Annotated in this window: 54 protein-coding genes, 1 rRNA gene and 2 pseudogenes; 21 read left to right on the top strand and 36 right to left on the bottom strand. The window is 70.2% G+C overall.

Annotated features, from left to right (window positions below):
* Positions 1-95, top strand: a 5S ribosomal RNA gene (gene rrf, locus IE97_RS39540); the annotation flags it as partial.
* Positions 96-168: 73 nt separating this feature from the next.
* On the opposite strand, the gene IE97_RS0135235 is transcribed toward rrf, so the two are convergent.
* The 3 genes and pseudogenes from IE97_RS0135235 to IE97_RS43530 form a co-directional block, all read right to left on the bottom strand.
* A complete protein-coding gene (locus tag IE97_RS0135235; RefSeq protein ID WP_030250407.1) occupies positions 169-840 on the bottom strand; it encodes a response regulator in 672 nt (223 codons plus the stop codon).
* On the bottom strand, positions 837-2081 hold the full coding sequence (locus IE97_RS0135240) for a sensor histidine kinase (protein WP_030250410.1): 1245 nt from the start codon (positions 2079-2081) through the stop codon (positions 837-839). Before IE97_RS0135240 ends, IE97_RS0135235 begins: the two co-directional genes overlap by 4 nt.
* 114 nt (positions 2082-2195) lie before the next feature.
* A pseudogene (locus IE97_RS43530) lies at positions 2196-2465 on the bottom strand (ATP-binding cassette domain-containing protein); the annotation flags it as partial.
* Positions 2466-2558: 93 nt separating this feature from the next.
* Here IE97_RS43530 and IE97_RS0135250 point away from each other — a divergent pair.
* Positions 2559-3101 (top strand): GNAT family N-acetyltransferase, encoded by a 543-nt coding sequence (locus IE97_RS0135250; RefSeq protein ID WP_030250416.1) that lies wholly within the window; start codon positions 2559-2561, stop codon positions 3099-3101.
* A 7-nt stretch (positions 3102-3108) separates the two neighbouring features.
* On the opposite strand, the gene IE97_RS0135255 is transcribed toward IE97_RS0135250, so the two are convergent.
* The 7 genes from IE97_RS0135255 to IE97_RS0135285 form a co-directional block, all read right to left on the bottom strand.
* Positions 3109-4662 carry a TraM recognition domain-containing protein gene (locus tag IE97_RS0135255; protein ID WP_030250429.1) on the bottom strand — a complete coding sequence of 518 codons (1554 nt, stop codon included), beginning with the start codon at positions 4660-4662 and terminating at the stop codon, positions 3109-3111.
* A 21-nt stretch (positions 4663-4683) separates the two neighbouring features.
* A complete protein-coding gene (locus tag IE97_RS0135260) occupies positions 4684-6093 on the bottom strand; it encodes an ATP-binding protein (RefSeq protein ID WP_030250433.1) in 1410 nt (469 codons plus the stop codon).
* 6 nt (positions 6094-6099) lie between these two features.
* Complete coding sequence (locus IE97_RS0135265; protein WP_030250436.1) at positions 6100-7656, bottom strand: SCO6880 family protein; 1557 nt, start codon at positions 7654-7656, stop codon at positions 6100-6102.
* On the bottom strand, positions 7653-8978 hold the full coding sequence (locus IE97_RS0135270) for a membrane protein (protein WP_030250441.1): 1326 nt from the start codon (positions 8976-8978) through the stop codon (positions 7653-7655). The genes IE97_RS0135265 and IE97_RS0135270 overlap by 4 nt, the downstream gene beginning before the upstream one ends.
* Positions 8968-9792 carry a hypothetical protein gene (locus IE97_RS0135275; protein ID WP_030250446.1) on the bottom strand — a complete coding sequence of 275 codons (825 nt, stop codon included), beginning with the start codon at positions 9790-9792 and terminating at the stop codon, positions 8968-8970. Before IE97_RS0135275 ends, IE97_RS0135270 begins: the two co-directional genes overlap by 11 nt.
* 195 nt (positions 9793-9987) lie before the next feature.
* Positions 9988-10296 carry a hypothetical protein gene (locus IE97_RS0135280; RefSeq protein WP_004000049.1) on the bottom strand — a complete coding sequence of 103 codons (309 nt, stop codon included), beginning with the start codon at positions 10294-10296 and terminating at the stop codon, positions 9988-9990.
* Positions 10297-10965: 669 nt separating this feature from the next.
* The gene (locus IE97_RS0135285) at positions 10966-11409 is read right to left on the bottom strand and encodes a hypothetical protein (RefSeq protein WP_234331894.1); all 444 of its coding nucleotides are present in this window, start codon (positions 11407-11409) and stop codon (positions 10966-10968) included.
* 548 nt (positions 11410-11957) lie between these two features.
* Here IE97_RS0135285 and IE97_RS0135290 point away from each other — a divergent pair.
* Complete coding sequence (locus IE97_RS0135290) at positions 11958-12965, top strand: NlpC/P60 family protein (protein ID WP_030250452.1); 1008 nt, start codon at positions 11958-11960, stop codon at positions 12963-12965.
* A 252-nt stretch (positions 12966-13217) separates the two neighbouring features.
* Positions 13218-13928, top strand: a complete 711-nt coding sequence (locus IE97_RS0135295) for a phosphatase PAP2 family protein (protein WP_030250455.1) — start codon at positions 13218-13220, stop codon at positions 13926-13928.
* Between the two features lie 114 nt (positions 13929-14042).
* On the opposite strand, the gene IE97_RS0135300 is transcribed toward IE97_RS0135295, so the two are convergent.
* The gene (locus IE97_RS0135300) at positions 14043-15599 is read right to left on the bottom strand and encodes an FAD-dependent oxidoreductase (protein ID WP_030250458.1); all 1557 of its coding nucleotides are present in this window, start codon (positions 15597-15599) and stop codon (positions 14043-14045) included.
* Between the two features lie 100 nt (positions 15600-15699).
* Entirely contained in the window at positions 15700-15849 is a 150-nt protein-coding gene (locus tag IE97_RS42640) for a hypothetical protein (RefSeq protein ID WP_199809854.1), read from the bottom strand.
* 137 nt (positions 15850-15986) lie between these two features.
* Here IE97_RS42640 and IE97_RS0135305 point away from each other — a divergent pair, with 137 nt between their 5' ends.
* Both IE97_RS0135305 and IE97_RS42645 read left to right on the top strand, forming a co-directional pair.
* Positions 15987-16838 carry a hypothetical protein gene (locus tag IE97_RS0135305; protein WP_030250461.1) on the top strand — a complete coding sequence of 284 codons (852 nt, stop codon included), beginning with the start codon at positions 15987-15989 and terminating at the stop codon, positions 16836-16838.
* A gap of 91 nt (positions 16839-16929) precedes the next feature.
* A complete protein-coding gene (locus IE97_RS42645; RefSeq protein WP_199807042.1) occupies positions 16930-17097 on the top strand; it encodes a hypothetical protein in 168 nt (55 codons plus the stop codon).
* Between the two features lie 14 nt (positions 17098-17111).
* Here IE97_RS42645 and IE97_RS0135315 read toward each other — a convergent pair whose 3' ends face one another.
* Positions 17112-17498 carry a metal-sensitive transcriptional regulator gene (locus tag IE97_RS0135315; RefSeq protein WP_030250466.1) on the bottom strand — a complete coding sequence of 129 codons (387 nt, stop codon included), beginning with the start codon at positions 17496-17498 and terminating at the stop codon, positions 17112-17114.
* Between the two features lie 239 nt (positions 17499-17737).
* On the opposite strand from IE97_RS0135315, the gene IE97_RS0135320 reads away from it, so the two are divergent.
* Positions 17738-18358, top strand: coding sequence for a DUF47 domain-containing protein (locus IE97_RS0135320; protein WP_030250470.1), 621 nt, complete (start codon positions 17738-17740; stop codon positions 18356-18358).
* Positions 18359-18365: 7 nt separating this feature from the next.
* A complete protein-coding gene (locus IE97_RS0135325) occupies positions 18366-19364 on the top strand; it encodes an inorganic phosphate transporter (protein WP_030250473.1) in 999 nt (332 codons plus the stop codon).
* 130 nt (positions 19365-19494) lie between these two features.
* Here IE97_RS0135325 and pstB read toward each other — a convergent pair whose 3' ends face one another.
* The 10 genes from pstB to IE97_RS0135375 form a co-directional block, all read right to left on the bottom strand.
* The gene (gene pstB, locus IE97_RS0135330; protein WP_030250476.1) at positions 19495-20271 is read right to left on the bottom strand and encodes a phosphate ABC transporter ATP-binding protein PstB; all 777 of its coding nucleotides are present in this window, start codon (positions 20269-20271) and stop codon (positions 19495-19497) included.
* A gap of 70 nt (positions 20272-20341) precedes the next feature.
* Positions 20342-21403: a phosphate ABC transporter permease PstA gene (gene pstA / locus IE97_RS0135335; RefSeq protein ID WP_030250479.1), complete on the bottom strand. Its 1062-nt coding sequence runs from the start codon at positions 21401-21403 to the stop codon at positions 20342-20344.
* Positions 21400-22407, bottom strand: coding sequence for a phosphate ABC transporter permease subunit PstC (pstC, locus tag IE97_RS0135340; RefSeq protein WP_030250483.1), 1008 nt, complete (start codon positions 22405-22407; stop codon positions 21400-21402). The genes pstA and pstC overlap by 4 nt, the downstream gene beginning before the upstream one ends.
* A 133-nt stretch (positions 22408-22540) precedes the next feature.
* Positions 22541-23665 carry a phosphate ABC transporter substrate-binding protein PstS gene (gene pstS, locus IE97_RS0135345; protein ID WP_030250486.1) on the bottom strand — a complete coding sequence of 375 codons (1125 nt, stop codon included), beginning with the start codon at positions 23663-23665 and terminating at the stop codon, positions 22541-22543.
* A 258-nt stretch (positions 23666-23923) separates the two neighbouring features.
* Entirely contained in the window at positions 23924-24379 is a 456-nt protein-coding gene (locus tag IE97_RS0135350; protein ID WP_030250489.1) for an NUDIX hydrolase, read from the bottom strand.
* Entirely contained in the window at positions 24376-25524 is a 1149-nt protein-coding gene (locus IE97_RS0135355) for a CHAD domain-containing protein (RefSeq protein WP_030250492.1), read from the bottom strand. Before IE97_RS0135355 ends, IE97_RS0135350 begins: the two co-directional genes overlap by 4 nt.
* Complete coding sequence (locus tag IE97_RS0135360) at positions 25505-27736, bottom strand: RNA degradosome polyphosphate kinase (RefSeq protein WP_030250496.1); 2232 nt, start codon at positions 27734-27736, stop codon at positions 25505-25507. The genes IE97_RS0135355 and IE97_RS0135360 overlap by 20 nt, the downstream gene beginning before the upstream one ends.
* Positions 27737-28231: 495 nt before the next feature.
* Entirely contained in the window at positions 28232-29236 is a 1005-nt protein-coding gene (locus IE97_RS0135365; RefSeq protein ID WP_030250501.1) for a hypothetical protein, read from the bottom strand.
* A complete protein-coding gene (locus tag IE97_RS0135370; protein WP_030250503.1) occupies positions 29233-30117 on the bottom strand; it encodes an ABC transporter ATP-binding protein in 885 nt (294 codons plus the stop codon). Before IE97_RS0135370 ends, IE97_RS0135365 begins: the two co-directional genes overlap by 4 nt.
* Positions 30114-30506: a GntR family transcriptional regulator gene (locus IE97_RS0135375; protein WP_030250505.1), complete on the bottom strand. Its 393-nt coding sequence runs from the start codon at positions 30504-30506 to the stop codon at positions 30114-30116. The genes IE97_RS0135370 and IE97_RS0135375 overlap by 4 nt, the downstream gene beginning before the upstream one ends.
* Positions 30507-30615: 109 nt before the next feature.
* On the opposite strand from IE97_RS0135375, the gene IE97_RS0135380 reads away from it, so the two are divergent.
* The 6 genes and pseudogenes from IE97_RS0135380 (at position 30616) to IE97_RS38945 (ending at position 35943) form a co-directional block, all read left to right on the top strand.
* Positions 30616-31158: an RNA polymerase sigma factor gene (locus IE97_RS0135380; RefSeq protein WP_030250508.1), complete on the top strand. Its 543-nt coding sequence runs from the start codon at positions 30616-30618 to the stop codon at positions 31156-31158.
* Complete coding sequence (locus tag IE97_RS0135385; RefSeq protein ID WP_030250510.1) at positions 31155-31991, top strand: zf-HC2 domain-containing protein; 837 nt, start codon at positions 31155-31157, stop codon at positions 31989-31991. The genes IE97_RS0135380 and IE97_RS0135385 overlap by 4 nt, the downstream gene beginning before the upstream one ends.
* On the top strand, positions 31988-32842 hold the full coding sequence (locus IE97_RS0135390; protein ID WP_030250512.1) for an ABC transporter ATP-binding protein: 855 nt from the start codon (positions 31988-31990) through the stop codon (positions 32840-32842). Before IE97_RS0135385 ends, IE97_RS0135390 begins: the two co-directional genes overlap by 4 nt.
* Complete coding sequence (locus tag IE97_RS0135395; protein WP_030250514.1) at positions 32839-34356, top strand: hypothetical protein; 1518 nt, start codon at positions 32839-32841, stop codon at positions 34354-34356. The genes IE97_RS0135390 and IE97_RS0135395 overlap by 4 nt, the downstream gene beginning before the upstream one ends.
* The gene (locus tag IE97_RS0135400; protein WP_037845292.1) at positions 34344-35006 is read left to right on the top strand and encodes a hypothetical protein; all 663 of its coding nucleotides are present in this window, start codon (positions 34344-34346) and stop codon (positions 35004-35006) included. Before IE97_RS0135395 ends, IE97_RS0135400 begins: the two co-directional genes overlap by 13 nt.
* A gap of 9 nt (positions 35007-35015) precedes the next feature.
* Positions 35016-35943: pseudogene (locus IE97_RS38945) on the top strand (LysR family transcriptional regulator).
* 60 nt (positions 35944-36003) lie between these two features.
* Here the strand turns inward: IE97_RS38945 and IE97_RS0135410 are convergent.
* The 3 genes from IE97_RS0135410 to IE97_RS0135420 are packed head-to-tail and all read right to left on the bottom strand — an operon-like array spanning position 36004 to position 37225.
* On the bottom strand, positions 36004-36201 hold the full coding sequence (locus IE97_RS0135410; protein WP_030250520.1) for a DUF397 domain-containing protein: 198 nt from the start codon (positions 36199-36201) through the stop codon (positions 36004-36006).
* Positions 36198-36401, bottom strand: a complete 204-nt coding sequence (locus tag IE97_RS0135415; protein WP_030250522.1) for a DUF397 domain-containing protein — start codon at positions 36399-36401, stop codon at positions 36198-36200. The genes IE97_RS0135410 and IE97_RS0135415 overlap by 4 nt, the downstream gene beginning before the upstream one ends.
* Positions 36398-37225 (bottom strand): helix-turn-helix domain-containing protein, encoded by an 828-nt coding sequence (locus tag IE97_RS0135420; RefSeq protein ID WP_030250524.1) that lies wholly within the window; start codon positions 37223-37225, stop codon positions 36398-36400. Before IE97_RS0135420 ends, IE97_RS0135415 begins: the two co-directional genes overlap by 4 nt.
* A 137-nt stretch (positions 37226-37362) precedes the next feature.
* Between IE97_RS0135420 and IE97_RS42350 the strand changes: the two genes are divergently transcribed.
* From IE97_RS42350 to IE97_RS0135435, 3 genes are read left to right on the top strand one after another with little or no spacing between them, the layout of a single operon-like run.
* Complete coding sequence (locus IE97_RS42350; RefSeq protein WP_158708387.1) at positions 37363-37605, top strand: hypothetical protein; 243 nt, start codon at positions 37363-37365, stop codon at positions 37603-37605.
* Complete coding sequence (locus IE97_RS0135430) at positions 37602-37922, top strand: hypothetical protein (protein ID WP_234331895.1); 321 nt, start codon at positions 37602-37604, stop codon at positions 37920-37922. The genes IE97_RS42350 and IE97_RS0135430 overlap by 4 nt, the downstream gene beginning before the upstream one ends.
* Entirely contained in the window at positions 37919-39973 is a 2055-nt protein-coding gene (locus IE97_RS0135435) for a pectinesterase family protein (protein ID WP_030250531.1), read from the top strand. The genes IE97_RS0135430 and IE97_RS0135435 overlap by 4 nt, the downstream gene beginning before the upstream one ends.
* 69 nt (positions 39974-40042) lie before the next feature.
* On the opposite strand, the gene IE97_RS0135440 is transcribed toward IE97_RS0135435, so the two are convergent.
* From IE97_RS0135440 to IE97_RS0135450, 3 genes are all read right to left on the bottom strand, one after another.
* The gene (locus IE97_RS0135440) at positions 40043-41077 is read right to left on the bottom strand and encodes a glycoside hydrolase family 5 protein (protein WP_030250534.1); all 1035 of its coding nucleotides are present in this window, start codon (positions 41075-41077) and stop codon (positions 40043-40045) included.
* A gap of 166 nt (positions 41078-41243) precedes the next feature.
* The gene (locus IE97_RS0135445; RefSeq protein ID WP_030250536.1) at positions 41244-42518 is read right to left on the bottom strand and encodes a DUF2993 domain-containing protein; all 1275 of its coding nucleotides are present in this window, start codon (positions 42516-42518) and stop codon (positions 41244-41246) included.
* Positions 42519-42576: 58 nt separating this feature from the next.
* The gene (locus IE97_RS0135450) at positions 42577-44412 is read right to left on the bottom strand and encodes a bifunctional metallophosphatase/5'-nucleotidase (RefSeq protein WP_030250538.1); all 1836 of its coding nucleotides are present in this window, start codon (positions 44410-44412) and stop codon (positions 42577-42579) included.
* A 178-nt stretch (positions 44413-44590) separates the two neighbouring features.
* Between IE97_RS0135450 and mshD the strand changes: the two genes are divergently transcribed.
* Positions 44591-45517: a mycothiol synthase gene (mshD, locus tag IE97_RS0135455; protein ID WP_030250541.1), complete on the top strand. Its 927-nt coding sequence runs from the start codon at positions 44591-44593 to the stop codon at positions 45515-45517.
* 18 nt (positions 45518-45535) lie between these two features.
* On the opposite strand, the gene IE97_RS0135460 is transcribed toward mshD, so the two are convergent.
* The 7 genes from IE97_RS0135460 to IE97_RS0135490 all read right to left on the bottom strand — a co-directional run bounded on the left by IE97_RS0135460 (position 45536) and on the right by IE97_RS0135490 (position 51986).
* Positions 45536-46216, bottom strand: coding sequence for an NAD(P)H-dependent oxidoreductase (locus tag IE97_RS0135460; protein ID WP_030250545.1), 681 nt, complete (start codon positions 46214-46216; stop codon positions 45536-45538).
* Positions 46217-46260: 44 nt separating this feature from the next.
* Positions 46261-46593 (bottom strand): ArsR/SmtB family transcription factor, encoded by a 333-nt coding sequence (locus IE97_RS0135465; protein ID WP_030250548.1) that lies wholly within the window; start codon positions 46591-46593, stop codon positions 46261-46263.
* A 61-nt stretch (positions 46594-46654) separates the two neighbouring features.
* Positions 46655-48109 (bottom strand): sensor histidine kinase, encoded by a 1455-nt coding sequence (locus IE97_RS0135470; RefSeq protein ID WP_030250551.1) that lies wholly within the window; start codon positions 48107-48109, stop codon positions 46655-46657.
* A complete protein-coding gene (locus IE97_RS0135475; RefSeq protein WP_030250554.1) occupies positions 48106-48843 on the bottom strand; it encodes a response regulator transcription factor in 738 nt (245 codons plus the stop codon). Before IE97_RS0135475 ends, IE97_RS0135470 begins: the two co-directional genes overlap by 4 nt.
* Positions 48844-48955: 112 nt before the next feature.
* Positions 48956-49954, bottom strand: a complete 999-nt coding sequence (locus tag IE97_RS0135480; RefSeq protein WP_030250558.1) for a S1C family serine protease — start codon at positions 49952-49954, stop codon at positions 48956-48958.
* Positions 49955-50068: 114 nt separating this feature from the next.
* Complete coding sequence (locus IE97_RS0135485; RefSeq protein WP_030250562.1) at positions 50069-51091, bottom strand: LacI family DNA-binding transcriptional regulator; 1023 nt, start codon at positions 51089-51091, stop codon at positions 50069-50071.
* A 115-nt stretch (positions 51092-51206) separates the two neighbouring features.
* Positions 51207-51986 (bottom strand): winged helix-turn-helix transcriptional regulator, encoded by a 780-nt coding sequence (locus IE97_RS0135490; RefSeq protein ID WP_030250564.1) that lies wholly within the window; start codon positions 51984-51986, stop codon positions 51207-51209.
* A gap of 172 nt (positions 51987-52158) precedes the next feature.
* On the opposite strand from IE97_RS0135490, the gene IE97_RS0135495 reads away from it, so the two are divergent.
* From IE97_RS0135495 to IE97_RS0135505, 3 genes are read left to right on the top strand one after another with little or no spacing between them, the layout of a single operon-like run.
* Positions 52159-53085, top strand: coding sequence for an alpha/beta hydrolase (locus IE97_RS0135495; protein WP_030250567.1), 927 nt, complete (start codon positions 52159-52161; stop codon positions 53083-53085).
* A gap of 37 nt (positions 53086-53122) precedes the next feature.
* The gene (locus IE97_RS0135500) at positions 53123-53377 is read left to right on the top strand and encodes a MoaD/ThiS family protein (protein WP_010036212.1); all 255 of its coding nucleotides are present in this window, start codon (positions 53123-53125) and stop codon (positions 53375-53377) included.
* A gap of 2 nt (positions 53378-53379) precedes the next feature.
* Entirely contained in the window at positions 53380-54462 is a 1083-nt protein-coding gene (locus IE97_RS0135505) for a hypothetical protein (protein WP_030250571.1), read from the top strand.
* Positions 54463-54726: the final 264 nt, after the last annotated feature.

Consider the following 54726-nt stretch of genomic DNA (forward strand, 5'->3'; position numbering starts at 1 on the left):
AAACGCCCGGTTACATTCCGAACCCGGAAGCTAAGCCTTACAGCGCCGATGGTACTGCAGGGGGGACCCTGTGGGAGAGTAGGACGCCGCCGAACAAATCTTAGAAAAGGCCCACACCTTACGGTGTGGGCCTTTTTGTGTTTCCCGGACCCGTTTTCCGAAGCCATTTCACGACGGGTGGACCAGCTTCGTGTCGTACGCCAGGATCACCGCCTGGATGCGGTCGCGGGAGCCGGTCTTCGCCAGGATGCGGCCCACGTGCGTCTTCACCGTCGACTCGGCAAGGTGGAGGCGCGTGGCTATCTCCGTGTTCGTCCAGCCCTTGCCGATGGCGGTGAGGATCTCCCGTTCTCGGTCGGTGAGGGAAGTCAGGCGCGGATCCGCTTCAGGGGCGGGTTCCGCGGCGGGGTTGCTCGGCAGGTGGTGGGCGTAGGCGTCGAGGAGGCGGCGGGTCAGGCTCGGGGCGACGACCGCGTCGCCGGTGGCCACCGCGCGGATGCCGGAGAGGAGTTCCTCGGGCTGGGCATCCTTGACGAGGAAGCCGGAGGCGCCCGCGCGGAGGCCGGCGTAGGCGTACTCGTCCAGGTCGAAGGTGGTGACGATGAGGATGCGGGTGCGGTCGCCGGCGGCGATGATGCGGCGGGTGGCCTCGATGCCGTCCAGGCCGGGCATGCGGATGTCCATGAGGACCACGTCGGGGTGGAGTCGCGCCGACATGCGGACAGCTTCGCTGCCGTTCGCCGCCTCGCCCACGACCGTCATGTCGTCCTGGCTCTCCAGGAGCATGCGGGAGCCGAAGCGCTGGAGCGGCTGGTCGTCGGCGATCAGGACCGTGGTCACTGCGGGATTTCCTCCGGGAGGTGAAGGCGGACGCGCCAGCCGTGCTCCGTGTGCGGGAGAGGGCCGGCCTCAAGTGTGCCGCCGTACAGGGCGGTTCGCTCGCGCATTCCGGGAAGCCCACGACCGGCTCGGGTCGGGTCGTCGGTGCGGCTGCCGTTGCCGTTGTCCGTGATCGTCACGGTGGCGGCTCCCCTGTCCGCGTACGTCAGCTCTATCTCGGCGGTGGCGTCGGGGCCGCCGTGCTTGAGGGTGTTGGTGAGGGCTTCCTGGATGACGCGGTAGACGGTGAGCTGACGACCCGGGGTGAGGGTGGGGCTGCCATGAGTGGTGAGGTGGACGGGGAGGCCTGCGGAGCGTACGCCGTCGAGGAGCTGGTCGAGGTCCGTGAGGCCGGGCTGGGGTGAACGGGAGGCCTGGTCCTCTTCCTCCTTGCGCATGACGTCCAGGAGGCGGCGGAGTTCGGTGAGGGCTTGGCGGCTGGTGGTGGCGATGGCGTCGAGGGCCTGGGCGGCGCGTTCGGGTGACTTGCCGGCCGCGTATCTGCCGCCGTCGGCGAGGCCGGTGATGACCGAGAGGTTGTGACCGAGGATGTCGTGCATCTCGCGGGCGATGCGGGTGCGTTCCGCGGCGGTGGCGAGTCGGGCCTGCTGGTCGCGTTCGATCTCCAGGCGGCGGGCGCGGTCCTCCAGGGCCTCGGTGTAGTTGCGGCGGGTGCGGACCGTCATGCCGATGAGTACGGCCACGGTGATGGACATGAGCTGCGAGCCGATCTGCTGGTCCCAGCTGCCCTCGCCGTAGCGGGCGACCGACACGAGGACCGGGGTGATGAACAGGGCCGTCGCCCACCACAGGTGGTGCAGCGGGCGGCGCAGTGCGAGGTGGTAGACGGGGACCAGCTGGAGCAGGGAGGCCTGGATGGCGGCGCCGGTCCAGGCGTTGACGAGGGCGAAGGGGGCCATGGCGGCGAGGACGGCGCCGGGATGGGTGCGGCGCCAGAGGAGGGGCACCGAGAGGCCGAGGCTCATGAGCAGCAGGAGCCGGTCGGGGACGTCCACGTTGTGGGCGATGTTGCGCCATCCACCGCCGCTGTAGTCGGTCAGGGCTGCCGTCACCCAGAAGCCGGCGAAGTGCAGGTCCCACAGCAGCGGGTGGCGTCGGTCGAAGGCGCGCACCCGGCGTGTGATGCGGTGGGCGTACTCGGTGAGGGGCTCCGGCGCCCGGTCTTCCGTCACGGGGTCCATCGTGCTGGTTTCCGAGGCCGCGCGTCAGACGACTCGGCGTCGTAGCACGATCGCGGCCGCCGTGAGGGTCGCCGCTGTCCGCACGAGCATGGCCAGCAGGGCGGTGCCCGGGGAGGCCGTGCGGCCCGGGTGGACCGAGCGGCCCTCGAGCAGGGCGCCGCCCTCCGTGAGGGGTGCGGGGTGGGCGGCGTAGGAGCGTCCGCTCACGGTGGCGTGGCCGCGGGTGGGGGCGTCGAGGCCGAGGAGTATCCGCATGGTCGTGGACTTGCCGGTGCCGTTCGGGCTTAGGAAGCCGGTGACGGTGCTGGGGCGGACGGTGAAGGACAGATCCGTGACGACCGTACGGTGGACGTAGCGTTTGGTTAGTTGGTGTGGCGTCAGCATGCTTCGATGCTGGTGCGTGCGGGGGCGGCAGGCGTCGGACCGGCGGGGTAATCGGGGTGAGGGGTGTCGTACCCGGGTACTACGGTGGCCGGTATGAGCTATGTGATCCGGTCCGTCCGTGCTGACGAGTGGCCCGCGGCCAGGGAGCTGCGGCTCGCGGCGCTGCGGGACCCGGTGGCGCACCTCGCCTTCCTGGAGACGTACGAGGAGGCCGTGGCGAGGCCGGACTCCTTCTGGCAGGAGCGGACGGCCGGTGCCGCCGAAGGGGCGGAGGCGAGGCAGCAGATCATTGCCGAGGCTCCGGACGGGCGGTGGGTCGGGACGCTGACCGTGCTCGTGGAGGAGCCCGGGACGACGGACTGGGCCGGGTTTCCGGTGGAGCGCAAGCAGGGGCATCTGGTCGGTGTGTTCGTGCGGCCCGAGGAGCGGGGGAGCGGGCTGACCGAGGTGTTGTTCGACGCGGCCCTCGAGTGGGCGTGGGGGCGGGGTCTTGAGCGGGTCCGGCTCTTCGTGCACGAGGAGAACGGGCGGGCGCAGCGGTTCTATCGGCGGGTGGGGTTCCTGCCGAGTGGGGTGATCGTGCCGCTCGGGGACTCAGGGGAGCGGGAGTTGGAGTTCGTGCTGGAGCGGGAGTGACGGGGGCCTAGACCGGCAGTTCGTCATGTGGCCAGCGGGCGCGGCCCTGTTCGCGGGACCGGAGCAGGGCCAGGGTCGGCATGCCCCGGTCCGCTCCGGCGGCCAGCAACTCCGGGAGCTGGGGAAGCGGGGCCACGGCCGCGACGTCGTCCAGGACGAGCGTCAGTGGTGGGTCGAGGCGACCGGCCGATGACCGTTCGGCCATGTGCCGGCCGCGCTCGACCACGCTGGAGACGAGGGCCGTCAGGAAGGGCATCGCGCCCGGGTCTGTCCTGGGGTCCTCGATGGATTCCCCCACCACATAGAGCGTGCCCCCTTCGTGGACGAAGGAATCCAAGGTGAGGGCATCAGTTCGGTTGGGGGTGCAGGCCTCGCGGATGTTGACCGTGGAGAGCGCCGCCAGGGCACGGCTCGTCAGTTGCTGGGCCATGTCCCGGCGTTCGGGGTGGGCGGTGAGGGCGCCTTCGAGTTCGCCCGCGGAACCGGGGGCCGCTTTGGGGTTCGTGCGGAGGATGCGTACGGCGTCCTGGATCTGGGTGCCCTGGGACCAGCGGTGGACGTGGCGGATGGTGCGGCCGTCGATGGCTGCGGCGTGCAGGTAGCTCCGCAGAAGTGTCTGGGCCGTGTCGCTGAGGGCCTGGTCGAGTTTGGCGGTGGGGCGGACGGGGGTGAGCAGGGCGGTGGCACGCTGGGTTGCCGTTGTCTTGTCCTCGCAGCCGGCTGTGGGGGACCAGTGGAGGCGGGACGGGGTGTCGCAGAGGTGGGTGGGGTCGAAGAGCAGGGTGGGACCCAGTTTGGCTCTTCCGTCCTTGGTGTCCTGCCAGAGCGTCGGGTTCGAGGTGACGATGAGGGCTGGGCCCTCCGCGTCGCGTACGGCCTGAGTGGCGGCGGTCTGGCGGGATTCCCTCGGGGCTACGAGGATTTTCTCCCACCCGCCGAGTTGTTCCTGGCCGAACAGGGACGCCGGGGTTGCGGGGGCTGCTGCCGGGCCTGTTGCCGGCTCCAGGGGGTGTGTGGGGTGGGTCGCCTGGCGGGGCGTCGGCACGTCGCGTGGCACCGAGGTGGAGTTGTGGTCCTGGGCCGGTGTCGGCATCTCGTGCTGTGCCGGTGCCGGTGCCGGTGCCGGTGCCTCGTGTGTGGTTCCGGACGTTGACGTCGGTGGTTTCTCCTCCGCCGTCGCCTTTTCCGCACGGCGACTCGCGCGGACCGCTCGCCATCGGGCCAGCGTGCCCATCACGAACACCGTCAGGACGACCAGGATCATCAGCTGGCCGATGAACACGCCCCAGAACAGGCCGTAGCCGGAGAGTTCGCCGGCGGGTGTGTCGGGCCAGGCGCCGGGGATGTCGTGGGGCTGGGCGATGAGGCCGCGCATGGCGAGGGGGGTGCGGGTGAAGGTGACGCCGGACGGCCAGGAGCCGTGGGCGAACAGGCCGGCGAGGCCGGTGGCCGCCCACACCAGCACGGTCATGCCGAGGAGGAACGCGAGGAGGCCGACGAGCAGGCCGTCGGGGATGCCGCCCTGGTGGTCGCGGTGGGTGCGGCGGTCGTCCGGTCTCACGCGTCTTCCTTCCCCTGCGCCTTACGCCACCGTCGACTCGGAGTCGCCCAGGTGGTGCTCCACGAAGGCCGCCGCTCGTTCCTCCGCCTCGAGTTCGGCGGCGCGCAGGGCGTCGTCGGTGAGGTCGGCGGAGGACTCGGTCATCGCGCGGTCGGTGAAGACCAGGGGGCGTTCGGTCTCGGTGACCAGGTGTTTGACGACCTGGACGTTGCCGTTGACGTCCCAGACGGCGATGCCGGGGGTGAGCGTCGGGATGATTTCGACCGCCCAGCGGGGCAGGCCCAGGACGCGGCCGGTCGCCCGGGCCTCGTCCGCCTTCTGGGCGTAGATCGTCCTTGTTGAGGCCATCTTCAGGATCGCCGCCGCTTCCTTGGCCGCGGCGCCGTCGACGACGTCGGACAGGTGGTGGACGACCGCCACGAACGACAGCCCCAGCCGTCGGCCGAACTTCAGCAGGCGCTGGAAGAGCTGGGCGACGAAGGGGCTGTTGATGATGTGCCAGGCCTCCTCGACCAGGAAGATGCGCTTCTTCCGGTCGGGGCGGATCCAGGTGTGCTCCAGCCACACGCCGACGATCGCCATGAGGATGGGCATGGCGATGGAGTTGCGGTCGATGTGGGACAGGTCGAAGACGATCAGCGGGGCGTCGAGGTCGATGCCGACCGTGGTGGGGCCGTCGAACATGCCGCGCAGGTCACCGTCGACGAGACGGTCCAGGACGAGGGCGACGTCCAGGCCCCAGGCCCGTACGTCGTCTATGGCGACGTTCATCGCCTCGGCCGACTCGGGCTCGGGGTGGCGCAGCTGCTCGACGATGTCGGTGAGGACCGGCTGACGGTCGACGATGGTCTCGTTGACGTAGGCGTGCGCGACCTTCAGCGCGAAGCCGGAGCGTTCGTCCAGTCCGTGGCCCAGCGCGACCTCGATGATCGTGCGGAGCAGCGCCAGCTGGCCCGTGGTTGTGATCGCGGGGTCGAGCGGGTTGAGGCGGATGCCCATGTCCAGGGCGGCCATCGGGTCCAGCCGGATGGGAGTGATCCCCAGTTCCTCGGCGATGAGGTTCCACTCGCCGACGCCGTCCTCGCCCTGGGCGTCCAGGACGACGACCTGGCGGTCGCGGAAGCGGAGCTGGCGCAGGACGTACGTCTTCTCCAGCGCCGACTTGCCGTTGCCGGACTCGCCGAGGACCAGCCAGTGGGGGGCGGGGAGCTGCTGGCCGTAGAGCTGGAAGGGGTCGTAGATGTAGCCCTTTCCGGAGTACACCTCGCGGCCGATGATGACGCCGGAGTCGCCGAGGCCCGGGGCGGCGGTGGGCAGGTAGACCGCCTGGGCCTGGCCCGTGGACGTGCGCACCGGGAGCCGGGTCGTCTCGACCTTTCCGAAGAGGAAGGACGTGAAGGCGTCGGTGAGGACGGACAGCGGGTCCCGCATCAGGTCCTACCTCCGAATGCCGGTGGCGAAAGGAAGGGTGTTCACGAAGGCGCGGTGGTGCTCACGGTCGCACCACTCCAGCTTGAGGTACGACTTGCCGGCCGAGGCCCTTATCGTGCGCTTGTCGCGGGCGAGGGCGTCGGGAGAGCGGGAGGAGACCGTGATGTAGCCGACGAGGTTGACGCCGGCGGCGCCGCTGGCGAGGTCCTCGCCGCGCTGGTCGAGCCGGGAGTTGGCGGCGACGTCGCGCGGGTCGACGGTGCGGTTCATCTTGGCGGCGCGGGACGCCTCGGCCTCGTCGTTGGTCTTCTCCGTCAGCATGCGCTCGATGGCGACCTCGGTGGGTTCGAGGTCCATGGTGACGGCCACCGTGCGGATGACGTCCGGGGTGTGGACGAGGAGCGGGGCGAGGAAGTTGACGCCGACGGGGGTCATGGGCCACTCCTTCACCCAGGCGGTGGCGTGGCACCAGGGGGCGCGGGTGGAGGACTCGCGGGTCTTGGCCTGGAGGTACGTGGGCTCCATGGCGTCCAGCTCGGCCGGCCAGGCGTTGCGTTTCGTCATCGCCTGGATGTGGTCGATCGGGTGGTCCGGGTCGTACATGGAGTGGATCAGCGAGGACAGCCGGCCCTGACCGAGCGGCTGCCGGACGCGGATGTCGGCCTCCTGCAGGCGCGAGCAGATGTCGGTGAGCTCGCGGGCCATGACGACGGCGAGTCCGGCGTCCCGGTCGACCTTGCCGCCGTGGGCGCGGGCGGCGCGGGCCATGGCGTTGGCCTCGGCGGCGAGGTCGCGGGTGTAGTGCATACAGGCGACGAGGTAGGCGCGGTGCTGCTCGCTGCTGGTGGACACCATCGACTGGAGCTGGTCGTAGGAGTGCTGCAGCCACGGCGGTGCCTTGTCGTCGCCGCGTACGGCGACGTCCTTGGCGTGGGCGTCCGGGTCGGCGGGGAGGGTGCGGGCGAGCATCTGGAGGCGGGTGACGAAGCCGTCGCCGTTGGCCACGTGCTTGAGCAGGGTGCCGAAGCGGTCGACGAGGGCCTCCTGGTCCTCGCTGTCGCGCAGGCCGACGCCGGGGCCCTCGATCTCGATGGCGGCGGTGACGGTCTTGCGGTCGGCGTGCAGCAGCACGGCGATCTCGTCCGGTCCGAAGGGGGCGGACAGCCAGGTGATGCGGCCGATGCCCGGGGGCGGGCCGATCTCGACCTCCTTGCCGTCGAGGCGGGTGCCGGCCTCAACGGCGGTGGAGCGGTAGGTGGCGCCCTGCTTGAGGGTGCGCTTGTAGCTGCGGTTGATCTCGAACCACTTGTAGAAGGTGCGGTGCTTGTACGGCACGTACACGGCGGCCAGCGCCAGCATCGGGAACCCGGCGAGCAGCACGATGCGCAGGGACAGCACGGGGACGAGGAGCCCGCACATCATGCCGAGGAACGCGCCCACGACGATGAGGGCGATCTCGCCGGTCTCGCGGTTCCGGCCGATGATCGCGTTCGGCCGGGCGCGGCCGATCAGATACGTACGGCGGGGCGTGACCGGATGGGACACGTGGGACTCGGTCGTCAACGCCCTTCACCTCCCGTGCGGTTGGTACTGCTGTTGCGGGTGCTGCTGGCGTGCGGGGTGTTGACGGGGCTGCTCGAACGGGGTGCGGGTGCGGCGGAGGGGACAGATCCGCCGCCGCCGTTCGAGGTGCGCCCGCTGTGTGCGGCGACTCCGCCGGAGGCGGGGTTGCTGGGGCGGGGGGCGGAGGACTGGCTGCCTCCGCCGTTGTTGTCGGCGCGGGAGCTGTGGGTCTTGATGCCCTGCGCGACCAGGGTGGCGGGGGAGCTGATGACCGCGGCGGCCTTGCTCTCGGCGCCCTGCATGAGGCGGTTGTTGCGGGAGCCGGCGATCTCGTCGCCGAAGCCGGGGACGAAGCGGTAGATCATCGCGCTGGCGAAGATGGCGAGCAGGATGATGGCGAGGCCGGAGACGACGGCGGAGAAGGCGTCGGGGCCGTCGCCGGTGGAGAGCGCGCCGGCGAGGCCGAGGACGATGACGATGACCGGCTTGATGAGGATGACCGCGATCATGATGCCGGCCCAGCGGCGGACGTGGCCCCAGAGGTTCTTGTCGACGAGGCCGGCGTAGACGACGGTGCCGAGGAGGGCCCCGACGTAGAGGAGCGCGGCCCTGATGACGAGCTCCAGCCAGAGGACGCCTGCGGCGAGGATGCTGACGAGGGAGACGACGATCAGCATGATGGGGCCGCCGCCGATGTCCTCGCCCTTCTTGAGGGCCTCGGAGAAGGTGCCGAAGAACGCGTCGGTCTGGTCGCCGGTGGCTTTGGCGAGGACCTCGGTGATGCCGTCGGTCGCTGAGACGACGGTGTAGAGGATCAGGGGGGTGAAGGCGGAGGCCAGGACGGTGAGCCAGAGGAAGCCGATGGCTTCGGAGAGGGCGGTGGTGAGGGGGACGCCGCGGACCGCCCGCTTGGCGACGGCGAGCAGCCAGAGCAGGAGCGTGAGGATCGTCGACGCGGCGAAGACGACGGCGTACTGCTGGAGGAACTTGGGGTTCGTGAAGTCGACGTTCGCGGTCTCCTTCACGGCGTCGCTGAGCTTGTCGACGGTCCAGGAGGCGGCTTCGGCGCAGCCCTTGGCGAGGGAGGAGAGGGGGTCGAGGGTGGAGGTGGGGTCGAGGGAGGGGCTGCCTCCGCCGGTACCGCTTCCGTCGTCTCCCTCACACCTCTCCCTGACTTCGCCCCTGAGCAAGTCGCACGCGTTGTTGCTCGGCGACGGGGAGGGCGTGGGGGCGGCGAAGGCACGGGTGGCCAGCAGGACCGTGGCCGCCTGCAGTGCTGTGACCGCGGCGCCGAGCTTGAGTACGTGATGCCTAGCGGGCATAGGTGAAGCCTCCGTACTCCTCGACGGCCTTGGTCATGTCCTCTGCGGTGGAGGCTCTTTGGTCGCGTCCGACCGGGACCGGACCATCCTTCTGGGTGAAGTCGGTGACCTTCCAGTCATCATCGACCCACTTCAACTGGTACGTCGTCGTGTACCAGCTCTCGGTCACGGGGTTCCTGGAGCCCTCGCCCGACAGACCGAAGAGGGACGTGTACCAGAGCTCGACCGTGGCGGTGCTGCCGCTGTAGGACGTGACCTTGGTACCGACCGGGATGACGCGCGAGACGAAGGTCTGACCGCTGGGCGCGGCACCGTTCTTGTTCAGACCGATCTTCTCGAGCAAGCTCTCCCGGGAGTACACCTCATCGAAAGCTGGCAACTGGGCGGCAGCGACGTCGGGTGCGTAAGCCGTGTTGACGATCGCGTGCCGCTTCTGGGTGTCGTACATGTCAGCCGACCCGAGCGCGGTGCCGTAGTTGGCGGCTGCTGACTGGGCGCCCTGCTCACTGCGGGCGTAGCCGGTGGGGAGGTCGCCCGTCTTCGTCTGCACCGGCCGCTCCCCCGAAGGTGCTGTCGCCGCAGTCTCCGGCTTGTCGGTGCTGCCGTTCGACGAGGAGTCGTCACCCCCCCGGTTCGCGAAGGCGATGGCCGCGATCAGGAGGACCACCACGCCGACCACCGTGACCAGGCCGCGGGACGACGAGCGGGGGCCGCGGCGGGTGGCGCCGTAGGTGTCGGCGTCGGGCAGGCGGGTGCGGGTCTGGCCCGTGCCGCCGTAGCCGCCGGAGGGCTCGTGCTCGTCACCGAGACTCATGCCGCGTACGCCCCCTCGACGTCGTGCGGAGACACTTCGTACTCCTCGTACGACGGTAGCCGTGCTGGTTCCCGCGCGGGCGCGGTGTGGTGACTCGACATCAGGGAAACGCAACCTCAGCCGGTGGGCACGACGGGCGGGTGGGAGAAGGGGGGAGGAGCCGGGCGTGCCCGGCCTGGGCGGGCGGGGCCCGGGCTACACGGCCATGCCGTACACGATGGTGAAGAGCGTGCCGAGGGAGCCGATGATGAAGACTCCCGTGAGGCCCGCGATGATGAGGCCTTTGCCCTGCTCCGCGCTGAAGGTGTCGCGGAGGGCGGTCGCACCGATGCGCTGCTTCGCGGCGCCCCAGATGGCGATGCCGAGGCAGATCAGGATGGCCACCGCCATCACGACCTCGATCATCACCTTGGCCTCGTTGCCCAGGCTGCCGAAGGGGCCCCAGTCCGGAGCGATCCCGCCGATGATGGTGTTGATGTCTCCCTTATCGGCCGCAAAGAGCATGTAAGTCACCGCCCCTGTTGGGTAGTTCCGCATCCTCTGCGGTCGTGCAGAGGTCAGGCCTCATTCTCGCCGACAATGACGCTGTCGTATGTCGACTTGGCGTCATTGATTGGCGGGTTTCGTACGGATACCTTGCCACCGTTCCGCTCCGGCCCCTAAAGAGGGTGACGGACGGTGCGCGAAGGATCGTATGGTCACTCTGTGTATCACGGCAGGTCACGCCGGGCAATGAGGCCTGAGCGGAACCTGGTGTGTGGTTCCGTCGTTGTGCCCTCTTGTGGTCTTTGTCACCTTTTCGGCCGTTTCCTGGCGGCTGGTCGGGTGAGGGGTCGCGCCGGTGTTCTCCGGGTGAAGGCTACCTGGGATGGCGAACGGGGTGCGGTGGGTTGTCGGTGACAGCTCGTCACGGGATCGAGGGGTCAGCCGGCGGACAGGCGCCGGGTCCCTGCGGGGCGCCCCGTCCGGTGCGGCCGTCGTGACCCGTCCCCGGCGGTGGCCACGGAAGGCCGAAATGCCCGGTGCCGGGGCATATCATGCGGCAGAAAGCGCCACTGGCCCGACCAGCCGGATATCCCCTCAGAGGGATATCCCCTTGGCTCCCGGCCCGATTGCGGCGGGCCGGGAGCCGAGTACCGGACAGTGAGGCTTGGCGCCTTGCCTGTATGAGGGTCAGTGGCGGTGCTTTTCGAGCACTCGGAAGCTTCCCAGGAGCGCGAAAGGCACCGTGGTTCCGTCGATGACGGTGGTGCCTTCCAGTCCGTTGCTGGAACTGTGGGGCGCGATGGTCGAGATGGCAGCGCCGTTGTCGCAGGTGATCCCCCTGAAGAATTCGATGGTCTTGTTGCTGTCGTTCCGCACGTTGAAGCTCATGGCGGGGCTGCTGACCACAGCAGTGCACCGACCTGGTACGGCCGAGTACGTTCGCTCGTTGACGTGGACCTGATCGTCGTCGTGGTTGTTGTTGTGGTTGCCGTTGGGGTCGAAGTGCGTCTGACCGTCGCCACCGAAGGGAGCAGAGACCGCGTTGTCCTGCACGGCCGGGGCGGACTGCGGGACGGGACTGGAAGCCGAGGCGTAGGTCACGCCGGTTGCGGCCAGCGCCGCGACACCCACCGACGCCACGATCGCGACAGCGATACGCCTACGCGTTCCGCTTCTCCTTCTCTCAGGCATGCCTTTTCTCCATCTCTGAGGGATGTCAGCCGAGCAGCCGACCATGAATGAACTTACTTATGCTGATTTCTGTCGCAACCTCAGAAATGTCGAGGGGTGAGGGGCGGGAGCCGATCGGGTGGCCGAAGGTCTCAGTCAAAGGCTGTGATGTCGAGTCAAATGCCTTGAGTGGGATGGAAGGTTGGCGAAGATGTTGAGGGTTCCCGAGCCGACCTGACGTACTTTCACTCCGCCGCTGGCGCGTCGTTCGTTGATATGGCCTCGCGTATCAGCTACTGAGGGTGTCGCGGGTGAGGCGCCCGCTGTGGCGAGTGACGGCCCCGGGCCCGCTGTGACGTACGGGGCCGTGCGCCGGTTGCCCCCCGCGTGGGGCCCTGTGCTTTCGGTCGTTCTTCTTTTGCTCCGGCTCTCCTCTTCGTGATCATTCCGGAGGCCGGTGGCCGCCTCTACACTGACGAGGCGGTGGACTCCTGGGCGGTGAAGGGCGGTTGACGGTGCGTAAGGCCTGGATCGTGGCGAGTGTTGCGATCAGCTCCGCGCTGGCCTTCGTGATGCTGCTCGTCGTGGGCGTCTACCTCGTCGCCGGGAACCTGGTCAACGGCGTGGGCGGTGGTGCGAAGGCGCTGGCCAAGGGGTCGGTGCCCGCCGCGTACGCGGCTCTGGTGCAGAAGTGGGGCAACCTGTGTCCCGCCATCAGCCCGGCCCTGCTGGCCGCCCAGCTGTATCAGGAGAGCGGGTTCAACCCGAGGGCCCAGAGCCATGCCGCGGCGCAGGGGATAGCGCAGTTCATCCCCGGCACGTGGGCCTCGCACGGCATCGACGGGGACGGGGACGGGGACCGGGATGTGTGGGACCCGAAGGACGCGATCCCCTCCGCCGCGTCGTACGACTGTGAGCTCGCCTCGTACGTGAAGAAGGTTGGCGGGAATCTGACCGAAAACATGCTGGCCGCGTACAACGCGGGGGCGTACGCGGTGATCAAGTACAGCGGCGTGCCGCCGTACAGCGAGACGCAGAACTACGTGAAGAGGATCACCACCCTCTCGAAGAGCTTCGCGGCGCCCGTCGGGCGGGTCGATCCCTCCCAGCAGGCCGCCGGCGCCATCGAGTACGCGCAGCAGAAGCTCGGCACGCCCTACCTCTGGGGTGGCACCGGTACCGCTGAACAGGGCGGACGCTTCGACTGCTCGGGGCTGACCCAGGCGGCGTACGAGAGCGTGGGCATCAAGCTGCCGCGTGTCGCCAACGACCAGTACAACGCCGGGCCGCACCCGGCGCGGGACGAACTGCTGCCCGGAGACCTCGTGTTCTTCTCGGACGACCTCACCAATTCCCGGGCCATCCGGCATGTCGGCATTTATGTCGGCGGTGGGTACATGATCGACGCGCCGCGAACCGGCGCCGTGATCCGCTTCGACCCGATCGACACCCCTGACTACTTCGGGGCTACCCGGGTCACCGAAGATGGCGCGAAAGCGCTCCCGACGACGGTGTGAGCCCCGTGTGAACCCACCCCCTGAGCTGCGAAGACGTATCTCTCTTCGATAACGTCTGGGTGATCATTCGGTGGAGTGTGGAACGTATCAGCGGGGACCGTGCGTTCCTGATGACGTAGCCGAGCGGACGTCGGCGGGCACGTGTCAGGCATCGTGCGCGCGTGCAGCGGAAGCGGATCTACAACCACGGGGGTGGCAGGAGCCGCGCACGCACAGGTGCGCCATGAGAGACGACGAAGGGGCCGCAGCACCATGGCTGGACTCGCCGAATCCGGGTCGAACCCCGACGTCGACCTGCTGTACGACATCAATGGCCTGGCCAAGGACGCGCCACCGTGGTTCGACCGGGTCATGGAATTCGTGGGCGAATACGGCTTGTTGCTCGCCATCGTCCTGCTCGTGCTGTGGAGCTGGTGGTCCGTGCGGCGCCGGGGGGACGAGGACGCGGCGTCCTCGGTCGCGGCGCTGGTATGGGCGCCGCTCGCGGCGGGCATCGCCGTGCTGGTCAACGTGCCGATACGGGGGTTCGTGGAGCGGCCCCGGCCGTTCCTGGACCACCAGGGGCTCGAGGTGCTCGTCAGCGGCAAGACCGACTACTCGTTCGTGAGCGACCACGCGACGATCGTCATGGCGATGGCGGTCGGGCTGTTCGTGGCCAACCGGAAGTTCGGGCTGATCGCGCTGGTTCTGGCGGTGTTCGGCGGGTTCATCCGGGTGTACATGGGTGTGCACTATCCGACGGATGTCGTGGGTGGGTTCGCGCTGGGTACGGCTGTGGCGTTGCTGCTGTCGCCGGTGGCCATGGCGCTGTTGACGCCGATTGTCCGGGCGGTGGAGCGGTCGCCTCGGGTGGGGTGGGTCGTTCGGGCGAGAGGGCGGCGTGGCGGAGAGGGAGACGCGGTGATTCCCGGGGCTCGGAGTGAGCGGGCGTCCGGGGTGTCTGAGAGGGACCTTGCCGCGTAGTGCCGGCCTCTGTTGGTGCTGGGGGCGGGTGGGTGCGCAGCTCGGCGTGACGAGGTGCCGCTGCGCCCACCCGTGCCGCCCCAGCGGCACGACTGCCCGCAGCGGCGGCAGTCTCTACAGCGCCTGGGGGTAACTGAAGAAGCGGTTCGGGTCGTACTGGTGCTTCAGTTTGGTCAGGCGGGTGGCCGCGTCGCCGTAGTACGCCTTGCGCCAGTTGGTCAGGGTGGGGTCCGTGTAGTTCTGGTAGGCCGCGCCGGAGGCGTACGGGCGCATGGACCTGTGGGTCGAGGCCAGCCAGTCGCGGGCCGTGGAGCCCGTCGTGCCCGGGCGCCAGGCGGCGATGTACTGGGCCAGCATGCGGGAACGGCGGTGCACGAACGCCGTGGAGGTCGGGGCGACGCGGTTGACCGCTCCGCCCAGGGCGGTGAGGGCGATGCTGCCCGTGCCGCCGCGTACCGACTTGATCTGCGACAGCAGGGTGCGGATTCCGGCCGCGGAGAGGGAGCGGTCGTAGAAGTCCGACGCCGCGGCGTACGTCTCGCGGCCCAGGGCGCCCTTCGGGGAACGGCCCGGGGTCGAGCCGGGCAGGTGGCACTGGGCGTCCGTCGGGAACGATGAGCAGCCGGCGTACACCTCCATCGACTCCTCGTACGAGCGGCGCTTGAGGGAGACGCTGCGCGCCGGGGCTCCCACGCGGTCGGCGAGGCGGTCGACCGCGTTCTGGAGTTCGCCGTAGGTGCCGAGGGAGAAGGCCGCGACGGAGACGGTCGGGGTGGTGCCGGGGGCGCTCGCGAGGTGGAGGGACGACCAGATCTCGTCGGGCTGTGCCGGTCCCCACTCCTGCCAGGCCTTCAGCACCGCGGCCGCCTTCGACCAGGGCCAGGACAGGTACGCCGAGACGCCCTGGGGGGCCGGGTGGGTCTTGAAGCGCAGTTCCGTCACGACGCCGAAGTTGCCGTTGCCGGCGCCTCGCAGGGCCCAGAAGAGGTCCTTGTTCTCGCGGGAGTCGGCGGTGAGCTGCTTGCCGTCCGCGGTGATCAGGGTGGCCTGGGTGAGGCTGTCGCAGGTCAGGCCGTAGGCGCGGGAGACCACGCCGTGTCCGCCGCCGAGGGTGAGGCCGGAGACGCCGACGGTGGGGCAGGAACCGGCGGGGATCGTGACGCCCTTGGCGGCGAGGGCGCGGTAGACGTCGATGAGTTTGGCGCCGGCACTGATCACCGCGGTGCCGCCGCCGGCCCGGACGCGGTTGAGTTTCGAGACGTCGATGATCAGGCGGCCGTCGCCGGAGGACCAGCCGGCGTAGGAGTGGCCGCCGTTGCGGATGGCCACGCGCAGGGCCTGGGCGCGGGCGTAGGCCAGGGCCGTGCGGATGTCGTCCGGGTGGGACACGTAGGCGACCGCGGCGGGCTTGAGGCTGTCGAAGCGGGTGTTGTAGAGCCGGCGGGCTGTCGGCCAGGCGGTGTCGCCCGGGCGGACGAGGGGGCCGTCGAGGTCGCGGGCCAGGGCGGACCAGTTGGCGGCGGTGACCTTCGTGTGCGAGGCCGTGGTGGCTGTTCTGGTGGTGGGTGAGGCCCCGGAGCGGGTGTCCCCCTGTGTGCAGGCGGTGGTGAAGGGGGTCGCGGCCGCGGCGATGCCTGCCGTGCCGACGGTGAGGAATGTGCGCCGTTCCATGGGGCCTCCCGGTGGTTCCGTCCTGGGAGACGGGGTGGTGGGGGCAAGGGTTCCATGGGGCGGGCGGTCGGACGAGGGGTGCGGGGTGACGAACCGGCGGTCAGCCCGCCTGGTGTTTCTCCGCGTCCGAGCGGGCCTGGCTTCTCGCTCTTCTCGCCGGGCCGCGCCAGCCGCAGGTGCATATGGCCATGCAGAAGCGGCCCTTCTCCGATGTCGTCGTGCGGTGTTCCAGCCCGTCGTGCTGCGCCACGCCGACAACGTTACCCAGCGCGGGTAAAGGGTTCGTCTCCCGGCTCTCGCGGGCTCGCGTGACGGGCGCAGATACCGGTCGTTAACCGAACAACAAGGGGGCCCGTGACGGACGTACCGGCTGGGGGTAGGCAGGCGATGACTGGGCGGCAGCGGCAACGGCGGCGCGGGCGGACGGGGGCGGCGGTCGTCGCGGCCCTGGTCATGGCCGGGGTGGGGCTGGGCGCCGGAGGGTGCGCCGGAGGTGACGCGGTCGCCGGGGACTCCGGTGGTGGGAATGCCGTCGCCGTGCTGCACCGGGCGGCCGACCGGCTGGTGGAGGCGGGGAGTTCGAAGGCCCGTACGTCGATGGAGATGGCCACCGGCGGGACCCGGGTGACGATCCGCGGCGCGGGCGTCTACGACTACCGCAAGCGGATGGGGAAACTGCGGGTGCTGCTGCCGCAGGACCCCGCGGGTGCCACCGAGCACCGGCCCATCACCGAACTGCTCACACCCGGGGCGCTCTTCATGAAGAACCGGGGTGCCGGAGTGCCGCCGGACAAGTGGGTACGGGTGGAGACGCGGTCCCTGTCGGACGGGAACCTGGTCACCGGCGGGGCCACTGATCCGTTCGCGGCGGCCGAGGTGCTGCGCGGGACCCGGTCGGCGAGGTTCGTGGGAAGGACCGAGGTGGCGGGTACCGGGGTGCGGCACTACCGGGGGACGGCCGACCTCGGTGACGCGGCGAAGAAGGCATCCGACGGCAACAAGACCTCCCTGAACGCGGCGGCGAGAGGGTTCGCCACGGCCGAAGTGCCGTTCGACGCCTACCTCGACGACGAGGGACGGGTCCGTAAGGTACGGCACCGGTTCAGTTTCGTGGGCGGGCAGCAGAAGAGCCCGGTCGCCGTCTCATCGACCACGCTGCTCTACGATTTCGGGGCTCCGGCGCGCGTACGGTTGCCGCACGACGACGACATCTACGCGGGCAAGATCGCCGAGGAGTGACCGGCGTGAACTAGCCCGTCCGTGCCATGCGCGGTGTGTTGGCCGCTCCCTACTCTAGGAAGCCGGTAACCGCAGAGATGAGGTGATGCACGTGGCTCCGGTCGGCGGTACGGCAGTTCAGGACCACGTGGCCCTCGCCGAGATCGAGCTGTGCGGAGAGCTGATCATCGCGGCCTCGGCCGCCCAGGAGCGGCTCAGTCTGGAAAGCATCGACGAGGTGCTGAGAGTGGCCGAGGAACGGGACACCCCCAGGCGCTGAACGACACGGCCGGTTCACGTCCGCAGCATGCGGGCGATGGCCTGGGTCGCCTCCTTGACCTTCGCGTCGATCTCGTCACCGCCCTTGACGGCCGCATCGGCGACGCAGTGCCGCAGGTGCTCCTCGAGCAGTTGCAGGGCGAAGGACTGCAGGGCCTTGGTGGAGGCGGAGACCTGCGTGAGTATGTCGATGCAGTAGACGTCCTCGTCGACCATGCGCTGCAGGCCGCGGATCTGGCCCTCGATACGGCGCAGGCGTTTGAGGTGCTCGTCCTTCTGCTTGTGGTACCCGTGTACGCCGTGGTCGTGGTCGGTCATGATGTCCTTACCGGCCGTGGCCTCGGGGGCGTTGGTGACACCCCCGGCATTTCCGGCGTTCGTTACGTCGGTCACGTCCGTCATCGCGTCCTCCTGGTGGGCAGTGAGCCGACAGATACCCCTGGCGGGTATATGGTACCGAACTTTGCTGGGTATACGCCTCTTGGCCGGAGCCCCGCGTAACGGCCTGATCCAGTCCCTGGACCGCCCCCGTGCTCATCACCTTGATTGATGGGTGACACTGGTGGGCGGCCCGATAGCCGTGGCCGGATGATGCGCCTAGCATCAGCCTGACCGAAACCGAAGCACCCCGAGGACCCCACGTGCGCTTTCGTCTGACCCCCAGGGAGACGAGCTTCTACGACATGTTCGCCGCCTCCGCGGACAACATCGTCACCGGCTCGAAACTCCTGATGGAACTGCTCGGGGCGGACGCCTCCGCCCGAGCCGAGATCGCAGAGCGTATGCGGGCAGCGGAACACGCAGGTGACGACGCCACGCACGCGATCTTCCACCAGCTGAACTCCTCGTTCATCACGCCGTTCGACCGCGAGGACATCTACTCCCTCGCCTCGTCCCTCGACGACATCATGGACTTCATGGAGGAGGCCGTCGACCTGGTCGTCCTCTACAACGTCGAGGAACTGCCGAAGGGCGTCGACCAGCAGATCGAGGTGCTGGCACGCGCGGCCGAACTGACGGCCGAGGCGATGCCGCACCTGCGGACGCTGGAGAACCTCACCGAGTACTGGATCGAGGTCAACCGCCTGGAGAACCAGGCCGACCAGATCCACCGCAAGCTGCTCGCACACCTCTTCAACGGCAAGTACGACGCCATGGAGGTCCTCAAGCTCAAGCAGATCGTGGATGTGCTGGAGGAGGCGGCGGACGCGTTCGAGCACGTGGCGAACACGGTGGAGACCATCGCCGTCAAGGAGTCCTGAGCCCTACATGGACACCTTTGCTCTGGTCGTGACCATCGGGGTCGCGCTCTTCTTCACGTACACCAACGGCTTCCACGACTCGGCGAACGCGATCGCCACGTCCGTATCGACACGGGCACTGACGCCCAAGGCCGCGCTGGCGATGGCGGCGGTGATGAACCTCGCCGGCGCGTTCATGGGCTCCGGCGTCGCCAAGACCGTCAGCGAGGGTCTGATCCAGACGCCCGTGGGGTCGAAGGGGATGGGGATCCTCTTCGCCGCGCTGGTGGGGGCGATCGTCTGGAACCTCATCACCTGGTACTTCGGGCTGCCCTCGTCCTCCTCGCACGCGCTGTTCGGCGGCATGGTCGGGGCGGCGCTGGCCGGCGGGACGACGGTCTACTGGAGCGGGGTGCTGGAGAAGATCGTCATCCCCATGTTCGTGTCGCCCTTCGTCGGTCTGCTCGCCGGTTATCTCGTGATGACCGCGATCATGTGGATCTTCCGGAAGGCCAACCCCCACAAGGCCAAGCGGGGGTTCCGCATAGCCCAGACCGTGTCCGCGGCCGGAATGGCGCTGGGGCACGGTCTGCAGGACGCGCAGAAGACCATGGGCATCGTGGTGATGGCCCTGGTCATCGCGGATGTCGAGGACTACGGCGATCCGATTCCGGTGTGGGTGAAGATCGCCTGTGCGGTGATGCTGTCGCTGGGGACGTACGCCGGTGGATGGCGGATCATGCGGACGCTGGGGCGGAAGATCATCGAACTCGATCCGCCACAGGGCTTCGCCGCCGAGACCACGGGGGCGACGATCATGTTCACCACGGCGTTCATCTTCAAGGCGCCGATCTCGACGACACACGTCATCACGTCGGCGATCATGGGCGTGGGGGCCACCAAGCGTGTGAACGCCGTGCGGTGGGGGGTCGCCAAGAACATCATTCTGGGGTGGTTCATCACGATGCCCGCCGCGGCGACGGTGGCCGCGGTGTCGTTCTGGATCGTGAATCTGGCGTTCCTCTAGGAAACCGGAAAGCCGGAAAGCCGGAAAGCCGAGTACACGAAAAGGCCCGCCCCTGGGAGTAGGGGCGGGCCCTTTTTCGGCCTCGCGGTGGCACCGCCATGCAGCACCGCGAGGAGTCTCGGCGGTCGGATCAGCCGAAGCGGCCGGAGATGTAGTCCTCCGTGGCCGGGACCGACGGGTTGGAGAAGATGCGCTCCGTGTCGTCGATCTCTATGAGCTTGCCGGGCTGTCCCACCGCCGAGAGGTTGAAGAACGCCGTGCGGTCGGAGACGCGGGCCGCCTGCTGCATGTTGTGCGTCACGATGACGATCGTGAAGCGTTCCTTCAGCTCACCGATCAGGTCCTCGATCGCCAGGGTGGAGATGGGGTCGAGGGCGGAGCAGGGCTCGTCCATGAGCAGGACGTTCGGCTCCACCGCGATCGCCCGCGCGATGCACAGACGCTGCTGCTGACCACCGGAGAGGCCGGAACCCGGCTTGTTCAGACGGTCCTTCACCTCGTTCCAGAGGTTCGCGCCCTTGAGCGACCGCTCGACGATGTCGGACAGCTCGCTCTTCTTGTAGTCGCCGTTCAGGCGGAGGCCCGCCGCCACGTTGTCGAAGATCGACATGGTGGGGAACGGGTTCGGCCGCTGGAACACCATGCCGACCTCACGGCGCACCGACACCGGGTCGATGCCCGTGCCGTAGAGGTCCTCGTCGTCCAGGAGCACCTTGCCCTCGACCCGGCCGCCGGCCGTGACCTCGTGCATACGGTTCAGCGTGCGCAGGAACGTCGACTTGCCGCAGCCGGACGGGCCGATGAACGCCGTCACCGAGCGCGGCTCGACGGTCATCGAGATGTCCTCGATCGCCTTGTGGGAGCCGTAGTAGGCGGTGAGTCCGCTTACGTCGATTCGCTTGGCCATTACTACTTCACTTCCAAAAGTCTGGGGGTCGCTGTGGGGCCCCGTGCGGCGGTGGCCGCGAACTGACGCTTCAGCGACCGGTCTTCGGGGCCTTCCAGCGGGCGATCCCGCGAGCCACCAGGTTCAGGAGCATCACGAAGGCGATCAGGGTGAGCGACGCCGCCCAGGCGCGGTCGTACGCCGCACCGGAACCCGCGCTGTTCGCCCACTGCTGGTAGATGTACAGCGGCAGCGAGGCCTGCGCACCCTCGAAGGGGTTGGGGTTGATCAGCGGGTTGCCCCACACCAGCAGCAGGACCGGGGCGGTCTCACCGGTGATGCGGGCGATCGACAGCATGATGCCCGTGGTGATACCGCCGATGGACGTCGGCAGGACCACCTTCAGGATGGTGCGCCACTTCGGGACGCCGAGTGCCAGGGAGGCCTCGCGCAGCTCGTTCGGGACGAGCTTGAGCATCTCCTCCGTGGAGCGGACGACGACCGGCATCATCAGGATGGCCAGGGCCAGGGAGCCGGCGAAGCCGAAGGGCTGCATGTCGAACATCAGCATGAGGCTGAGGATGAACAGACCCGCGACGATCGACGGGATGCCGGTCATGACGTCGACGAAGAACGTGATGGCCTTGGAGAGGTTGCCGCGGCCGTACTCCACCAGGTAGATCGCGGTGAGCACGCCGATCGGCGCGGCGATCACCGTGGCGAGGCCGACCTGCTCGAGGGTGCCGAGGATGGCGTGGTAGATACCGCCGCCGGGCTCGGTGTCGGCGACGACGCCCATCGAGTGCGTCAGGAAGTAGACGTCGAGGACCTTCACACCGCGCGCGACGGTCGACCACACCAGTGAGGCCAGCGGGACGACGGCGAGCAGGAAGGCGACCCAGACGAAGGAGGTCGCGACGCGGTCCTTGGCCTGTCGCTTGCCCTCGACGCCGGTGGCGATGGCATAGGTGCCGACGACGTAGAGGATCGCGGCGATCAGGCCCCACTGGACGCGGCTGTGCAGGCCGGCGGCGAGGCCGATGCCGATCGCGACGGCGATCGAGCCGGCGGCGATGGCGTACGGGGACCACTTGGGCAGGCGGGCGCCGCGCAGGGTGCTGGGGCCCTTGGGGGTGACGGTTGCGGTGCTCATGCGTTGGCCCCCGAGTACTCCTTGCGGCGGGCGATGATCGCGCGGGCCGCGCCGTTGACCAGCAGGGTGATGACGAACAGGACCAGGCCGGAGGCGATCAGCGCGTCCTGGCCGAACACACTGGCCTCACCGAACTTGCTGGCGATGTTCTGCGCGAACGTGCCGCCGCCCGGGTCGAGCAGGCTGGCCTGGATGTCGAAGGTCGGGGAGAGCACCGTGGCGACGGCCATGGTCTCGCCGAGTGCGCGGCCGAGGCCGAGCATCGAGGCGGAGATGACGCCGGAGCGGCCGAAGGGCAGGACCGCCATGCGGATCACTTCCCAGCGGGTGGCGCCGAGGGCCAGGGCCGCCTCCTCGTGCATCTGCGGAACCTGCCGGAAGACCTCGCGGCTCACGTTGGTGATGATCGGCAGGATCATGATCGCGAGCAGGATGCCGACGGTCAGCATCGAGCGGGCGGGGCCGCCCTCCCAGGAGAAGACGCCGGTCCAGCCGAGGTAGTCGTTCAGCCAGCCGAAGAGACCGTTCATGTGCGGCACGAGGATCAGGGCGCCCCAGAGGCCGTACACGATGGACGGCACGGCGGCGAGCAGGTCGATCACGTAGGCGATCGGGCCCCTCAGCCGACGCGGGGCGTAGTGCGTCAGGAACAGTGCGATGGCGACGGCGATCGGGACCGCGATGACCATGGCGATGATCGAGGAGACCACCGTGCCGAAGGCCAGGACCGCGATGCCGAAGACCGGCGGGACGGCGTTGGTGTCCCACTGGAAGGTGGTCAGGAAGTTGCCCTCGTCCTTGCTGATGGCGAGGGAGGCGCGGTAGGTGAGGAAGACCGCGATCGCGGCCATGATCACCAGAAGCAGGATGCCGGAGCCGCGGGAGAGACCGAGGAAGATCCGGTCTCCGGGCCGGGTGGCGCCGCGGGCGGCGGCCTTGTCGACGGGCTTGGCCGGCTGTGGGGTGGGGGGAGGTGCGTCGGTTATCTGTGTGGATGTGTCCATCAGGTTCTCCGGTCTGCGGAGCCGTACGCGGTCTGCGGCGGCTCTGCGGAGCCGTACGCGGGGTACGGCCACTGGCGGCGGTGCACCGGACGGTGCGGCCCGGCCCCTGGGAGGAGACCGGGCCGCACTCGGGTCAGCTCAGGCCCTCGATGGTGGTGCGGACCTGGGAGATGATGTCGGCGGGGATCGGCGCGTAGTCGTTCTCGGCGAGGACCTTCTGGCCGTCCTCGGAGGCGATGTAGCGCAGGAACGCCTTGGTGGCGGGCAGCGTCTCGGCCTTGTTGCCCTTGTCGCAGACGATCTCGTAGGTGACGAGGACCATCGGGTAGGCGCCCTCGGCCTTGGTGCCGTAGTTCAGCTCCAGGGCGAGGTCCTTGCCCGTGCCGACGACCTTGGCCTCGGAGATGGCCTTCGTGGCGTTCTCGATGGTGGCCTTGACCGGCTGGGCGGCACCCGTGTCGAGGTCGACGGTCTTCATGCCGTCCTTGGCGTACGACAGCTCGAAGTAGCTGATGGCGCCGTTGGTCTGCTTCACCTGCTGGGCGAGACCGGAGGAGCCCGAGGCGGACTGGCCGCCCTTGGCCTGCCAGGTCTTGCCGCCGTCGTAGGGCCAGTCCTTCTTGGCGGTGGCCATCAGGTACTTGGTGAAGTTGTCGGTGGTGCCGGAGTCGTCCGAGCGGTGGAACGCCTGGATCTTGAGGTTCGGAAGCTTCGCGTCGGGGTTCAGCTTCTTGATCGCGGGGTCGTTCCAGTTGGTGATCTCGTTGTTGAAGATCTTCGCCAGGGTGGAGGCGTCCAGGACCAGGTTGTCCACGCCGTTGAGGTTGTAGCCGACCGCGATCGGACCGCCGACCATCGGCAGGTCGATGCCCTGGCCGCCGGAGCAGACCTTCTTCGACGCCGCGACCTCGTCGGGCTTCAGCGCGGAGTCGGAGCCGGCGAAGGCGACCCGGCCCTGGGTGAACGCGGTGACGCCGGCGCCGGAACCGCCGCCCTTGTAGTTGATCTGCACGCCCTGGCAGGCGACGGCGAACTGCTTCACCCAGGCGTCGATCGCGTTCTTCTGCGCGGACGAGCCGTCGGCCAGCAGCTGGCCCTTGGCGTCGTCGCACTTGATGTCGCCGGCGGCGGCGGCGTTGGACGCGCCGCCGCCGGGGCCGCCGGTGTCGTCGGAGCCGCACGCCGTGAGGGCCAGGGCGCCGGAGACGGCGAGAGCACCGAGAGCGAGGGCCCGCCGGTTCTTGCGCTGAAGCTTCACTTGAGTTCCTTCCAGGAGCCGCCGTCCTGAATTCGGCGGCGTGCGAAGTCTGGCTGTCGCGGACGCGGACCCGCACAACAGGCGCGGCTCGCGTCGGTAAGGCCGAAATTAGGCAGATCAGGTGAAGCCGCCGATGGGCGCAAATGAACGCGGGGTGAACCCCTGCCGACGGTGTGGTTAGGTCACGGAATGCTCACGGGGAGAGCACGTGAGGATTCCGCTTTGCGCGCGGGCCGCGCCGCGGGGCGGCGGACGGCGTTATTCCGGTCTACCGGCGGGCTGTGGCCGGTTCAGTACGGCGAGCAGTGCGTCGATCAAGGGGCGGTCGTGCGGCTGGGTGAGGCGGGCGCGAGCGGCGACAGGAGTCAGCCACAGCACCCGGTCCACCTCGTCGGTGGGGGAGAACGCGCAGGTGGTCGCCTCCGCGGCCCAGTAGCGGACCTGCTTGGGGCGGCCGTTCGCCGTGTAACGCAGGGTGTGCAGCTCGGGTCCCGGCACGGCCTGGCAGCCCGTCTCCTCCGCCACCTCGCGCAGGGCACCGGCGAGCGCTTCCTCGTCGCGCTTCAGCTTGCCCTTCGGCCAGGACCAGTCGTCGTATTTCGGCCGGTGGACGAGGCAGAGCTCCAGCTCGCCGGTGACGGGGGAGCGGCGCCACAGGATGCAGCCGGCCGCCTGGACGGTGGTGTCGTCGGGTTGGCCCGGGCTCGGGCTCATCGGGTACTCACCGTTTCCTTCTCCCAGCACTGCTGGAACGCGAAGCGCGCCGCCTCCACCTCGTGCCGCTGGTCGGCGTGGAGCACGCCGAGGGCGTACGCCGTGGCCGGGGCGATACGCGGGGTACGGGCCGCCTGGGCCGCGGCCGCGGCTGCCTCCGAGGCGTCGCGGTGCTGGTTGAGGGCCTGGCCGGCGGCGAGCAGACGCAGGTCGGCGGGGGCGTCGGGCTGGTTCAGGACGACCTCGCGGGCGTAGCGGTGCAGGCGCAGCAGAAGGCGGACCTGGTGCCACGGGGCGTCCTGCGGGTGCGGGACCGTGTCCGGGGACAGGCCGTGGATGAGGGCCGCGGCGTTGTAGGGGTGGCCGGCGGTGATCAGGGGCAGGGCGGCCACGGCGTCGGTGAGGCGGTCGTGGGCGGCCAGGGCGAGGGGGCGGAGGTCGGTGGTGGCGGCGTCCTTGGTGAGGGGGACCTCGCTGGCCAGGACGGCGACCTTGTCGGCGATGGCGTGGAAGCGGCTGGAGCCCATGGCTTGCAGGGCGGTGGAGTGGGCGCGGGTGCGGGCGAGGGTGAGCTGGCGGTCGAGCAGGGCGCCGGCTTTTGCCGCTCCTACTGTGAGGTTGCTGCGTTCCTGAGTGCCGGCCGGGGGGTTTCGCAGCCCGGCGTCGCGGGGTGCCGCCGCGCCCACCCGTGCCGCCCCAGCGGCACGACTGCCCGCGGCTTGCTCGGCACGACTGCCCGCAGCGGGGGTGGTCGGGCTGCTGGCGGCTTGGCCGGGGAGAGACGTCGAGCCCGACAGGCGGTGGAGTGCCGTCAGGAGGCGTTCCAGGCGGGACGTGTACGCGTGTTCCATGGCGAGGGTTCCTGAGACCCAGGCCAGTTCGGGGCGCATGCCCTCGGACCAGTCCGTGTCGAGGAGGGCCTGGAACGTGTGCAGGCTGGAGCTGATGCGGCGGGCCGAGCGGCGCAGGGCCCGGGCCGCTTCGGCGGACCCCTCCGAGCCGTTCGCGCCCGAGCCGTTCTCCCGGTGCAGACGCAGCGCTCGGAGGAACTCCGTGGCCTGGGCCCGCAGGTAGCCCGCGAGGGCGTCCCCGGTGGCGGCGGGACAGGCCATGGGGTCCGTCGGGTCAAGGTGTCGCTGTGCCACGCCGGCGCCTCCGGGCGTCTATGAGCATCTCCTGGACGTTGCGCAGGGGCTGGCCGTCCGCGTCGGTCGCATGCCGGGTCCAGTCGCCGTCCGGGCCGAGGTGCCAGGAGGCGGTGGAGTCGGACATGCCGGTCTCCAGCAGCCTGTTCAGGGCCGCTCGGTGGGCCGGGTCGGTGACCCGGACCAGGGCTTCTATCCGGCGGTCGAGGTTGCGGTGCATCATGTCGGCGCTGCCGATCCACACCTCGGGCTCGCCGCCGTTGCCGAAGCCGAAGATCCGGGAGTGCTCCAGGAAGCGGCCGAGGATGGAGCGCACCCGGATGTTCTCCGACAGGCCCGCCACGCCCGGGCGCAGCGCGCAGATGCCGCGCACCCACACGTCCACCGGCACACCCGCCTGGGCGGCGCGGTAGCAGGCGTCGATGACGGCCTCGTCGACCATCGAGTTGACCTTGATACGGACGTGCGCTGGCCGTCCGGCGCGGTGGTGCTGGATCTCCTTCATGATCCGCGAGACCAGACCGTCGCGCAGCGACTTGGGGGCGACCAGCAGCCGGCGGTAGGTCTCCCGGCGGGAGTAGCCGGAGAGGCGGTTGAAGAGGTCCGAGAGGTCCGCGCCGACCTGCGGGTCGGCCGTGAGCAGGCCGAGGTCCTCGTAGAGGCGGGCCGTCTTCGGGTGGTAGTTGCCGGTGCCGACGTGGCTGTAGCGGCGGAGCGTCTCGCCCTCCTGGCGGACCACGAGCGACAGCTTGCAGTGGGTCTTCAGCCCGACCAGGCCGTAGACCACGTGGCAGCCGGACTCCTCCAGCTTGCGGGCCCACTTGATGTTGGCGTGCTCGTCGAAGCGGGCTTTGATCTCGACCAGGACCAGGACCTGTTTGCCGGACTCGGCGGCCTCGATGAGCGCGTCGACTATCGGGGAGTCGCCGGAGGTGCGGTACAGGGTCTGCTTGATGGCGAGGACGTCCGGGTCGCCGGCCGCCTGCTCCAGGAAGGCCTGGACGGAGGTGGAGAACGAGTCGTACGGGTGGTGCAGCAGCACGTCCCGCTCGCGGAGCGCGGCGAAGATGTCCGGCGGTGACGCCGACTCGACCTCGGCGAGGTCACGGTGGGTGCCGGCGACGAACTTGCGGTACTTCAGCTCCGGCCGGTCCAGGGAGGCGATCCGGAACAGGCCCGTGAGGTCGAGCGGGCCGGGCAGCGGGTACACCTCGGCCTCGCTGATCTTCAGCTCGCGCACGAGGAGGTCCAGGACCTCGCGGTCGATGGACTCCTCCACCTCAAGGCGCACCGGCGGGCCGAAGCGGCGCCGCATGAGCTCCTTCTCGAGGGCCTGGAGCAGGTTCTCGGTGTCGTCCTCCTCGACCTCCAGGTCCTCGTTGCGGGTGAGGCGGAAGGCGTGGTGCTCGAGGACCTCCATGCCTGGGAAGAGTTCCTCCAGGTGGGCGGCGATGACGTCCTCGATGGGGACGTAGCGGCCCGGGGAGCTCTCCAGGAACCTCGACAGCAGCGGCGGCACCTTGACGCGGGCGAAGTGCTTGTGGCCCGTGACCGGGTTCCGTACGACGACGGCCAGGTTCAGCGACAGGCCGGAGATGTACGGGAAGGGGTGCGCCGGGTCGACCGCCAGCGGGGTCAGGACGGGGAAGATCTGGTGCCGGAACAGGGTGAACAGGCGGGCCTGCTCCTTCTCCTGCAGTTCGTTCCAGCGGACCAGGTGGATGCCCTCCTCCGCGAGTGCGGGGGCGACGTCCTCGTGGTAGCACGCGGCGTGCCGGGCCATCAGCTCCCGCGAGCGGGCCCAGATCATCTCCAGCACCTCACGGGGCTGGAGGCCGGAGGCGGAGCGGGTGGCCACGCCGGTGGCGATGCGGCGCTTCAGACCGGCCACCCGGACCATGAAGAACTCGTCCAGGTTGCTGGCGAAGATCGCCAGGAAGTTGGCCCGCTCCAGCAGCGGCGTGTTCGGGTCCTCGGCGAGCTCGAGCACGCGCTCGTTGAACGCGAGCCAGCTGCGCTCCCGGTCGAGGAAACGTCCCTGTGGCAGGGTGGCGCCGTCGGCCTGCGACTCCTCGTACGCGTCGAGGTCGGCGTCGATGTCGGGTTCCAGGTCGGAGACGGCTGCCGCGACCGTGTGCGGGCGATGCGCCGCGATGGAGCCCACGGAGGGCTGCGCGTGCTGGACCTGTGCCTGGGTGTTCGGCTGGCTCATGGCCCCATTCTTCCGCGCCGCGAGCATCACGGGCGCGTCGGAAAGCGCGGGCGGGAGTGGGGGCGCCACAGGAGTGTTCCCGTTCCTCCCGTGCCCCTCTCGGGGCGGCGAAGGCTCTGGCACGGCGGGATGCATTGGCCGAGCGTCGCAAGCTCGTCTGAATCGGTGGTTACGGAGACATGACGTGTGGGCTAGCGGGGGGCGGCTCGCGGGGGTCCGCGGAGTGCGGGGCGGTTACCCACAGGCTGTGGACGACCTTCCCCGGGCCGGGAGTTGCGGTCCGCGCGTCCATCCCCCCGTGGAAGGACGCGCGGACCGGGGTCAGGGCCCGGGCCGGTTCAGGGCAGGCGGGGGCCTGGAGGCGGACCGGTCCGTGGCAGGCGGCGCGTCAGGAGGCCGAAGGCGATGGCGTCGCGGCGGCCGCCAGAGCCAGGAGGAGGCGGCCCGGGCGGGGAGAGGGCCGGTTCAGGGGCGTGGTCGCCGAGGCCAGGGCGCTCATACGGCGGCTCCCGTCCGGCGGCGCAGCAGCCAGAAGGCGGCCATGACGGCCAGGGCGGCCACGGCCAGTGCGATGCCGGTCTCCATGAGCTGGAGGGGCCAGAAGTGGGAGGACGGGTGGTAGACGGTGTAATAGCCGGTGATGCGGGACTCGGCGGGACAGGTCAGTTCACCCAGGCATTCCGGAACGGGCACGCGGGCTCCGGTGGCGGTGAGGGCGCCCTCCTCGACGACCAGTCCGGGGGAGCTGGGAGGGCCCTCGGCCGATCTCACCGTCGCTGTCGTGGGCCACAGGCGCGGCCGCAGCTCGTCAAGCACCCACAAGAGGGGCACGACGGCCAGTACCGCCGCGCCGAGAGCGGGCAGGGCCCGGCGCAGCAGCAGGCCCGCGAGGGCGCCGAGGGCCAGGGCGGCGAGGACGTGGGCGGTGGCGACCGGTCCGTTGATCTCGAAGACGCGGTCGTCGTACCACTCGTACCAGCCCATGAGGCGGTTCAGCGGGCTCTTCGGCGATGACCACAGCATGCGGTGCAGCAGGGTGATCGCGAGCGTGCCCGCCACGAGGAGCAGGGCCGGTACCGCGAGCTTGGCGGCCAGCCAGCGGGCCGGGCTGACCGACTGGGTCCAGGCCAGCTCGGCCGTGCCGTTCTCCATTTCACGCCCTGTCAGGGCCCCTCCGGCCCAGGCGGCGGTGAGTACCGGCAGGAGGGTGACGAGCCCGGAGGCGACCGCCACGGCCAGCTGGTGACGGGCGGCGGCGGTGCCCGAGAAGTGGCAGTCCGGGCCCGGACCCGGCCGGTCGCAGCCCTGTGCCCGGTACTCGGCCAGGGCGGCGTCGGCGCCCGGGCCGGCCGCCCAGAGCAGCGCCACGACACCCACGGCCGTCAGCATCAACAGGAACAGGAACGCTGAGCGGTGCACGCGGAGCAACGCCGGTACCAGGCCGTGCGGTGCCCGTGACTCCTTGGCGGCGGCGGGTGCTTCGGGGGTCACGGCGGTCATACGGCGGCCTCCTGCGTGTCGAGCACGAGCGGTGGGGCCTCGGGCGAGCGCAGATGGCCGAGGACGAGTTCCTCCAGGGAGGGGCGGTCGGTCTGCCGTCCGTCGCCGAGTGGGCCCGCGGGCCGGACCAGTGCGGTCAGCTGGCGGCCGGTGGTGCGGGACTCGACCACCGTGTGCGGGTCCAGGGTGTCGTCGGCCCGGCCCGTGACCAGGGTGTGCGCGGCGAGCAGATCGTCCAGCGGTCCGGCGAGCCGGACCCGCCCGCCGCCGAGCAGCAGCAGGTGGTCGCAGGAGCCCTCCAGCTCCGCGACCACGTGCGAGGACATGACAACCGTGGTGCCGTGGTCGGCGGCGTCGGCCATCAGGGTCGCCATCAGCTGGTGCCGGGCGAGGGGGTCCAGGTCGGCCATCGGCTCGTCCAGGAGCAGTAGCTCGGGGCGCTTGCCGAGGGCCAGGGCGAGCGCGACGCGGGTCCGCTGGCCGCCGGAGAGCGAGCGGATCTTCGCGTTCGGGTCGAGGCCGCCCTCCGCGATGATCCGCTCGGGGACCCGGGCGTCCCAGCGGCGGGGATTGAGGTCGCGGCCCAGGCGCAGGGTGCCGGCGACGGTGAGGTGAGGGTGGAGCGGCTTGTTCTGGGCGACGTGGGCGAGGCGCTCGCGGGCCGCGGCCGGAGTGCGGCCGAGCACGGTGATCGAGCCGTCGGTGGGCCGGAGCAGCCCGGCCGCGAGGGCGAGCAGGGTGGACTTGCCGGCGCCGTTCGGGCCGGTGAGGGCGCACACGCGGCCCGCGGGGAGCCGGAAGGAGCAGCTTTCCAGGGCCCGCCTGCGGCGCCGCCCGAAACTTCTGCCCAGTGCCGCCGCCTCAATGGCGGTGTCGGTCATGCGTCCCCCTTGGATTCTGCGAAGTGTGCGTCGAGTACGGAAGTGAAGAGGGCGTCCACGTCGTCGCGCTCCAGCCCGGCCGCGCTGGCCCGGGCCGCCCATGCCTCCAGCTCCGCGCGGAGCGGCGAGTCGGCGGGGGCGGTGCCCAGGGACTTGCGGACGAACGTGCCGAGCCCGCGCCGGGCCTCGACCAGGCCCTCGCGCTCCAGCTCCCGGTAGGCCTTGAGGACGGTGTTCGGGTTGATGGCGGTGGCCTCGACGACCTCGCGGGCCGTGGGCAGCTTGTCCCCCGGTTCGAGGAGGCCCAGGCGCAGGGCCTGCTTGGTCTGCTGGACGATCTGGACGTAGGTGGCCACGCCGCTGCGCCGGTCGATGCGGTACTCGACCACTGCCGCACCACCCTTTCACTAATTGAGTAGTGAAAGGGTGGTGTGGAGGGGCCGCAAAGTCAAGCGTGTTTTCGTGAACCGTTCGAACCGGGCGGTCCGATGAGGAGACGTGAGCGAAACGAGAAGCGACGGGGAGCTGCTGCGGGCCATAGCCGCGGACGCCGACCGGCGCGCCTTCGAGGAGCTGTACCGGCGGTACGCGCCGTGGCTCCGTGCCCGGCTGCGGGGCCGGTGCGCCGACCTGGGCGTCATCGACGACGTCGTGCAGGAGACGTTCCTCGCGGTGTGGCGGGGCAAGGCCCGCTACCGGGAGGACGGCGATGTCGCCGGATGGCTGTGGCGCATCGGGTCGCGGCGGCTGGTGGACGCGCTACGCGGTGACGGGGCGCGCGGACGGCTGCGGCAGGCACTGGCGCGGCTGCGGCACCGGGACGAGGCGTCGGCGGAGGAACGCGTGCTCGCGGGGGTGGAGCACGGGGACCTCGCCGGCGCCCTGGTCCGGCTGTCGCCGGAGTTGCGGGCGGTGCTGCAGGCGACCGTGATCGACGGGCTGACGACCCGGGAGGCGGCCGTGCTGCTCGGCATTCCGCCGGGGACGGTCAAGACGCGGGCGATGCGGGCCCGGAAGCAGTTGCGGGAGGCGTTGGCATGAGTTGGCACGTGCCTGAAGAGGATCTGCACGCCTATGCGCGGGGGGAGTTGGCCGCGCCCGCGCTGTGGTCGGCCGACGCCCATCTGACGTCGTGTGCCCGGTGCCGCGGCGTGCTCGCCGAGGTCAGTGACCCCGTCGTGCTCGACACGGGATGGGAGCGGCTCGACGCCGAGCTCGACGCGCCCCGGACCGGACTGCTGGAGTCGCTGCTGGTGCGGCTCGGGGTGGCCGGGCACACCGCGCGGCTGCTGGCTGCGGCGCCCGTGCTGCGGCGGTCCTGGCTGGCAGCCGTCGTCGCCGTACTGCTGCTGAGCGTCGGGGCGGCGCACACCGTGCGGGACGGGGAGTTCCCGACGCTGTTCCTCGCTCTCGCCCCCCTGCTGCCACTGGCCGGGGTGGCGTTGTCGTACGGGCCCGCGCTGGATCCGACGTACGAGATGGCCGTCGTGGCGCCGATGCACGGGTTCCGGCTGCTGATGATCCGGACGGCGGCCGTGCTGGGCGTGGCGCTCGGGCTGAACGGGCTGGCGACGCTGGCCCTGCCCGACTACGGGCTACGGGCCCTGGCCTGGCTGCTGCCCGCACTCGCGCTCACCGCGGCCGGCCTGGCGCTGACGCCCCGGCTGGGACCGGTGCTCGCACCGTCACTGACCGCCGGCGCGTGGGTCGGGCTGCTCGTGGTGGCCGACGCCCTGCGGGCCGGGGCCGAGGCGCCGCTCGCGCCGTTCACCGCCGCAGGGCAGGGCGTGGCGGCGGTGATCGCCGCGCTCGCCGCCGGCCTGCTCTTCCTCCTCCGTGACCGCTTCGACCTCTTCCAGGGACGTGCCGTATGACCGCGACCGTGTCCGCCTCCGGGCTCAGCCTCCACTACGGCGGCACCCGTGCCCTCGACGACGTGTCGCTGCGGCTGACCGGCGGCGTCACCGGGCTGCTCGGGCCCAACGGCGCCGGCAAGACCACGCTGCTGCGGGTGCTCGCCACGGCCCTGCCCGCCGACCGGGGCGCCTTCACCGTGCTCGGGCACGACCCGGGCACCACGCGGGGCAGGCAGGAGGTACGCCGTCGGCTCGGCTACCTGCCGCAGACGCCGGGGTTCCATCCGGACTTCACGGCCTTCGAGTTCGTCGACTACGTGGCGATCCTCAAGGAGATGAGCGACCGGGCCGCCCGGCACCGGGAGGTGCGGCGGGTGCTCGACGAGGTGGGGCTGGCCGACGTACGGGGGAAGCGGATCCGCAAGCTGTCCGGCGGGATGCGGCAACGCGTCGCCCTGGGAGCCGCCCTCGTCGGCGACCCCGGCTTCCTGGTGCTCGACGAGCCCACCGTCGGCCTGGACCCCGAACAGCGCATGCGCTTCCGCGAGTTGATCGCCGGAGCCGGAGAGGGGCGCACGGTACTGCTCTCCACCCACCAGACCGAGGACGTGGCGATGCTCTGCCACCGCGTGCTGGTCATGGCCGGCGGCCGGGTCCGCTTCGAGGGAACCCCGGCCGAGCTGACGGCCCGCGCGGCCGGAAGGGTGTGGAGCAGCGCGGAACGCGACCCGGGCGCCAGGGCAGGATGGCGCACGGGAACGGGGGCCTTCCGCAACGTGGGCGATCCGCCGGACGGGGCCGACCTGCTCGAACCCACCCTGGAGGACGGCTATCTGCTCACCCTCGACGGTGCGGAGGTGGCCGCATGACCGCCGTGGTGGAGAAGCCGGTGCGGCCCTCTGTCAGGGCCGAACCGGACGGGTCCTGGGCCGCCGTGTTCACCCTGGCCCTGTTCGAGACGCGCCGGCTGCTGACGAGGCTGCCGGTGATCATCGCCTTCCTCGGGTACATCAGCTGGACCCTGTGGCGAGGCGGCAAGGCCTGGGGCGACTTCCCGGCGCTCCAGGACGCCGACCGCGACACCCAGGCCGCCCCGATGCTCGTCGGCCTCGCGGTCCTGGTCTGCGTCAACCAAGCGGCGCTGCGCTCGCGCCGGTACGGGACGGAGCACCACTTCGCGGTGCTGGTGCTCCAGCCGTGGCGGCGCACGGTCGCCCACGCCCTGTCGGTGCTGGCCGTGGCCCTGCTCGTCGCCGGGTGCGTGGCCGCGCAGTTCGGCCGGGAGGCGCTCAGGCCCGGCGCGATCGGACAGGGGGCGGTCGGCGAACTGCTCGTGGGGCCGCTGACCGTGCTGCTGTTCGGCCTGTTCGGGCTGTTCTTCGCCGGGCTGGTGAGGTCGGCTCTCGCCGCGCCGCTGCTGGTCGTGCTCTTCCTCTTCCTGTTCCTCTTCTTCTCGGGCATGAGCGACGACGGGAGCCGCTGGCTGCTGCCGGTGGTCGAAGAGGCGACCCGCAACACCCTGCCGTCCGACCTGATGGGCCGGCCCGCCGCCTGGCACGCGCTGTATCTGACCGGGCTGGCGCTGTGCGTGGGCCTGGGGGCGGTGTTGCTCGACGGGGGACGCAAGCCGGTGGTCGTGGCGTGTGCCGCCGGGGCGCTGGTCATGACCCTGGTGGGCGGGGTGGCCCAGACGGAAGGCGACTCGCCCGAACTGGTCCGGGCCCGGGAATGGGCCACGGTGAACCCGGAGCAGGTGCAGTCCTGCGTCCGCCGGGACGGATCGACGTACTGCGCCTTCCCCGAGTGGGGGCCGCGGGTCGACGACTGGGCCGGGGTGGTGGGCCGCGTCCGGTCCCTGGCCGGAGGTGGCGCGCACGAGCAGGACATCGTCGTACGCCAGCGGGTCGAGGCCCGCTACGGCCTCAGCGGTGACAGTGCGCTGATGCCTCTGGAGCGTCCGCACGAGGTGACCGTGGGCACCCGGTGGGGCGGGAACCGCGTCCCCGAGTTCTCGGCCGCCGTGGCCGGTGTGCTGGTGGCGGGGAGCGAGAAGGCGTCCACGTCGGTGTGCGACGGCCGCATGGTCACCGTCATGTGGCTGACCGTGGGCTGGGAGTCCGACCCGTTGGCGGCTCTGCGCCGCGTCCGCCTCGACGACAGCGTGACCGGCTCGGGCCTCGTGCTCCAGCCGACGGACGGGCTGTACATGACGGACGCCCAGACGGAGGTGCTGCGCGAACTGCTGGAGCGCCCCCGGGGCGAGGTCACCGCGCGCGTCAAGGCCCACTGGGCCGAGCTGACCGCGCCGAAGGTGACGACGGCCCGGGTGGCCGAAGTGCTCGGCGTCAAGGCACCTGAGGGGGACGACAAGTGCCTCGACTGAGAAGCGAGTTGGCGGTAGCCGTCGGCCGGACCCTGCCGTGGGGCGTGGTCGGGGCGGCCGGTGCGGCGGGGCTGCTGATCGCCGCGCTGTCCCGGACGACCGGCGAGGCGGGGGAGTGGCTCGCCCTGCCCCTGCTGCGCGCGGCGATCCTGGCCTTCGCGATGGGCCTGGTGTTCCTCCTGGACGACCCGGCCCGGCACACCACGTCTACGGTGCCGACCCCGCGCCCGGTCCGCACCGTACTGCGGGTGGCCCTCGTCGTCCCGGCCGTGGCGGCCTGGTGGACGGTCGCGCTGCTGCTCGTACCGCCGGACATCCGGCCGCCGGCCGCCGACCTGACCCTGGAAGCGGGGGCGGCCTTCGTGCTGGCGGTGGCCGGTGCGGCGGCGGTGGTGCGCTTCAGCGAGGCGACCCGGCCCGGGCCACGGGTGGCCGCGGGTCTGCTGACCTCCTCTCTACTGGCCCTGCTGTTCTGGCCCGGGAGGTGGGCGCTGTTCGTGCCGGTGGAGGACGAGCGGTGGGCGGCGGCGCACGACCGGTGGGCGGTGGTGCTGGTGGTGGCCGTGGTCGTGGGAGTGCTGGGTGCGGTGGAGCCGTTGCGGCGGCGGGGGTGGCGACGGGCCTCGGACAACCACCGGTTGGATCACTAGGGTGTCGTCGTGGACCTCAAATCGGTGAAGGCGTTCGTGGCGATCGCCGAGGCCGGGCAGTTCCAGAAGGCCGCCGTCGATCTCTCGCTCACCCAGCAGGCCGTGTCCAAGCGGATCGCCGCGCTGGAAAAGGACCTTGGAGTCCGGCTGCTGGTCCGCACGCCGCGCGGAGCGGAACTCACCATCGACGGGCAGGCGCTCCTGCCTCACGCCCGGGCCCTGCTCCAGGCGGAGGAGCGGGCGGTGGCGGCCGTACGCCCCGGGGACCGTGCGCTGCGCGTGGACGTCGTGGGACGCAGGGCCGCCACGGCCGGCCTGGTACGGGACTTCCACCGCGCGCATCCGGAGATCGCGCTGGACGTCATCGCGCTGTTCGGTGCGGATACGGCCGTGACGGCTGTGCGGGACGGGGCGGTCGACGCCACGTTCCGGGCGTTGACCATGCCCGGGCACCGGTTGCCGGACGGCGTCTCATCCGTCTCCGTGCTGGACGAACCACTCCGGCTGTGCGTCGGGCCCGGCCACGAGTTCGCCCGCGCCCCCTGGATCACTCCGGCGCAGCTCGCCGGACAGCGGATCTGGATGCCGGGCAACACGCCGGGGACGGAATGGTCCGCCTACTACGACGACCTTGCCGCGACCTTCGGCCCGACCATCGACACCATCGGCCCCAACTTCGGCGTCGAGGCCCTCCTCGACACCATCGCGGACTCCCCGACCCTCGCGACCTTCCTGAGCGAACGCACCCCCCTCGTCTGGCCGGCCGACCACGACCTCCGCCTCGTCCCCGTACGTCCCGACCCCGGTCTACCCGCACTCACTGCTCTGGCGAACGGACAACCCCCATCCCGGCCTGGCAGCACTGCGCGACCACCTGGTGGCCACGCGGCCACGGTTGACGGAGGGGGAGGTGTGGAAGCCGAGTTGGGCGAGGTGAGGTGAGGTGAGGCAGGCCGTGGAAGCACGACACTGGCAAAGGAGCGGGCGGCCCCGACAGTTACTTCGTGACGAGCGTGAGGAACGACGCCCACGGGCCCGACCGGAACACGAGCACGGGGCCGTGCTGCAGCTTGCTGTCGCGGACGGGGACCACGCCGGGGCAGTTGTCGGCGACCTCGACGCAGTTTGTCTGCCCCCCATCGCTGTAGGTCGACTTGCGCCAGACGGTTGTACTGAGGTTGAGGATGGGCTTCATGCCTCATCCTTGACGCTGGCCAGGAACGACGCCCAAGGGCTCGCGCCGAACACGAGTATCGGGCTGTCGGACAGCTTGCTGTCGCGGACAGGGACCAGGCCGGGGCAGTTGTCGGCGACCTCGAGGCAGTTGTTGGCTCCCCCGTCGCTGTAGCTCGACTTGCGCCAGACGGTGGTACTGAGGTCGAGGGTGGGCTTCATGGTCCGTGTTCCTCCAGTACGTCCCTGATGAACGTCAGTGAGTCCGACGGGGACAGCGCCAGATCCCTCAAGCGATCGTAGGACAAACGGTGGTGCAGGACTTCCTCTGGATCGTCCATCAGCAGGCCAAAGCTGTGGCCTTCCGTGTAGGCCACGGCGCTCCCGTCCTGTTGCCACAGCAGGGTCAGAGATCCCTTGCCCATGAGGTGGTGGACTCCTGACGAGAAGGGGAGAACTTGGACGGCGACGTTCGGCCACTGTGCGACAGCCTCGATGCGCAGCAACTGGCCCTTCCATGTATCGGCGCTGGCGGAGGGGCGGCGCAGCGCTGACTCATCGATGACGAAACGAGCATTGGGTGCCGGGTTCTTGCCCAGCAGGATCTGCCGCCCCATGCGCGCGGCCACCTGCTCCTCGACTTCCTCGCCACTGCCAGCCGTTGCCTGAGGGCCAGACAACACCTCTTTGGCGAACTCCTCCGTCTGCAACAGCCCTGGCACATCCGGTGTGTACACATGCAGAAGCCGCGCTGTCGCCTCCAGTCCCATGTACCTCTTGTACTTGTCCTTGAAGGCGTCGTACCGAGCGATCCGCCAGTGGCGGACCAGCAGATCACCACACCCGTAGTAGGTGTCCAGATCCTCCATTACCGTCAACTTGGACAGCCGCTCACCTGACTCCAGCCGGCTCAAGTAGCTCTTGTCGTATCCGGTTTCGTCGGCCAGTTGCCCCAGCGTCTTACCCGTGTGCTCCCGCAGGAACTTGAGCGTCCGTCCCAGAACTGCCCGCCCGGACTCCACGTCGCCGTCAGTACCTTGCTCCACGTCACCCCTCCCCGTTGCCAGGAGCGTCAGGCAACACCTGACCCCTTCCGCAGCGTACGCGCATCCAGTGACCATCAAGGCACGAACGGTAATCACCGCTCGTCAACCCCTGCCCGCGTGCCCGAAAGCCCCTTGCCATGCGCCTGCGCCTCCTGCTCGCCGCACTCTGCGAGTCACTCCTCCTCGCCCTCGTACGACTCCTGCTCCCCGCCCAAGGCCGCCACCGAGCCGCTACGGACCGGGGACTGCCGTTGCCACTCCCCGAGCACCCACCCGCAACCGCACCCGCCCCCACCCACCGTCGCCTCCACACCGAGCCCTTCGAGATGGACACCCCGCTGGTGCGGCCGTACCTCCACGCCCTGGAGGTCCACGCATGAGGCTGCTCCCCTGGACCGGCGACGACGGCAAGCCCTGCTATCTCTCCACCGACGACCCCAACAGCCTCCTCTCCCGCCTCGCCGACGACGTGGAGGCCGCCCCGTTGCACTCCGCGGAAGAGGTACTCACCGGTGCCAGGGCCGTTCTCGCCGACCCGAAGGCCGGTGAACGCGCCGTCCGTTTCGCGTTCACCAGGGCGGTCGAGTCGCTGGGGGACGTGCTGCGCATCGCGTGCGGGAGGGCGGCAACCTTTCCGCGCGGGGCGGCGACCAACCCCCGGATCAACCCCCCCACACGGAACGGATTCGCCGCATGAGTGAGCTGCGCAGCAAGCCCCGGCACCGAAGAAGCCGCACGGCTCTGGCGGTCGGGGTCCCCTTGGCCCTGACGGCCGCCGGCACCCTCGCCTACGGCACCACGGACCTCGTCATGCTCGGACAGGCGTCGGCCGCACAGGCCGCCGCTCCCGCCTGGGCCTCCGACACCGCCGACGGGTTCGCCTCCGTCAACTCCCTCGGGCAGAACGGGACGTACGGCGGCCGGGACGGCAAGACCGTCACGGTGAAGACGCTCGCCGACCTGGAGAAGTACGCCACCGCCGCCGAGCCGTACGTCATCGTCGTCGCCGGGACCATCAACATGAACCCGGTCGGCAAAGAGATCAAGGTGCAGTCGGACAAGACCATCGTGGGTCAGGGGACCTCCGGGCACATCGTCGGCGGGGGGTTCTTCCTCGGCCAGGGCGTGCACAACGTGATCATCCGGAACCTGACCATCCGGGACGCGTACCAGGGCGTCTGGAACGACAAGGACCATGACTTCGACGCGATTCAGATGGACGGCGCCCATCACGTCTGGATCGACCACAACGACCTGCGGAACATGGCCGACGGGCTCATCGACGTCCGCAAGGACAGCACGAACGTCACCGTCTCCTGGAACAAGCTGAGCGACAACAACAAGACGTTCGGCATCGGCTGGACCGAGAACGTCAAGACGGACATCACGATCCACCACAACTGGATCCGCGAGACCGAGCAGCGCAACCCGTCGACCGACAACGCCGCCCACGCGCACCTCTACAACAACTTCCTCGAGGACGCCCCGGGCACGGACATCGGCTCGTCGTACGGCAACTACTCGCGCGGCGCGACGAAGATGGTTCTGGAGAACTCCTACTTCCAGGGCATCAAGAACCCCGTCATCAAGGACAGCGGTGCCGCGATCGTGCAGCGCGGCAGCGTCTTCTCCGGCACCAGCGGGCGGAACGAGAGCGGTGGGACCGCCTTCGATCCCAAGGCGCACTACGCGTACACCCTCGACAAGGCAGCCGATCTGCCCGGCATCCTCAGGTCGCAGGCAGGGCCGCGGAGTTCGATCGGTACGACTGCCTCCGTCAAAGCGGCCGCCGCCACCACCCTCACCGTCGCCCAGGACGGAAGCGGCCAGTACCGCACCGTCCAGGCCGCCGTGAACGCCGTGCCGGCGAACAACCCCTCCCGTGTCGTCATCGCCGTGAAGCCGGGGACATACCGGGAGCTCGTCAAGGTGCCGTCCAACAAGCCGCACGTCACCATCCAGGGCACGGGCGGGAGTCGTAAGGACACGACGATCGTCTACAACAACGCGTCCGGTACGCCCAAGCCCGGCGGCGGGACCTACGGCACCGGCGGGAGCGCGACCGTCGCCGTCGAGGCCGATGACTTCCAGGCGCGCAACCTGACCATCTCCAACGACTTCGACGAGAAGGCCAACCAGGGGCTCAACGGGCATCAGGCCGTCGCGCTGCGGACCGCTGCCGACAAGGTGTTCCTGGACGGGATCATCGTCAGCGGCGACCAGGACACGCTGCTGCTCGACACCGCGGCCAAGGACAGGCTGGGCCGGGTCTACGTCAGCGACTCCTACGTCGTCGGGAATGTCGACTTCATCTTCGGGCGGGCCACGGCCGTCGTCGACAGGTCCGTGATCACGTTGAAGAAGCGCTGGGACGGCACCTCGGCCGGGTACGTCACCGCTCCGAGCACGGCCGCGAACCGCAAGGGCATCCTGATCGCCAACTCCACGGTGAACGGCGACGTGTCGAACGGCAGTTTCTACCTCGGCCGGCCCTGGCACGCGGGCGGGGACGCCTCGCTCGACCCGCAGACCACCGTCCGCAACACCAGCCTGAGTGCCGCGATCAAGTCCACGCCGTGGACCGACATGAGCGGCTTCTCCTGGAAGGACGACCGGTTCGCCGAGTACAAGAACTCCGGTGCCGGAGCGGGCGGTGCGAGCGGCAACCGGCCGCATCTGACCGACGCGCAGGCCGCCGACCAGGAAGTATCGGACTGGCTCGCGGGCTGGACGCCCTCGGCGTCCTGACGGTTCACAGCTCCCTTCCGGGTTCGGCTGACGTCGGCGCCGAACCCGGAAGGGTCACCATCGCTGTCGCTAATGCCTCCAGGCGTAGTGCAGCCGGTCCAGGCCGCTCTGGTTGTTCACCGTCAGGCTGAGGTTCGTGCCCGTGCCCTGGAGCGTGGTGAGCGAGTAGGTGTCGCCGTTGCGCAGGCCGGGCCAGTAGACCGAGCCCAGGCCCAGTTCACGGATGGTGTCGGTGGCGGCCTGGATGTAGGCGACCTCGTTGGAGCCGTTGACGGGGCCGTTGTAGTCCAGGCCCGTGGTCATGGAGGCGCCGAACTCGTCGAGGATGGTGCGCGAGGCGCAGTCTCCGATGCGCTGCTTGAAGTCGGCCTTCCACTGGTCGACGCTGGTCCAGTCGGTGTGCCAGAAGCCGTAGTTGTGCAGGGCCAGGCGGGTGCCCTTGAGGCGCGGGTCGGCGCAGACGGGCTTGACGTCCTCGCTGTACTTGTAGCCGCCGATCAGGACCCGGTCGCGGGGTATGAAGCGGTGCTTGGTCACCCAGCGCGCGGCGACGTCGGTCCACTCCTGGGCGGTGTAGCCGAAGGGCTCGTTCATCGGCTCGAAGTACACCTTGGAGTTGCCGGCGTAGGCGGAGGTGAGCCGCGCCCACATCTGGTCCCAGGCGGCCTGGTCGTCGATCTTGCCGTCCTTGGCGTTGTCGGCCTCCCAGTAGCCCAGGATGACCTTGAAGCCCTTGGCGGTGGCCGCGTCGATCGCGCCCCGGTACGACTTCCAGAACGGGCCGTTCACGGAGCTCGGGTTGACCGGCAGGCGGACCGTGTTGGCGCCGAGCTTGCCGAAGCCGCTGATGATCGCCTCGGACTTGGCGTAGGTGGTGGCGTAGCTGTCGGAGGTGGACAGGCCCGAGGGCACGACCGCGTCGTCGGCGTAGTTGTCGCGCGGGTCGGCCCAGTTGACGCCCTTGAAGTCACTCACGGGCGGTGGCGTGGCGGTGTCGGAGGCGGGCGAGGCGGCCGCGGGGGAGGCGAGCGCTCCGCCGAATGCCGTGACGCAGGCCAGCAGCGCCCCCACGCAAGCTGTCCCGCGGTGGTTCTTTCGTGACACGACATCCCCTTCTGAGGAGTGCGAAGGTGAGCGGCCCGGAGACGGACCGCTCAGTGGAGCACGAAACTAGAAGGAGACTCGAACAGAGGTCAACACATCTGCACACCAAGTTTCATTCAGGGGCCCCGTGCCTCGTGCCCAGGGCCCCGTGCCCCGTCCCCAGGGCTCAGCCGCCCACCGACAGCCCCGAGCCCGACACCCGTACCCGGATGCCGTCCTCCTCCACCCGTACGTCCTGCAGCCGCACGTCCCCCTGCTCCGGCTTCGGCAGTTCGAACGCCAGCGCCAGCCGGTCGGCGAGGACCGGGCGGGTCAGGCGGGACAGCTCGTCGAGGAGACCCGGGTCGAGACCCAGGCGGCGCATCACGTCGGGGTTGCTCAGGGCCAGGTCGATGAGGTTGAGGCGCTCGGCCTGGCGGGCGAAGCGCGGGGAGCCGGTCAGTTCGGTGAGCTTGCCGTCGTCGGCGAGGGCCTCGCTGACGGTCGTCTCGGGCACTCCCATCCGCTGCACGATGGCCGGGACCGACAGCAGCGCCCTGGCCTTCTGCGTCTCGCGGGCGAGGTCGGCGCTGGCCTTGGGCGTCAGGTGCAGGCCTTCCGAGGCACGCGTGCCGGGCCGGTAGGTGGCCAGGTCGCCGATGTCGAGCCGCATACCGCCGATCTCCGTGGCGATGCCCCGCTCGCCCTGCCGCTGGATCCGGGCCTCGGCGCGCAGCCGCAGGTCGTGCCCGGCGACCGGCAGGGTGCCGTCGGCCCGCACCCGGTCACGGCCCTCGCCGGTGAACGTCACCTGGGAGGCGCCGAGTTCGCGGTTCAGGTCCTCGAAGGACAGCAGGACGTCCCCGTCGAACCTGGGGATGTCGGCGCCGCGCACGGATGTCAGGCCGTCGGCGTCCAGCCGGATGTCATGGGCCGTGGCCGACACCTTGGCGAGGGACACCCGGTCGGCGGCGACGTCCGGGACGGTCACCTTCACCGAGTCCAGGCGCTTCTCCGCGAGCTGGGTGAGGAAGGGGAACCCGCCGATCTCCACCTCGGGCGCCGCCGCCAGGTCGAGGCGGTCCTTGAGGGTGTCCGCGGCGCGGTGTTCGGCGTACAGCACGGCCCAGCGGTCGCCGAGGGCGAGGAAGGCCGCGAGTACGAGGAGAGCGACTACGGCCTTCAGGGCGAGGGGCAGTCCGGCGAAACGGTTCTTCTTGCGCCGGCCGCCTCGGCGGTGGTCGGGCGGCGACCACTCGGGTTCCTGTTCGTCCCGCTGTTCGGCGTCCTCGCCGAGGAACTCCTCCAGAGGGGTCGACTCCAGAGGACCGTCGTCGAGGACACCGAGTTCGTCGTACGGGTTGTGGCGTCCCTCGGATCGGTCGTCGGAGCGGTCCTCGGATCGGTCGTCGGAGCGGTCGTCGGGACGGTGGTGCGTGTCCATGCGGTGGGGGGTGCGCATCGTCTCATCCGAACATGCGCACCGCCCCTGCACGCAACCTGAACCACAGTGGTGCGATTCAGCTCACGATCGTGATCCGGTCCGCCTTCGGCGGCGCGATCGGGTTCGTGGCCGACGAGTTGGCCGTCAGGTACTGCTCCAGCGCGGTCAGGTCGTCGGCGCCGACGACGTCGTCGGCGCCCTGGCCCAGCGTCGGGAAACCGTCGCCGCCGCCCGCGAGGAAGCTGTTCGTCGCGACGCGGTAGGTGGCCGCCGGGTCGATGGTCTGGCCGTTCAGCTTGATGCTGTCCGTGACCACGCGGTCCGCGCCGGACTTGGTGAGGTCCAGCGTGTAGGTCAGGCCGGAGGAGACCTGGAGGACCTTCGGGGCCGCCGCGTTCGCGCCGGTCACCTGCTCCTTGAGGATCTGGATGAGCTGCGCGCCCGTGAAGTTCTGGAGATTCACGGTGTTGGCGAACGGCTGGACGGTGAACCCTTCGGCGTACGTCACGACACCGTCGCCCTCACCGGCCTTGGCCGCGTACGTCAGCGGCGCCCGGATGCCTCCGGGGTTCATCAGCGCCAGGTCGGTCTCCGGGTCGAGCTGCTTGCCGTGGGCGAGCTGGGCGTCGGCGATGAGGTCGCCGAGCGGGGACTCGGTTCCGGTGTTGCCGATGTCGCCGGAGATGTGGCCGATCGCGCGGTTGCCGATGGGCGCCGCCAGGGTGTTCCACTTGCTGATCAGCTCGGTCATGTCGGGCGCCTTGGGGACGTCCCGGGTGACCACGTGGTTCGCCGACTTCACGGCCGTACGGGCGATGTCGCCGGTCAGGCGGTCGTACGTGAGCGTGGTGTCGGTGTAGAGGCGGCCGAAGGAGGCGGCCGAGGTGACCATGCGGGGCTTGCCCGCCGGGTCGTCGATCGTGCACACGTACGGGGCGTGGGTGTGGCCCGTCACCAGCGCGTCCACCTGCGGCGTGATGTTCTTGGCGATGTCGACGATCGGCCCGGAGACGCCGTCCCCGGCACCCGGGGCGTCACAGTCGTAGTTGTACGACGTCGACGCCGGGAAGCCGCCCTCGTGGATGAGCGCGACGATCGACTTCACGCCCTGGCGCTGCAGCACCTTGGCGTACTTGTTGATCGTCTCGACCTCGTCCTTGAAGGTGAGGCCCTTGACGCCCTCGGCGGAGACGATGTCCGGGGTGCCCTCCAGCGTCACGCCGATGAAGCCGACCTTGACGCCGTTCTTCTTCCACACCCAGTAGGGCTTGAGGATCGGCTTCTTCGTCTTCTCGTCGAGGACGTTGGCGGCCAGGTAGGGGAAGTCGGCGCCCTCGAACTCCTCGTCCGTGTAGCAGCCGTCCTTGGGGTGGCAGCCGCCCTTCTGCAGACGGGCCAGCTCCTTGGCGCCCTCGTCGAACTCGTGGTTGCCGACGGAGGTGACGTCGAGGTCGAGCTTGTTCAGCGCCTCGATGGTCGGTTCGTCGTGGAAGAGACCGGAGATCAGCGGGGAGGCGCCGACCATGTCACCGCCGGCCGCGGTGATGGAGTACTTCTCGCCCTTGCGGGCCTGGCGCAGATGCGTGGCGAGGTACTCGGCGCCACCCGCGTCGATGGTCTTCGTCGTGCCGTCGTGCTGGAGTTCGGTGACCCGGCCGGAGGAGCCGGCGGGGGGCTCCAGGTTGCCGTGCAGGTCGTTGAAGGACAGCAGCTGGACGTCCTGGTAGCGGCCGGGCCAGTGGCCGCCGCCCTCGCGGTGGTTCTCACCGGCCGACGCCGACCCGGGCACCATCGCCGCGGCCAGCGCGCCGACGGCGGCGACACCAGCGGTGAAAGCGACAAGGCGGCGGGTGTTACGACGTCTGCGGCGCTCCTGGTGCGCCGGTGCCGCTGCGGGTGAAGTGGCTGGCATTCGCCCCCCTGGGTGTCTGCTGGACAGTGATGTCGTCCGGACAGTGATGTCGTCCGAAGAGTGATGTCGTCCGGCGCAGCCTAGAGTCAACGCGCGTAGCGCGACAGGTGTTTCGTGGTTACAGCCTGGTTGCTTCTTTGCCGCCGATTTGCCGGTGCCGCCCTTTACCCTCGTACCCATGACCAGCGACGACACCGTACGCCCCGGCCGCAGCCGCTCGATCGACACGTACGCCGCGCTCCCCGCGGAGCAGACCGAGGCGGTTCTCGGGCTGCTCGACGAGGCCGCCGCCACCGACGGGCAGCAGGCGGTGTCCGAACAGGGCCGGTTGCAGTTGCGCGGCGGTGAGCGCGAGGGCGTGTCCCATCTGCTGCTCACGGTCGACGGCGAACTGCTCGGTTACGCCCAGCTGGAGGACACGGACGTGGTGGAGCCGCCGGCGGCCGAGCTGGTCGTCCACCCGGAGCACCGCGGTCAGGGCCACGGACGGGCGCTCGGCTCGGCCCTCCTGGCCGCGTCCGGCAAGCGGCTGCGGGTGTGGGCGCACGGCGGCCACTCCGCCGCCCGGCATCTCGCCCAGGTGCTGGGGCTGACCCTGTTCCGTGAACTGCGTCAGATGCGGCGCCCGTTGACCGACTTCGACGCGCCCGAGCCGGTCCTCCCCGACGGCGTCACCGTCCGCACCTTCGTGCCCGGCCAGGACGACGCGGCCTGGCTCGCCGTGAACGCCGCCGCCTTCGCCCACCACCCCGAGCAGGGCTCCCTCACCCAACGCGACCTCGACGACCGCAAGGCCGAGCCGTGGTTCGACCCGGCGGGTTTCTTCCTGGCCTTCCGCGGTGACGAACTCGTCGGCTTCCACTGGACGAAGGTCCACGCCGAGGAGGGCCTCGGCGAGGTGTACGTCCTCGGCGTCGGGCCGGGCGCCCAGGGGGGTGGCCTCGGCAAGGCCCTCACCACCATCGGCCTGCGGCATCTCGCGGGGCAGGGGCTGCCGACCGCGATGCTGTACGTCGACGCCGACAACAAGGCGGCGGTGTCGGTGTACGAGCGGCTGGGGTTCGTCACGCACGAGGTGGATCTGATGTACCGGACGGAGACGTGACGGTGCCGGGGCCCGTTGTCAGCCCACGGGGAGCGGCCTTCCCGCCGCGACGCGCGCGACGGACTCGCTGACCGCGTCCAGCGCCGCCGTTCGTTCCCGGTCGGTCATGCGGGCCGGTCCGTAGGTGATGACCGGTTCGAGGACCTGGAAGCCGACGAACTCCAGCATGCCGCGGTGGATGTGGAACAGGAAGTCGTCCATCGGGCCGAAGGCGCCGCCCTGCTGGAACGACTCGCTGGGGCCGCCGGTCGTGAACAACAGCATCGCGCGCTTCCCGGCGAGCGCCGCGTCGCCGAAGAGGCCGAACTCCCCGCCGAAGACCCCGCCCATCACGAAGACCCGGTCCACCCATCCCTTGAGGACGGCCGGCAACGAGAACCACCACAGGGGGAACGACAGTACGAGCAGATCGGCGGCGAGCAGCAGGTCGAGGTGGTCCTGGACGGCCGCGTCGAGCGTCCCTTCCTCGACCGCACGCATCTGTGCGGCCTGGGGCTTGAACGGGCCGTCCACCGGTGCGAACTCCTCGCGGGCGAGCACCGGGGCCCAGCCGTCGGCGTAGAGGTCGAGGATGTCGACGCGGTAGCCGGCCGCACGCAGCGACTCGGTCGCGGCGGTCATTTGTGCGGTGTTGAACGAGTGGGGCTCGGGGTGGGCGTGAACGATCAGGGCCGTGGGCACGGCGGCGAAGGTCGACATGGCGAAATCATATCGACGTATCGCGATTCGTCAATGTGTACGCCTCAGAGGTTGCTGCCGATCTCCCGCGCCAGCTGAGCCAGCCGCTCCTCGTCGCGGCGGTAGTGGGTCCACTTGCCCACTCGGGTGGGGCGCACGAGCCCTGCCCGCTCGAGCGTGCTCATATAGCTGGACACCGTCGACTGCGCGAGTCCCGCCTTGGCCTGGATGTGCGTGACGCACACGCCGACCGACCGGCGGTCCGCGATCGGTTCGTACTCGCCGAAGTGCGTCTCGGGGTCCTTCAGCCACTGCATGATCTGCAGACGGGCGGGGTTGCCGAGGGCCTTGAACACCTCGATCAGATCGCCCGCGTCCAGTCCCACCGTCGCGGTCATGCGCCGTCCCTCGCTCGTTCGACAGTCCGACACACCACGATATCTCGATGCCGGATCCGTCCTATTCGCCCGTGAGGGCGGGGCTGTCGGGCGGCGGTACCGCGGCCCCCGGCAGCCGTACCGTCGCCACCGTGCCCCCGCCCTCGGCCCGGGCCAACGTCACCTCACCCCCGGCCTGCTGCACCGTGCGCGCCACGATCGACAGGCCGAGTCCCGAGCCCGGCAGTGCCCGAGCGCTCGGGGAGCGCCAGAAGCGGTCGAAGACGTGGGGGAGTTCGTCGGCGGGGATGCCCGGGCCGTGGTCGCGGACCGTGAGGACGCCCTCGGCCAGGCGCACCTCGATCGTGCCGCCCCGCGGGCTGAACTTCACCGCGTTGTCGAGGACGTTGACCACCGCACGCTCCAGCGCGGAGGGCTCGGCCCGGACGAACCAGGGTTGCACCTCCGCCATGATCGACAGCTCCGGGCCGCGCAGCCGGGCCCGCCGCAGCGCCGACTCGACGGTGTCGTGCCAGGCGACGATCTGGGTGCGGCCCGAGTGCTGGCCGGTGTCCGGACGGGACAGCTCCTGGAGGTCGCCGATGAGTGCCGCCAGCTCCGTCATCTGCGCCTTCACCGACGCGAGGAGCGCCTTGCGGTCCGCCTCGGGGATGGGGCGGCCGGTCTCCTCGCTGCGGGTGAGGAGTTCGATGTTGGTGCGCAGTGAGGTGAGCGGCGTGCGGAGTTCGTGGCCGGCGTCCGCGATGAGCTGCTGCTGGAGTTCGCGGGAGCTGGCCAGGGCCGAGGTCATCGAGTTGAAGGAGTGGGAGAGCCGGGCCACCTCGTCCTCGCTGTCGTCGTCCACCGGGATGCGGACGCCCAGGTCTTCCGTGCGGGCCACGTGTTCGACCGCCTCGGTGAGTTTGTCGATGGGGCGCAGGCCGGCCCGGGCGACCGCCAGTCCGGCGGCTCCGGCACCCAGGACTCCCACGCCCGAGACCAGCAGCAGGATCAGGGCGAGATCGTTGAGCGTGGCCTTGGTGTTCTTCAGCGGCACGGCGAGGATCAGCGCGGCGTTGGGCGCGTCGGGCTGCTCGGAGGCCAGACGCAGGGTCATCACGCGAAGGGCGTTGCCGTGCTCGTCGGCGCCGTCGCGGACGATGCCGCGACCGACGGGGGAGTTCTCGATCACTTCCTTGTCGGCTTCGGTGACCTTGACCAGGCCCACGGAGCTGGAGTGCACGCAGATCTCCCCGTCCGCCTTGACGACCTCGAAGTAGGAGCTGTTCCGGAAGCTGATGCCGCCCTGCGGGGTCTGCGTGCAGTTGTCCACCGCCTGCTGAATGGCGACGTTCTGTCCCGGCTTCTGGAGCATCTTCTCCAGGTCCCCGTCCACCTGGTCGTACAACTTCCCCTGCACGATGAACCAGCACGTCACCGACACCGCCGCGACCGCGAACGCCACCGCCGCCGCCACCAGCAGCGCCAGGCGCGAGCGGATCGGCAGTGAGCGGAAGCGGCGTACGGCCTTGTTCACTCCGCGCCGCCCTGCCGCAACACGTAGCCGACACCCCGCACCGTGTGGACGAGGCGTGGCTCACCGCCGGCCTCCGTCTTGCGGCGCAGGTACATGACGTACACGTCGAGGGAGTTCGACGACGGCTCGAAGTCGAATCCCCAGACCGACTTGAGGATCTGCTCCCGCGTGAGCACCTGGCGCGGGTGCGCCATGAACATCTCCAGCAGTGTGAACTCCGTACGGGTCAGCTCCACCTGGCGGCCGCCCCGCGTGACCTCGCGCGTCGCCAGATCCATGCGCAGGTCGGCGAAGGTGAGGGCGTCCTGGTCGGCGGGGCTGCCCGCGCCCACGGCCGCCGCGTACGAACTGCGGCGCAGCAGCGCGCGGATGCGGGCGAAGAGCTCGTCGAGTTCGAAGGGCTTGACCAGGTAGTCGTCGGCGCCCGCGTCGAGGCCCGTGACCCGGTCGCCGACCGTGTCGCGGGCCGTGAGCATCAGGATGGGCGTCGTGTCGCCGGTGGCGCGGATGCGGCGGGCGGCGGTCAGGCCGTCCATGCGGGGCATCTGGATGTCGAGGACGACGAGGTCGGGCCGGTATGCCGCGGCCTTGTCCAGGGCGTCCGCGCCGTCGACGGCGACCTCCGTCCCATACCCCTCGAAGGCGAGGCTGCGCTGAAGTGCTTCGCGTACGGCCGGCTCGTCGTCGACGATCAGGATGCGCTGCGGGTCACGGTCGCCGTCTGCGGGGCTCATGGGGTGGGTCCTCGGGTGTGATGGGGCGGACGTGGGGCTCTGACGTCCTCAGCGTCGCATGTCAGCGGGGCGGGCCGGGAGGAGCCGCTTTCCGCTGTGCTCGGCGGCCCGCTCAGTCGGTGGACCCGGCCCGCAGCTTCGCGAGGTCGGCCTTGACGGTGTTGATCGGGATGGCGAAGCCCAGGCCGACGCTGCCCGCGTCGGAGGAGGACGAGGCGGCGCCCGTCGGCGAGTACATCGCGGAGTTGATCCCGATGATGTTGCCGTTCATGTCGATCAGCGCACCGCCGGAGTTGCCCGGGTTGAGGGACGCGTCGGTCTGGAGCGCCTTGTACGTCGTGGTGTCCGAGCCGGTGTCGCCGTTGAACTGCCGCCCTCCGAACTCGAACGGCCACTGGTCGCCCTGGCCCTGCCCCCACTGCTGCTGGCCCTGGTCCTGCTCCGTCGGGATCGTGACGTCACGGTCGAGGGCCGAGATGATGCCGCTGGTGACGGTGCCGGACAGCCCCTCCGGGGAGCCGATCGCCACGACCTGGTCGCCGACCTGGAGGCCGGAGGAGTCGCCGAGCGTCGCCGCCTTCATGCCGGAGGCGTTCTGCAGCTTGATCAGGGCCAGGTCCTTCTTGCTGTCGGTGCCGACGACCTTCGCGGAGTAGGACTTGCCGTCGTTGGTCGTCACCTTGATCTGCGAGGCGCCGGAGACCACGTGGTTGTTGGTGACGATCTCGCCGTCGCTGGTGATGATCACGCCGGAGCCGGTGGAGGACCCCGCGTTGGAGTTCGCGCTGATCTCGACGATGCTCGGGCTGACCGCCTTGGCGACGCCGGCGACGGTGCCCTTCTGGCTGGACGGCACCACGTTGGTGCTGGTGGAGCTGGAGGCGACGGTGTCGTTGCCGGTCAGCTCCTGGATGCCGTAGGCGGTGCCGCCGCCGATCGCCGCCGCGACGATCGCCACGGCGGCTATCAGGGCCATGGGTCCACGGCCGCGCTTCTTGTGAGCCTGTGCCGGGGTGTACGCCGGCGGGGGCGGCCACTCGGGGTTCACCGGGGCCTGCTGACCCTCGTAAGGGTTCTGGTTCTCGCCACTGCGGTGGAAGCTCTCGGTCATGTCTCAGAGCTTGTCGCCCGACCATGAGAGGTTCCTGAGGGCATCCTGAGAAGCCCGACAGAACCTCGTATGCCCGATATAAAGGCGCCTCCGAATAAAGGCGCCCCGGAGGCGTTACTCGCAGCCGCAGGACCGCCGGACGACCAGCCGTGACGGGAAGGTCTTCAGCCGCTCCCGCCGCGCCCCCGCGACCCGCAGCCCGTCGTCGAGGACGAGGTCCACCGCCGCGCGGGCCATCGCCGGACGGTCGGAGGCGATCGTCGTCAGCGGCGGGTCGGTCAGCGCCGCCTCCTTGATGTCGTCGAAGCCGGCCACCGCCAGCTCGCCGGGGACGTCGATCCGCAGTTCGCGCGCCGCCCGCAGCAGGCCGATCGCCTGGTCGTCGGTGGAGCAGAAGATGGCCGGCGGGCGGTCGGGGCCGGAGAGGATCTTCAGGGCGGCCTGGTAGGCGTCGTAGCGGTTGTAGAGGGCCTCGAAGAGGCGGCCCTCCGTCGAGATGCCGGCCTCGTCCATCGCGCGCCGCCAGCCCTCGACGTGGTCGGAGACCGGGTCGCCCACCGCGGGCGTCTCCGCGATGCCGCCCATACAGGCCACGTACGGGTGGCCGTGCTCCAGCAGGTGCCGTACGGCGAGCTGGGCGCCGCCCAGGTCGTCGGTGACGACGGCGACGTCGTCGATGGCCTCGGGCCGCTCGTGCAGCAGCACCACCCGGGCGTCCCAGGCCTCGATCTCGGCGGCGGCCAGGTCGTTGAGCGCGTGGCTGACGAGGATCAGGCCCGAGACCCGCATCCCCAGGAAGGCGCGCAGGTAGTGGACCTCGCGCTCGCCCACGTAGTCCGTGTTGCCGACGAGCACCATCTTTCCGCGCTCGGAGGCGGCCTGTTCGACCGCGTGCGCCATCTCCCCGAAGAAGGGCTGGCGGGCGTCCGGGATGATCAGGCCTATGAGATCCGTACGCCGGGACGCCATCGCCTGGGCGACCCGGTCGGGCCGGTACCCCAGCTCCTTGATCGCGGCGAGGACACGCTCGCGCGTGGCCGGGGCGACCGGCCGGGGTCCGTTGTTGATGACATAACTGACCACGGCAGTGGAAGTCCCTGCCAGTCTCGCCACATCATCCCGAGTCACCTTGGCCACGCGCGGAGTCTACGCGGATATACCGCCTCTGGGCAGGGCGTAAAGGAGTTTCCTGGGATTACCCGACAGTATTCCGATTGCCGTTCGAGCCTCAGGTGGGGATTTCCGCGTCCCTTTACGCCTCGGCACCGCTTTTCGCGGCGTCCAGCGCGGCCGACTCGTCCGCGTCGTCCCGCTTCGCCTTGACGGCCTTGGCCTTCGCCTCCTCGGCGGCGCGCTCCACCTTCTCCGGCGTAACGAATCGATAACCGACGTTCCGGACGGTGCCGATCAGCGACTCGTGCTCGGGTCCGAGCTTGGCGCGCAGTCGTCGTACGTGCACGTCGACCGTGCGCGTGCCGCCGAAGTAGTCGTACCCCCAGACCTCCTGCAGCAGCTGGGCGCGCGTGAAGACGCGGCCGGGGTGCTGCGCGAGGTACTTCAGGAGTTCGAACTCCTTGAAGGTCAGGTCGAGGACCCGGCCCTTGAGCTTGGCGGAGTACGTCGCCTCGTCGACCGACAGGTCGCCGTTGCGGATCTCCATCGGGGAGTCGTCGCTGACGATCTGCTGCCGTCCCATGGCCAGCCGCAGCCGCGCCTCCACCTCCGCGGGGCCGGCGGTGTCGAGCAGGACGTCGTCGATGCCCCAATCGGCGGTGACGGCGGCCAGACCGCCCTCCGTGACGACGAGGACGAGCGGGCAGCCGGGCCCGGTCGAGCGCAGCAGCTGGCACAGGCTGCGGACCTGCGGCAGATCGCGCCGGCCGTCGACGAGGATCACGTCGGCACCCGGGGTGTCGACGAGCGCGGGGCCCTCCGCGGGGGCCACTCGCACGTTGTGCAGGAGCAGGCCGAGAGCGGGGAGCACCTCCGTCGACGGCTGGAGGGCGTTGGTCAGGAGCAGCAGAGAACTCATACGTCTGGTTCCTCCTCGGTCCCTGCGAGGACGTTTGTTGGCACAGCACAGCTCTGCGATCCCGAAGGCCCCGTACACCTGCGGTTTCCCGCTTCGTATACAACGCTTCCGAAAGCACAAAAGGACCCGGGGGCGACGCTGCCCGAGTCCTCTGCCCAGCAGAATAGCCCACATGAGCTCTGGTTCGTCAGGTCATGTGGCGCGATCCACGGTTCGTCCGCACTGTGAGACGACCGGTAGGGCCCCTTTGCGAACGCCTTCACGGACTTTTCTGCGTGCTTCCGACGGCGTGACGATCGACGCCGTATACGACCCGGGGGCGGCCGTATACGACGCCTCCCGGACGCCTGCCGGTCACCCCGTGTTCGTCGTCGCCCACGGCTTCACCGGCGCGGTGGACCGGCCGCACGTACGGCGGGTCGCGCAGGCCTTCGCCCGGTACGGGGCCGTCGTCACCTTCTCCTTCCGGGGGCACGGGGCGTCCGGCGGGCGGTCCACGGTCGGGGACCGGGAGGTGCTCGACCTGGCGGCGGCCGTGCGGTGGGCGCGGGAACTGGGGCATGCGCGCGTGGCGACGGTAGGGTTCTCCATGGGCGGCTCGGTGGTGTTGCGGCACGCGGCGTTGTACGGGGAGTACGGGGGCGCAGGGGAGTACGGGGGCGCCGGGGAGTATGGGGGTGCCGAGGAGGAGTACGGGGACGCCGGTGAGGGCACCGACGTGGTGGTGTCGGTGAGTGCCCCGGCCCGCTGGTACTACCGGGGGACGGCCCCGATGCGGCGGCTGCACTGGCTGGTGACGCGGCCCGAGGGGCGGGTGGTGGGCCGGTACGGCTTCCGTACCCGGATCCACCACCGGGACTGGAACCCGGTCCCGCTCTCGCCGGTCGAGGCGGTGCCGAGGATCGCCCCGACGCCGCTGCTGATCGTGCACGGCGACGCCGACGGCTACTTCCCCGTCGACCATCCGCGCATGCTGGCCGCGGCCGCGGGTGACCAGGGCGAACTGTGGCTGGAGCCGGGCATGGGGCACGCCGAGCACGCGGCGAGCGACGATCTGCTGGGCCGGATCGGGGAGTGGGTCGTGGGCCGGGCGGGCTAGCCTTGCGGGGTTCACCGACAAGCGATTGAGGAAGCAGATGCCAAAGGTCACGGTGCGCTACTGGGCCGCCGCCAAGGCCGCGGCCGGGGTGGCCGAGGAGCCGTACGAGGCGGCCACGCTCGCCGAGGCGCTCGACGGGGTGCGCGAGCGGCACCCGGGTGAGCTGGAGCGCGTGCTGCGGCGATGCTCGTTCCTCGTGGACGGTGACCCCGTGGGCACGCGTGGGCATGAGACGGTACGGCTGGCCGACGGCGGCACGGTCGAGGTGCTCCCGCCGTTCGCAGGAGGGTGACGATGACCGACCAGCCCAACCAGCAGTACGAGGGTTACGAGGGTTACGGCCCGTACGGGCAGCAGCCACCGCCTCAGCCGCAGCAGCCGCAGGGGTGGCCCTACCAGCAGGGGCATCAGGGGTACGACGATCCGTACGCCGCCCAGCAGTACACGCAGCAGTGGCAGGGGCAGACCTGGGAGACGCAGACGCACGCGCAGGTGACGGCGGCGGAGGAGACGGCGTATCTGCCGCCGCAGGGATACGACGTGCCGGCTCCCGCCTCCGCTGAGGTCGCCGATGCTCCCGCTCCCTCTTCCGAGTACGGCCCGGCCACTCTCGCCGGGAACCCGCGTGTCACGGACGCGCAGCGGGCGCGGGCGGAGGGGCGGTCGCCGATCATCGAGCCGGGGTTGCAGCCGGCCGCGCTGACGGCGCTGCTGGGTCTGCTGCTGGCGGGCGCGGCGGCGGTCGGGACATACATGCTCCTGGTGCCGCTCGTCGTGCTCCAGGCCGTCACCGCGGCGGGCTGGTTCCGGTTGAACGGGATGTGGCCGGCGCGGCAGGGCATCGCGCTGGGCTTCGCGGGGGCGCTGGCCGCGGACGCGGCGCTGCTGGTGTCGGGCCGCTCGCCGTCCGCGATCCTGGGGACGCTCGGGGTGTGGGTGCTGCTGGCCCTGGTGCTGCAGCTGCGCTCGCACGCCGACCCGGACGAGCGGATGTACGGCCTGATGGCGACGGTCGCGGCGTCGGCGCTGGCGATCGTCGCGGGCGGGTACCTCGCGGCGGAGGCGGACGCGGTGACCGTGGGTGCGGTCGGGGTGGCGGTCGCGATCCTGGCCCGCGCCCTGCCGTTGCCGACGGTGGCGTCGGTGGTGGGGGCGTTGCTGGCGGGGGCCGGTGCGGGCGTCGCGGCCGGTGCGCTGACGGGGCTGGGCCCGTCTGGCGCCCTCCTCGGTGCGGGGGCCGGGGCGTGTGCCCTGATCGGTCACCGGGTCGCCAGCTACGACTATCCGTCGCGCTTCGTCCACTTCACGGCTGGCGTGGCCCTGCCTCTGGCGGCCGCTGCTCCGGTGGTCTACGTACTGGGCCGGGCGCTGGTGTAGCGCCGGCGGTTTGGTGGTGGGTCGGGGCCGCGCCGGGGGGTGTCCGTCCTCGGAACGGCGCGATGGGGTCGGAGACCGATCAACTGTCCGTTGACGCGCCAACCAGCTGCGGGCGGACACCCCCCGACACGTCCCCTTCCGTGCGTACGCGGGTGCAGGCTGTCCTAGCTGCGGGCAGTCGTGCCGCTGGGGCGGCACGGGTGGGCGTGGGGGTCCCCCCTGTTCGAGCGAAGCCGAGAACTTGGGGGAGGCACCCCGCACCGC

Origin of the sequence: Streptomyces sp. NRRL S-455 (assembly GCF_000717875.1) — a bacterium.
Classification (GTDB): Bacteria; Actinomycetota; Actinomycetes; order Streptomycetales; family Streptomycetaceae; genus Streptomyces.

Excerpts from the sequence above, each read along its gene's own strand:
- IE97_RS0135240 (WP_030250410.1), bottom strand. The coding sequence starts at position 2,081 with ATGGACCCCGTGACGGAAGACCGGGCGCCGGAGCCCCTCACCGAGTAC.
- IE97_RS0135250 (WP_030250416.1), top strand. The coding sequence starts at position 2,559 with ATGAGCTATGTGATCCGGTCCGTCCGTGCTGACGAGTGGCCCGCGGCC.
- IE97_RS0135260 (WP_030250433.1), bottom strand. The coding sequence starts at position 6,093 with ATGCGGGACCCGCTGTCCGTCCTCACCGACGCCTTCACGTCCTTCCTC.
- IE97_RS0135270 (WP_030250441.1), bottom strand. The coding sequence starts at position 8,978 with ATGCCCGCTAGGCATCACGTACTCAAGCTCGGCGCCGCGGTCACAGCA.
- IE97_RS0135275 (WP_030250446.1), bottom strand. The coding sequence starts at position 9,792 with ATGAGTCTCGGTGACGAGCACGAGCCCTCCGGCGGCTACGGCGGCACG.
- IE97_RS0135280 (WP_004000049.1), bottom strand. The coding sequence starts at position 10,296 with ATGCTCTTTGCGGCCGATAAGGGAGACATCAACACCATCATCGGCGGG.
- IE97_RS0135295 (WP_030250455.1), top strand. The coding sequence starts at position 13,218 with ATGGCTGGACTCGCCGAATCCGGGTCGAACCCCGACGTCGACCTGCTG.
- IE97_RS0135300 (WP_030250458.1), bottom strand. The coding sequence starts at position 15,599 with ATGGAACGGCGCACATTCCTCACCGTCGGCACGGCAGGCATCGCCGCG.
- IE97_RS0135305 (WP_030250461.1), top strand. The coding sequence starts at position 15,987 with ATGACTGGGCGGCAGCGGCAACGGCGGCGCGGGCGGACGGGGGCGGCG.
- IE97_RS0135315 (WP_030250466.1), bottom strand. The coding sequence starts at position 17,498 with ATGACGGACGTGACCGACGTAACGAACGCCGGAAATGCCGGGGGTGTC.
- IE97_RS0135325 (WP_030250473.1), top strand. The coding sequence starts at position 18,366 with ATGGACACCTTTGCTCTGGTCGTGACCATCGGGGTCGCGCTCTTCTTC.
- pstB (WP_030250476.1), bottom strand. The coding sequence starts at position 20,271 with ATGGCCAAGCGAATCGACGTAAGCGGACTCACCGCCTACTACGGCTCC.
- pstA (WP_030250479.1), bottom strand. The coding sequence starts at position 21,403 with ATGAGCACCGCAACCGTCACCCCCAAGGGCCCCAGCACCCTGCGCGGC.
- pstC (WP_030250483.1), bottom strand. The coding sequence starts at position 22,407 with ATGGACACATCCACACAGATAACCGACGCACCTCCCCCCACCCCACAG.
- IE97_RS0135350 (WP_030250489.1), bottom strand. The coding sequence starts at position 24,379 with ATGAGCCCGAGCCCGGGCCAACCCGACGACACCACCGTCCAGGCGGCC.
- IE97_RS0135360 (WP_030250496.1), bottom strand. The coding sequence starts at position 27,736 with ATGAGCCAGCCGAACACCCAGGCACAGGTCCAGCACGCGCAGCCCTCC.
- IE97_RS0135365 (WP_030250501.1), bottom strand. The coding sequence starts at position 29,236 with ATGACCGCCGTGACCCCCGAAGCACCCGCCGCCGCCAAGGAGTCACGG.
- IE97_RS0135370 (WP_030250503.1), bottom strand. The coding sequence starts at position 30,117 with ATGACCGACACCGCCATTGAGGCGGCGGCACTGGGCAGAAGTTTCGGG.
- IE97_RS0135385 (WP_030250510.1), top strand. The coding sequence starts at position 31,155 with ATGAGTTGGCACGTGCCTGAAGAGGATCTGCACGCCTATGCGCGGGGG.
- IE97_RS0135390 (WP_030250512.1), top strand. The coding sequence starts at position 31,988 with ATGACCGCGACCGTGTCCGCCTCCGGGCTCAGCCTCCACTACGGCGGC.
- IE97_RS0135395 (WP_030250514.1), top strand. The coding sequence starts at position 32,839 with ATGACCGCCGTGGTGGAGAAGCCGGTGCGGCCCTCTGTCAGGGCCGAA.
- IE97_RS0135410 (WP_030250520.1), bottom strand. The coding sequence starts at position 36,201 with ATGAAGCCCATCCTCAACCTCAGTACAACCGTCTGGCGCAAGTCGACC.
- IE97_RS0135415 (WP_030250522.1), bottom strand. The coding sequence starts at position 36,401 with ATGAAGCCCACCCTCGACCTCAGTACCACCGTCTGGCGCAAGTCGAGC.
- IE97_RS42350 (WP_158708387.1), top strand. The coding sequence starts at position 37,363 with ATGCGCCTGCGCCTCCTGCTCGCCGCACTCTGCGAGTCACTCCTCCTC.
- IE97_RS0135430 (WP_234331895.1), top strand. The coding sequence starts at position 37,602 with ATGAGGCTGCTCCCCTGGACCGGCGACGACGGCAAGCCCTGCTATCTC.
- IE97_RS0135435 (WP_030250531.1), top strand. The coding sequence starts at position 37,919 with ATGAGTGAGCTGCGCAGCAAGCCCCGGCACCGAAGAAGCCGCACGGCT.
- IE97_RS0135445 (WP_030250536.1), bottom strand. The coding sequence starts at position 42,518 with ATGCGCACCCCCCACCGCATGGACACGCACCACCGTCCCGACGACCGC.
- IE97_RS0135450 (WP_030250538.1), bottom strand. The coding sequence starts at position 44,412 with ATGCCAGCCACTTCACCCGCAGCGGCACCGGCGCACCAGGAGCGCCGC.
- mshD (WP_030250541.1), top strand. The coding sequence starts at position 44,591 with ATGACCAGCGACGACACCGTACGCCCCGGCCGCAGCCGCTCGATCGAC.
- IE97_RS0135460 (WP_030250545.1), bottom strand. The coding sequence starts at position 46,216 with ATGTCGACCTTCGCCGCCGTGCCCACGGCCCTGATCGTTCACGCCCAC.
- IE97_RS0135465 (WP_030250548.1), bottom strand. The coding sequence starts at position 46,593 with ATGACCGCGACGGTGGGACTGGACGCGGGCGATCTGATCGAGGTGTTC.
- IE97_RS0135475 (WP_030250554.1), bottom strand. The coding sequence starts at position 48,843 with ATGAGCCCCGCAGACGGCGACCGTGACCCGCAGCGCATCCTGATCGTC.
- IE97_RS0135480 (WP_030250558.1), bottom strand. The coding sequence starts at position 49,954 with ATGACCGAGAGCTTCCACCGCAGTGGCGAGAACCAGAACCCTTACGAG.
- IE97_RS0135490 (WP_030250564.1), bottom strand. The coding sequence starts at position 51,986 with ATGAGTTCTCTGCTGCTCCTGACCAACGCCCTCCAGCCGTCGACGGAG.
- IE97_RS0135495 (WP_030250567.1), top strand. The coding sequence starts at position 52,159 with ATGAGCTCTGGTTCGTCAGGTCATGTGGCGCGATCCACGGTTCGTCCG.
- IE97_RS0135500 (WP_010036212.1), top strand. The coding sequence starts at position 53,123 with ATGCCAAAGGTCACGGTGCGCTACTGGGCCGCCGCCAAGGCCGCGGCC.
- IE97_RS0135505 (WP_030250571.1), top strand. The coding sequence starts at position 53,380 with ATGACCGACCAGCCCAACCAGCAGTACGAGGGTTACGAGGGTTACGGC.